Genomic DNA, 57132 nt, shown 5'->3' on the forward strand with positions numbered 1-57132 from the left:
CGGGAAATCGTTCCGGGGTGGTGGTGCCCGGGTTGTGCATGTCGCTCTCCTCCGCCGAGGCCCCGCCGGCGATGGCGTCCAGAGGGGTGGGTGGCGTAGCTCCAGCTCGATTTGAGTGCCGATCCTGACAGAGCAGCGGGACTCCAACAAGTGATTCCGTTGTTGCCTTTTGGTTACGCGACGGAATCTGTCGACCAGGTGTCGAGTCGACGGGAAAAACCGGGGACGGATTGTCAGTGGTGGGTGCGAGACTCCCGTGCATGGAGAAGATCGACTCGCGGGAAGCCCTGGTCAAGGAGGTGCGGACGGGGGTCCGGGTGAAGTATCTGCCCTTCTGGGGACACCGCCCGCGCCCGGACGGACGGATCGGGCCGAGCTGCCTGAGCCAGTGGTGGCCGTCGCCGTTCACCGTGGACGGCGTGGAGTACGCGACGGCCGAGCACTGGATGATGGCCGCGAAGGCACGGCTGTTCGACGACGCGGAGGCGGAGCGGCGGGTGCTGGCCGCGGCGCATCCGGCGGCGGCGAAGAAGGCGGGGCGGCTGGTCCGGGGGTTCGACGAGGGCGTCTGGGAGCGGGAGCGGTTCGGCATCGTGGTCGAGGGCAGCGTCCGGAAGTTCGCCGCGCATGCGGAGCTGCGGGAGTTTCTGCTGGGCACGGGTGAGCGGGTGCTGGTCGAGGCGAGCCCCGTGGACCGGGTGTGGGGCATCGGCCTCGCCGCGGACGACGAGAGGGCGGAGGATCCGGAGCGGTGGCGGGGGCTGAATCTGCTGGGCTTCGCGCTGATGGAGGCGCGCGAACGGCTGCGGCGGGGCGCGGGGGCGTGAGGGGCCCGTGGGGTCGCCCCGCGCGAGTGAGGCCAGGCGTGGGGGAATCGGCGGCCGGGTTCAGGGAACCACAATCACCAGGACGCCCATCGCGATGCCGAGCACGATGCCGGCCGCGCCGCAGATGATGCCCGCCAGGGCCTGACCGCCGTTGGTGGCCTCGCCCCGGTTCGCCTTTGCGCGGCCGAGCGCGCCGAAGACGATGCCGAGGATGCCCAGGATGATGGCGAGCGGCCACAGACAGAAGACGATCGCCGCGAGGATGCCGAGCACCAGTCCGGCCGTTCCCATCCCGTTGCCCGCGGTGGGCGGCACACCGGGCCAGCCGTAGTACCCGGACCCGGCGGGGGCGGGCGGGTAACCGTAACCGCCCGGGTAGCCGTACGGCAGCCGACCGGGGCCGTCCGGCGCGATGGGGGGCGGCGGGACCGGGCCGTCCTGGAGGTGGGGGGCCGGAGGCGCGAAGGGGTTGGGTGCGGCGAAGGGGTTGTGCTCGGCGAAGGGGTTGGCCGGGGCGGAAGGCCCGCCCGCAGCGACCGGCGGGGCGCCGGGGCTCGGCGGAGCGGTCGGAGCGGCCCACTGCGCGGTGGGCACGGAGGTGATCGTCTGCTGGTCGTGGACGGAGGGGGACACGGGGGTGCCGGAGGCGAGGGTGTCTCCAGGGCCGGCGGGCTGCCCTGCCTCTCCCGCCTCCTTCTGCTCCCTCTGCTCCCTCTGCTCCTTCTGCAACGGCACCTTCGCGCCCTGCTCCGGCGGGGCCCAGGGGTCACGCACGGCCTCGGTGCGCGGCGGCGTAGGGCCAGGCGCGGCGGTGTGCTCCGGCGCTGCCGGCGGCTGCGCGTCGTCGGACATGCGCGGGATCCCCTCTGTCGTACGTTCCGTCATGCTACGGCCATGGGGCAACCGCGGTGGGCCCGCCCTCTGGCACGCCGGGGGCCGGTAGCCGCTCAGGGGCGCGGGGAACTGCGCGACCAGCCACTACGAACCGGCACCCGCACACGAACCGCGACACCCCACCTCCTTCTGCGCCTATACCGACCGCACCGCCTCATCACCCTCGACCCACCCGTCCTACGATGACCCGAACACCGATCAGCCGATCACCCGCGCGCCACCCCCGGAGGGAAGCGCGCCACTCCCCGGGGAGGAACCCGTGACCGACCGTCTCACCACACCGGAGCCCGCCGCAGGCGACTTCATCGCCGGACTGCCGAAGGCCGAACTGCACGTCCACCACGTCGGCTCCGCCTCCCCCCGCATCGTCGCCGAACTGGCCGCCCGGCACCCGGACTCGAAGGTTCCGACGGACCCCGAGGCCCTGGTCGACTACTTCACCTTCACGGACTTCGCGCACTTCATCGAGGTGTACCTGTCGGTCGTCGACCTCATCCGCACCCCGGAGGACGTCCGCCTGCTCACCTACGAGGTGGCCCGCGACCTGGCCCGCCAGCAGGTGCGGTACGCCGAGCTGACCATCACCCCGTTCTCCTCCACCCGCCGCGGCATCGACGAGAAGGCGTTCATGGACGCGATCGAGGACGCCCGCAAGGCGGCCGAGGCCGAGTTCGGGACCGTCCTGCGCTGGTGCTTCGACATCCCCGGCGAGGCGGGCCTGGAGGCCGCCGAGGAGACGACCCGGCTCGCCACCGACGACCGCGTCCGCCCGGAGGGACTGGTCTCCTTCGGGCTCGGCGGCCCGGAGATCGGCGTACCGCGCCCGCAGTTCAAGCCGTACTTCGACCGCGCGATCGCCGCCGGCCTGCGTTCCGTGCCGCACGCGGGCGAGACGACGGGCCCGGAGACGGTCTGGGACGCCCTCACCCATCTGCGCGCCGAGCGCATCGGCCACGGCACCAGCTCCGCCCAGGACGAGAAGCTGCTCGCGCATCTCGCCGAGCACCGCATCCCGCTGGAGGTGTGCCCGACCTCGAACATCGCCACGCGCGCGGTCCGCACCCTCGACGAGCACCCCATCAGGGAGTTCGTCCGCGCCGGCGTTCTGGTGACGATCAACTCGGACGACCCGCCGATGTTCGGCACCGACCTGAACACCGAGTACGCGGTCGCCGCCCGTCTCCTCGGCCTGGACGAGCGCGGCCTCGCCGACCTGGCGAAGAACGCCGTGGAGGCGTCCTTCCTGGACCCGGCGGGCAAGGCGCGCCTGGCGGCCGAGATCGACACGTACACCGACACGTACCTCGCGGACCGGCTCGCGCCCTGACCCATCCCCCGTGGCGGCACAGCACAATGGGCGCATGCGCAACGTCACCGCCGTGGCCCACCGCGGCGCCCCCTACCACGCCCGCGAGAACACCCTGCACTCACTGCGTGTCGCGCTCGAACTGGGCGCGGACGCGGTCGAGATCGACGTACGGCTGACCCGGGACGGTGTGCCGGTGCTGCTGCACGACGAGACGCTGAAGCGGCTGTGGGAGCTGGACCGGCCGGTACTGGCGCTGACGGCCGCCGAGTTGAACGAGGCGACGGCGGAACTGGTGCCGACGCTGGCCGCGGCGCTGGCGGCGACCGAGGGGAGCCGGGTGATGCTGGACCTGCCCGGCACCCCGGACGTCCGGGCGGCCCGCCGGGTGGTGGACGTGGTCCGCGCGTGCGGGGCCGAAGACCGGGTGTACTACTGCGCGGGCGCCGCCGCGATGCTCGCGGTGCGCGCCGCCGACCCGGCCGCCGAGATCGCCCTGACCCGGACGACGCTGGCGCCGCCGCGACCGGCCCTGCTGGACGCGGTGCGCCCGCGCTGGCTCAACTACCGCTTCGGACTGGTCGACCGCGACCTCGCCGCCCGCGTCCACCGCGACGGCTACCTCCTCTCGGTCTGGACCCCGGACACCGTCCGCGCCATGCGCCGCCTCCTCGACTTGGGCGTCGACTCCATCACCACCAACCGCATCGACGCCCTGTGCGCCCTGCGCCGCAAGAACGGAAAGCGGCCCTAGCCGCGCGGCCCAGCGTACTGCAGCGGTGGCGCGATGGCCTGGGCGTCCGCCCCCTCCCCCACCCACAGCCCGATCAGCAGCGCCGCCGTCGCCTCCACCAGCCCGGCCCGGTCCAGGCCCCCGGCGTGCAGCGGCGCGCAGCCGAGGTCGCGGACGAGACGGCGTACGACGGACAGGGCCGTCTCGTCGTCGCCGCACAGCGGTACCGCCAGCGGGCGGCCGTCGAAGACGGGCGGGGTCAGCCGCCAGACGTCGACATGGCAGAGGTTGAAGGCCTTGACCACCTGGGCGCCGGGCGCGGCGGCGGCGATCCGTTCGGCCGCCGAGGGGCCGCCCGCCGTGCGCAGCGCGAAGCCGGGGCCGACCGGGTTGGTGCAGTCGATCAGCGTGCGCCCGCGCAGGACGTCCGCCAGCCCGGCGACCACGTCCACGACCGCCTCGTAGGGCAGTGCGAGCAGCACCGCGTCCGTGCCGTGCTCCGCCGCCGCCCGCAGCCCGCCGTCCCGGCGGCCGCCGACGACCACCTCGTGTCCGGCCCGCCGCCACTGCGTGCCCAGCGCGTCCGCCATGTTTCCCGTTCCGAGGATTCCTATCCGCATGGGCAGCACGGTAGGAGGCCGCTCGGGCACCATTCGGTACGTGACCACTGACCAGGGTTTCCTCGCCGACTGCCGCGCCCGGCTCGCCTTCGACCTGCTCGCCAACACCTGGAACGCGGTGGTGCTGTGGGCGCTGCGGGACGGCCCGTGCCGCCCGGGAGAGCTGCGCGAGCGCATCGGCGGGATCAGCCAGAAGGTGCTGACCGAGACGCTGCGCCGCCTGGAGTTCAACGGCCTCGTGACCCGGCGCGCGTACGCCGGTGCGCCGCCGCGCGTCGAGTACGAACTCACCGCGTTGGGACGGACGTTGCTCGCCCCGATCGATGCCTTCGGCGCCTGGGCGTTCGAGCACGGCGACGAGGTGATGGCGGCTCAGGAGCGTCACACCCGGGACCGCTGAGGCACGGTCGCCGGGTCGGCCGGGGTCTCCCGGGTGACGTACTGCGGGACGGGCGTGTCGTCCCTGCCGGTGTCGCGGACCAGGCCGTAGCGGACGACGCCGTCGGGAGGGCCGGAGTTGACGTCCTTGTGGACCGCCTCCCAGCTGGACGGGAAGACGCTGAGGCCGTAGTCGGCGCCGCGCTCGTTGACGGTGAGGGTGACGCTGCCGTCGACGTAGAAGTACTCGTTCTGCCACATCTGCTGGGTGCCGGGCGGCAGCACCGCGTAGCCCGTGGTCGCGCTGCCCATGCCGGTGGCGGAGCGGTCGGTGTCGCTCACCGGGTCGTCCATGCGGCGGCCGCCGCCCGAGGCGACGTGGAAGAGCTTGCCCTCCAGGCCAGTCCAGGTGGGCATGACCAGGCTTCCGGGCCGGTAGTGCGGAGATATCTGCCAGCGGACCAGGACATAGCCCCGGCCGGTGAGTGTGACGCTGTCGCCGCGGTGGTTCATCACGGCGTGCGCGCCGCCGGTGCTGGTGAGGCCCGGCTCGGGTCGGCGCGGCAGGTCCGCGGGCTCGGCGTCCGGATCGGGCGCCCGGTCGGCGGTGTCGACGACGGAGCCGTACAGGCCGGTCGTCCGCGGGGTCACCGACGGGGAGGGGGAGGCGGGGGCGGTGGCCTTCGGTGTCGGTCTCGGCGTCGGCGCCGCGGACGTGGCCGTCGCGGTGGGGGTGACGGCCGCCGCCCGCGGGGGCGGGGCGTCCGGCGGCTGGGTGACGACGTACGCGCCGCCCGCGGCGAGGGTCGCCCCCGCGGTGATGGCGACGGCCGGCTTGGTCAGCGTGGTCAGCAGCTGCGCGGACCAGCCTGCCGAGCCGGCGGCCACCGCCGTCTTGCCGCCGAAGGCCAGGGAGAGGGTGAATCCGGCCGGGAGCGGGACCAGGGCGAGCCCGACGAGCAGGCGCTCCGCCGGTACGACCGTCTCGCCCGGGTCGCCGCAGTAGGCGCAGCCCCGGATGTGCCGGGCGAGCCGCTTGCGCCACACCGAGTCGGGCCGGCCGGTCCAGCGGGCGGTCACCTCCCGCAGCTGCGGGCAGGCCCCGTCGAGGGCGCGCACGATGCCGCGCGCGGTCTCCAGGCGCTGCTTCATCCGCTGGACGCGGACGGCGGCGTGCTGCCGGGTGATGCCGACGGCGGCGGCCAGCTCGCGCCGGGTCAGCTCTCCGGCGACCTCCAGCCACCACAGGGAGAGCAACTGCCGGTCCTCGTCGTCCAGCCAGCGCACGGCCTCGGCGACCTCGCGCCGCTGTCCCTCCAACTGGAGCCGCAGCACGGTGAGTTCGGCGAAGTCGGCGGCGTGGGTCGCGTCCGCGTCCAGCCGGTCGGGGGAGCCGCGCCGCGCCCGGTCCCGGATCTGCCGCATGGCGATGGCCACCAGCCAGGACCGGAAACTGTCCGGGTCGCGCAGGGTGCCGAGGTTGTCGACGGCGCGCAGCATGGTCTCCTGCACGACGTCGTCCACGTCGGCGTGGCCGTTCAGGGCGCGGCCGACGATGTTGTAGACCAGCGGCAGCCAGCCCGCGACCAGCTCGTCCAGCGCCCGCCGGTCGCCGGCCTGCGCGGCGGCGATGGTGGTACGCCAGTGCTGAGTCTCCACGGTGCCCTTCCGGTGGCTTGGGTAACGCACGCACCCTCTCAAGCGGGACGGGGACCTTGGCAAGGTCGGGGATCACACGTGGAGACGCGGGGAAGCGGCCCGGGATAACACTTTTTTTCCTCGCCCGCCTCGGCCCCTAGGGGATCCGCCTGACAACCCCCGTGCCGCACACGGCCGTTGCTCCGGGTCGGGCCAGGGTCCGGCCCCTCCTCACCGACGATCCCGACGACGCCGTACCGCCCGAGGATGATCACCGTCACCCCGTCGACCCGACGAACGGACCCTCCATGCGCCCCAGCCGCCGTACGACCGCCGTCGCCGCCGCCCTCGTGCTCGCCCTCACGGCCGGCGGCCCGCTCGCCGCCGCCCCGGCCTTCGCCTCCCCCACCCCGCCTGCCGTCACCCAGCAGGGGACGGCACCGGACGCCACCGCCCTGAGAGCCGCGCTCGACGGCCTGCCCCACGCCCACGCCACCGCCGCCCTGGTGCGGGTCGGCGGCAGCGACGGCGTCTGGCGGGGCAGTGCGGGCGTACACGATCTGGTCAGCGGGCGCGCGGCGGACCCGGACGCCCGGTTCCGCGCCGGTTCCACCACCAAGGTGGTGACGGCGGCCGTCGTCCTGGACCTGGCGGCGGAAGGCCGGATCGACCTGAACCGGCCGGTGCAGCACTATCTGCCCGGGCTGCTCGGCCCGGAGTTCCGGCCGGTCACCGTGCGGCAGCTGCTGAACCACACCAGCGGCATCCAGCCGGGCGACGGCCTCGGGAACACGGTCGAGGAGGCGTACGAGCACCGCTTCGACACCCTCTCCCCCGCGCAGGTCGTGGCGTCGGCGGTGGCGAAAGGGCCGGAGTTCCGGCCGGGGAGGCGGCAGCACTACCTGAACATCAACTACACGATCCTCGGTCTGCTGATCGAGAAGGTCACCGGTCACTCGTACGCCGCGGAGGCGACCCGGCGCGTGCTGGAGCCCGCCGGGATGCGGGACACGTACTTCCCCGGCACCGACCCGCGGATCCACGGCCCGCACAACCGGGGCTACCAGGCCATGCCGCAGCCCGACGGCACGACCCGGCTGGTCGACGTCACCGAGTGGAACCAGGCGGACCGCTGGGCCGCCGGCGACATGATCTCCACCACCGCCGACCTGGAGCGGCTGATCACCGCGCTGTTCCGGGGCCGGATCGTGCCGGAGCCGCAGCTGCGGGAGATGTTCCGGGTCCCGGCGCACATCAAGGGCGCCACCTACAGCGCGGGGCTCCAGCGCTACGAGTACGAGGGCCGGGTCTACTGGTTCAAGTCCGGCGCGCGGTACGGGTACAGCGCGGCGATCGCCGCGACCCGCGATCTGAGCCGTACGCTCGTCTACTCGGTCAACGACACGAACGCGAAGGACGAGTCGGGCAATCCGGTGGTGGGCCGGATCGTGCAGGCAGCCCTCAAATGAGACCCACGGAAAGGGGCGGCCTCACGGTGAGGCCGCCCCGGCGGTGGCTCAGCTCACGGCCGTGAACCCGCGCAGCCGCAGCGAGTTGCCGACCACGAACACCGACGAGAACGCCATCGCCGCCCCCGCGATCATCGGGTTCAGCAGGCCCGCCGCGGCCAGCGGCAGGGCGGCGACGTTGTAGGCGAAGGCCCAGAACAGGTTGACCTTGATGGTGCCGAGGGTCCGGCGGGAGAGGCGGATCGCGTCGGCGGCGGCGCGCAGGTCGCCGCGGACCAGGGTCAGGTCTCCGGCCTCGATCGCGGCGTCGGTGCCGGTGCCCATGGCGAGACCGAGGTCGGCCTGGGCGAGCGCGGCGGCGTCGTTGACCCCGTCGCCGACCATGGCGACGGTACGGCCCTCGGCCTGGAGCCGCCTGACGACCTCGACCTTGTCCTCGGGCAGCACCTCCGCGATCACCTCGTCGATGCCGACCTCCGCGGCCACCGCTTCGGCGACCGCCTGGTTGTCACCGGTGAGCAGCACCGGCCGCAGTCCGAGCGCCCGCAGCCGGCGGACGGCCTCCGCGCTGGTGTCCTTCACCGCGTCGGCGACCTCCAGGACGGCCCGGGGCTCGCCGTCCCAGGCCACGGCGATGGCGGTACGGCCGGCCGCCTCGGCCTCGGCCTTGGCGCGCTGAAGCTCCACGGGCAGGGAGATCGCCCACTCGGCCAGCAGCTTCTCCCGGCCGACGAGCACGGCGTGTCCGTCGACGATGCCCTGCACGCCCAGCCCCGGGATGTTGGCGAAGTCCTCCGGAGCGAGCAGCTCCCCGACCTTCTCGGTCGCCCCGGCGGCGACCGCCTGGGCGATGGGGTGCTCGGAGGCGTTCTCCAGGGCCCCGGCCAGCCGCAGCACCTCGTGGGTGTCGGTGCCGTCGGCGGTGTGCACCGCGAGGAGGGTCATCCTGCCGGTGGTGACGGTGCCGGTCTTGTCGAGGACGACGGTGTCGACGCGACGGGTGGACTCCAGGACCTCCGGTCCCTTGATGAGGATGCCGAGCTGGGCGCCGCGCCCGGTGCCGACCATCAGCGCGGTGGGTGTGGCCAGCCCGAGGGCGCACGGGCAGGCGATGATCAGGACGGCGACGGCGGCGGTGAACGCGGCGGTCAGCCCGGCGCCGTTGCCGAGCCAGAAGCCGAGGGTGCCGAGCGCGAGCGCGATGACGACCGGTACGAAGACGCCGGAGATCCGGTCGGCGAGCCGCTGGGCGGCGGCCTTGCCGTTCTGCGCGTCCTCGACCAGCTTCGCCATCCGGGCGAGCTGGGTGTCGGCGCCGACCCGGGTGGCCTCGACGACGAGCCGGCCGCCCGCGTTGACCGTGGCGCCGGTGACGGAGTCGCCGACGCCGACCTCGACGGGGACGGACTCGCCGGTGAGCATGGAGGCGTCCACGGCGGAGGTGCCCTCGACGACGATGCCGTCGGTGGCGATCTTCTCGCCGGGCCGGACGAGGAACCGGTCGCCCGCCTTCAACTCCCCGATGGGCACACGGACTTCGCTGCCGCCGCGCAGCACGGTGACGTCCTTGGCGCCGAGTTCCATCAGCGCCCGCAGCGCGGCGCCCGCCTTGCGCTTGGAGCGGGCCTCGAAGTAGCGGCCGGCCAGGATGAACGCGGTGACGCCGGCGGCGGCCTCCAGGTAGATGTTCCCGGCGCCGTCGCTGCGGGCGATGGTCAGCTCGAAGGGGTGGGTCATGCCGGGCGTCCCGGCCGTGCCGAAGAACAGCGCCCACAGCGACCACAGGAACGCCGCCGAGGTGCCGACCGAGATCAGCGTGTCCATGGTGGCGGCGCCGTGCCGGGCGTTGGTCCAGGCGGCGCGGTGGAAGGGCCAGGCGGCATAGGTGACGACGGGGGCGGCGAGGGTCAGGGACAGCCACTGCCAGTACGCGAACTGGAGCGCCGGGATCATGGCCATGGCGATCACCGGGACGGACAGGGCGACGGCGGTGATCAGCCGCTCCCGCAGCGGCTTCAGCTCGTCGGCGGCCTCGGGTGCGGACTCCTGGGGCGCTTCCGGTGGCGCCGGTTCGTGCGCGGTGTATCCGGTGGCCTCGACGGTGGCGATCAGGTCGGGGACGGTCACGTTCCCGGCGTAGCTCACCTTCGCCTTCTCCGTCGCGTAGTTGACGGTGGCGGTGACGCCGTCCATGCGGTTGAGCTTCTTCTCGATGCGCGCCGCGCAGGAGGCGCAGGTCATTCCGCCGATGGCGAGTTCGACCTCGGTGGTGCCGGGGGCCGTGGTGATCATCGCTCCTCCTGAGCTGCCTTCTGGATCGACCTCTTCACTTTATACCCCCAGGGGGTATAAGCTGCTCACATATATACCCCCTCCGGGTACCCAGATCAAGAGCAGTCAGGAGTCAGAGATGCGCCCCCTGTACAAGATCGGTGCCTTCGGCGCCGCGCTGGCCGCGTCCTTCGCCGCCGCGTACGGCATCGGCAACGCCGTCTCCCCGGTCTCCACGGACACCGAGGCCGGCAGCGGGCACGAGTCGGCCGCCCACTCCTCCCCCGCACCCGCGGAGACCTCACCCGGCGGCCTCCAGATCTCCGAGGACGGCTACACCCTGGACCTGGAGACCCCACGCGTACGGGCGGACGAACCGGCCGCCCTGCGCTTCGTCATCCGCGACGCGGAGGGACGGCCGGTGACCGAGTACCGGCGCGAGCACGAGAAGGACCTCCACCTGATCCTCGCCTCACGCGACCTCACCACCTACCGCCACCTGCACCCCACCCGCTCCGCCGACGGCACCTGGACGACCACGGCCACCCTCCCCGACCCCGGCGGCTACCGCGTCCTCGCCGACTTCACCCCCGCCGCCGAGCGCGAGGGCCTCACCCTCGGCGCCGACCTCGCGGTCTCCGGCGCGTACACCCCGGACGCCCTGCCCACCCCCTCCGCCACGGCCACCGTGGACGGCTACACGGTCACCCTCGACGGCACCCTGAAGGCCGGCGGCGAGAGCGACCTCACCTTCACCGTCCGCCGCGACGGCAAGCCGGTCACCGACCTCCAGCCGTACCTCGGCGCCTACGGCCACCTGGTCGCCCTGCGCTCCGGCGACCTCGCCTACCTGCACGTCCACCCGCACGAGGAGGCCCACGGCACCACCGCCTCCGGCCCCGAGGTCGCCTTCTCGGCCACCGCCCCCAGCAAGGGCGCCTACCGCCTCTTCCTCGACTTCAAGACGGACGGCAAGGTCCACACGGCGGCCTTCACGGTCCACGCGGGCGAACAGTCCCCGGCCCCGACCCGGCCGTCCGAATCCCACGACGAGGAGGCGCCGCACGGGCACTGACACTCGCACCGGCTACGACAAGGCCGAAGTCGCCCGGCTCGGGATCAGAGTCCTCCCCGCCCTGCTTCTGTAGCGTGGCGACTTCTTCCCGAGCCGCCATTCCATGACGGTCCGGTCGCCCTTGGCGAGGTTGCAATCGGGGCAGGCCGGGACCAGGTTCCCGATACCGTCGTCTCCGCCTCGGGAAATCGGCACGATGTGCTCTTGATGCAGGGCTGGGGAGCGCTCCCCGCAGTAGGCGCACGCGCCCCGGAACCGTGTCCACAACCGTGCGAGGTCGCGCCCGGTCACTCGGTACTGCTTGGCACCGGCCAGCATCGCCCGGCGTTGATGGTTCCCGCGGCGCTTCGCGGCACGGACCTTGTCCGGGTTCGCCTCGAGGTAGGCCCGCCGGGAGCACTGGCCGGAACAGTAGAGGCGGTTCGCCGTGCTGAGCGGCATTCGCGCTCCGCAGTAGGCGCAGGGGCGGGAACGGAGAGCCGTGCCCACCTTGCGCTTGTACAGGGCTTTCAAGGAACACGGCTGCCCGCAGAACCTGGCGGTGGCCGGACGATGGGACATCGTGTCACCGCACCAGGCACAGGAGTGCGCTTTCGGCCTGGGAATGTAGTTGGCGCGGTACCAGCAGCCCTGACCGCAGTACTTCCGGAGACCGTGTTCCCGCGCCTCGATCTCCACCCCGCAGACCGCACACTGCCGGTCTTCTTTCGCTTCCAGCCGTTGCGCCTTGCGACGCTCCGCCTGCGCGGCGTTGTTCGTGGCGACCTGGCACTCGACCGAACAGTAGAGAGCGAGGGCACCCCTCTCATCCGGGACGGACAGGCCGCATCCCTTGCACGAAAGCGGCTCCGTGCGTGCCCTCGGCTCGCCGAGCCTCCGACATGGTGGACAGCGCTGCGGTTTGCGCCCCGCCTTGCCGCCGGGCCATTCGAAGAGGTCCCCACAGCCCACGCACTGGTGAACCGTCGAGGCCGGCCTGGCAGCGGCTCGCCTCTCGCGCCGTCTGAGCAGCCGTTCCTCAGGGGACATGGCGGGCTGACGCGGCAGATGCCCCTGGGCCTTGTAGGAGCACGACCGGCCGCAGTATCTCGCGAAGGCCTTGAGGTGATTGATGTCGGCACCGCAGACCTCGCACCTTCTGTCGCCCCGAACAAGGCGCAGCTCCTCCATACGGGCCTCGTGATTGCTCCTGGCCTTCCGGGCCGTCGCCGCGGCCCGGTGTTCCTCGGAGCAGTAACGCGGAGGGGCGCCCGGGCGGTTCGGCCGGACGAAGCGGGTACCGCACTCCTCGCAGACGAGCATGGCCGGTCGGCGCGCCTCCCGAGCACACGTATCCGAGCAGTACTTCGCCAGTCCATGCCGGTGGCCGATGTCCACGCCGCATACCGCACATCTCCGCACGGGTTCCTGCCTCGTTCTCTCACCACGCTGGGCGCGACGCGGTTCGTCGCCGAGGGCGCACGGTAGACCACGGCACTGACATCGAGGGCCGGCGCCGCCGGTCCGCAAGGGCCGTCACAACCCGGCGATCCCGTTCCACCGCTTCCCGAACTCCACCCGCTCCTCCGAGGTGATGTCCCGCGCGATCGCCAGCCGTTCGCGCATCGCGGTGTCCGGGAAGATCAGCGGGTCCTCCGCCAGGGCGGCGGTCTCCTCGTCCTGGGCGGAGGCCAGGACGTCCTGCGCGGCGGGGACGGGGCAGACGTAGTTGACCCAGGCGGCGAGGCCGGCGGCGACCTCGGGGTCGTAGTAGTGGTCGATCAGGCGCTCGGCGTTCGCCTTGTGGTCGGCGAGGTTGGGGATCATCAGGGACTCCGACCACAGCTCGGCGCCCTCCTCGGGGACGACGAAGCGGATGTCGGGGTCGTCGGCCTGGAGCTGAATGACGTCGCCGGAGTACGCCTGGCAGGCGAGGACGTCGCCGCTGGAGAGGTCCTTGATGTAGTCGTTACCGGTGAAGCGGCGTATCTGGCCGCGGCGGACCTGGCGTTCCACGCCGTCGCACATGCGGTGGAAGTCGTCGGCGGTCCAGCGGGTGATGTCGACGCCCTCGCCCCGCATCAGCAGCGCGAACGCCTCGTCGAGGCCGGACAGCAGGGTCACCCTGCCCTTGAGGTCGTCCGCCCAGAGGTCGGAGACCTGGCGGATCTCCCGGCCCAGCGCCCGGCGGTTGTAGGCGATGCCGGTGATGCCGGACTGCCAGGGCACGGTGTACGCGCGGCCGGGGTCGAAGGCGGGTGAGCGCAGGAGTGGGTCCAGGTACCGGGTGACGTTGGGCTGCCGGGCGCGGTCCATTTCCTGCACCCAGCCCAGGCGGACGAACCGGGCGCACATCCAGTCGCTGATGACGATCAGGTCGCGGCCGGTCGGCTGGTGGTTCATCAGCGCGGGGCCGATCTTGCCGAAGAACTCGTCGTTGTCGTTGATCTCCTCGACGTAGTCGACGGAGATTCCGGTGCGCCGCTCGAACGCCTCCAGCGTGGGCCGGCGCGTCTCGTCCGCGTCGTCAGTGTCGATGTACAGCGGCCAGTTCGCCCAGGTCAGCCGCTTGTCGGTGGCCGAGCGATCGTCGGCGGCCCGCTCACCGGGCGCCACATACGCGGCCGGTACGCCGCAGCCGGCGAGGCCGGTGAGGGCGGCGCCGCCGAGGGCGCGCAGCAGGGAACGACGGGAGGGACGCGGGTAGGTGATCCTGGGGGGCATCCCGGAAGGATGCCGGGCGCGGCCTCGGGCGGACAATCGACACCGCGCCGAGCACGGCCCGGCACATCCGACAGCCTGTCAAGAAGCGCAGACGGCAGGAAAGTACGTGGCCCCGGACGGTCCGTCCTCCGTCCGGGGCCACGGGCTCACAGGTCCCGCAGGGTCACGCGTCCAGCGACGTCATGACGTGCTTGATGCGGGTGTAGTCCTCGAAGCCGTAGCCCGACAGGTCCTTGCCGTAGCCGGACTTCTTGAAGCCGCCGTGCGGCATCTCGGCGACCAGCGGGATGTGGGTGTTGATCCACACGCAGCCGAAGTCGAGCTTCTTCGACATGCGCATCGCACGGCCGTGGTCCTTGGTCCACACCGAGGAGGCCAGGGCGTACTCGACGCCGTTGGCGTACCGCACCGCCTGGTCCTCGTCGGTGAAGGACTGCACGGTGATGACCGGGCCGAAGACCTCGTTCTGGATGATCTCGTCGTCCTGCTTCAGGCCGGAGACGACGGTGGGGGCGTAGAAGTAGCCCCGCTCGCCGACCTGGTGGCCGCCCGCCTCGACCTTGGCGTGGGCGGGGAGGCGCTCGATGAAGCCGGCGACCTGCTTGAGCTGGTTCGGGTTGTTCAGCGGGCCGAAGAGCACGTCCTCGTCGTCCGGCTGGCCGGTCTTGGTGTCGGCGGCGGCCTTGGCGAGCGCGGCGACGAACTCGTCGTGGATCGACTCCTGGACGAGGACGCGCGTGGCGGCCGTACAGTCCTGGCCGGCGTTGAAGAAGCCCGCGACGGAGATGTCCTCGACGGCCTTGGCGATGTCGGTGTCCTCGAAGACGACGACCGGCGCCTTGCCGCCCAGCTCCAGGTGGACCCGCTTGAGGTCCTTGGAGGCGGACTCGGCGACGGACATGCCGGCGCGCACCGAGCCGGTGATGGAGGCCATCGCCGGGACCGGGTGCTCGACCATCATGCGGCCGGTGTCGCGGTCGCCGCAGATGACGTTGAAGACGCCCTTGGGCAGGATCGAGCCGACGATGTCGGCGATCAGCACGGTGGAGGCCGGGGTGGTGTCCGACGGCTTCAGGACGACGGTGTTGCCCGCGGCGATCGCCGGGGCGAACTTCCACACGGCCATCATCATCGGGTAGTTCCACGGCGCGACCTGCGCGCAGACGCCGACCGGCTCGCGGCGGATGATCGAGGTCATCCCGTCCATGTACTCGCCCGCGGAGCGGCCCTCCAGCATCCGCGCGGCGCCCGCGAAGAAGCGGATCTGGTCGACCATCGGCGGGATCTCCTCGGAGCGGGTCAGCCCGATGGGCTTGCCCGTGTTCTCCACCTCGGCCGCGATGAGTTCCTCGGCGCGCTCCTCGAACGCGTCCGCGATCTTCAGGAGGGCCTTCTGCCGCTCGGCGGGCGTGGTGTCGCGCCAGGCCGGGAACGCGGCCTCGGCGGCCGCCATGGCGGCGTCGACGTCGGCCTGCCCGGACAGCGGTGCGGTGGCGTACGCCTCGCCGGTGGCGGGGTTCACCACGTCGGTGGTCCGTCCGTCGGCGGCGTCCCGGAACTCTCCGTCGATGTAGTTGCGCAGGCGACGCAGTTCGGTGGTCACTGCCGGCCCTCCTGTCGATGTCCATTCCTTGAGATGCCCACCCTAGTCGGTCGCCCCACCGTTTCAACACCCCCCAAGGGGCCGAATCTGCGAAATCCGCAAGCCTCGATCACGTAAACAACGGATTTCATCGATCCGGCCTTGCAAAACTGTCGAGTCCTCGTGCACAGTGAGGTCGTGGCCAGTCGAAGCGCAGACCAGAGGGACTCCCGCGAGTCCAGGAACGGCACCCCCCAGCTGGATGCCGTCTCCCTCGCCATCATCGAGCAGCTGCAGCAGGACGGCCGCCGGCCGTACGCCGCGATCGGCAAGGCCGTGGGCCTGTCCGAGGCGGCCGTGCGCCAGCGCGTCCAGAAGCTGCTCGACCAGGGCGTGATGCAGATCGTCGCCGTCACGGACCCGCTCACCGTGGGCTTCCGCCGGCAGGCGATGGTCGGGATCAACGTCGAGGGCGACGTGGAGTCCGTCGCCGACGCGCTGACCGGCATGTCGGAAGTGGAGTACGTGGTGATGACCGCGGGCTCGTTCGACATCCTCGCGGAGATCGTCTGCGAGGACGACGACCACCTGCTGGACGTCATCAACAAGCGCATCCGGGCCCTGCCCGGCGTGCGCTCCACCGAGAGCTTCGTCTACCTGAAGCTCAAGAAGCAGACCTACATGTGGGGAACCCGATAACCGTGAGGACCCGATAACCGTGAGCACCAAGGACCTCAGCCGAACCGCGTACGACCACCTGTGGATGCACTTCACCCGCATGTCGTCGTACGAGAACTCCCCCGTCCCGACCATCGTCCGCGGTGAGGGCACCTACATCTACGACGACAAGGGCAAGCGCTACCTCGACGGTCTCGCGGGTCTCTTCGTGGTCCAGGCCGGTCACGGCCGTACCGAACTCGCCGAGGTGGCCGCCAAGCAGGCCAGCGAGCTGGCCTTCTTCCCGGTGTGGTCCTACGCCCACCCCAAGGCCGTCGAGCTGGCCGAGCGCCTGGCGAACGAGGCCCCGGGCGACCTCAACAAGGTCTTCTTCACCACCGGCGGCGGCGAGGCGGTCGAGACCGCCTGGAAGCTCGCCAAGCAGTACTTCAAGCTCCAGGGCAAGCCGACCAAGTACAAGGTCATCTCCCGCGCGGTCGCCTACCACGGCACCCCGCAGGGCGCCCTGTCCATCACCGGCCTGCCGGCCCTCAAGGCCCCCTTCGAGCCGCTGGTCCCCGGCGCGCACAAGGTGCCGAACACCAACATCTACCGCGCCCCGATCCACGGCGACGACCCCGAGGCCTTCGGCCGCTGGGCCGCCGACCAGATCGAGCAGCAGATCCTCTTCGAGGGCCCGGACACCGTCGCCGCGGTCTTCCTCGAGCCGGTGCAGAACGCCGGTGGCTGCTTCCCGCCGCCGCCCGGCTACTTCCAGCGCGTGCGCGAGATCTGCGACCAGTACGACGTCCTGCTCGTCTCGGACGAGGTCATCTGCGCCTTCGGCCGCCTCGGCACCACGTTCGCCTGCGACAAGTTCGGCTACGTGCCGGACATGATCACCTGCGCGAAGGGCATGACCTCGGGCTACTCCCCGATCGGCGCCTGCGTCGTCTCCGACCGCATCGCCGAGCCCTTCTACAAGGGCGACAACACCTTCCTGCACGGCTACACCTTCGGCGGCCACCCGGTCTCCGCCGCGGTCGGCCTGGCCAACCTCGACCTGTTCCAGAAGGAAGGCCTGAACCAGCACGTCCTCGACAACGAGGGCGCGTTCCTGAAGACGCTGCAGAAGCTGCACGACCTGCCGATCGTCGGCGACGTCCGCGGCAACGGCTTCTTCTACGGCATCGAGCTGGTCAAGGACAAGAACACCAAGGAGTCCTTCAACGAGGAGGAGACGGAGCGCGTGCTCTATGGCTTCCTCTCCAAGGCGCTCTTCGACAACGGCCTGTACTGCCGTGCCGACGACCGCGGCGACCCGGTCATCCAGCTGGCCCCGCCGCTGATCTCCAACCAGGAGACGTTCGACGAGATCGAGCAGATCCTGCGCGCGACGCTCACGGAGGCGTGGACCAAGCTGTAAACCCTCCGGCGTACAGCGACTCCCGTGGCCCGGGGTGCACCCGAACGAGTGAGAAGGGTGCACCCCGGGCCGCGTGCTGTCCGGCGTCGCGCCCCCGGCTCCTTAGCGTGCCTGGTAACCGATCGGCCCCGCCTTCGTTCCCCCGCACGGGGGAACAGGCACGGGAACTACGGATCTGAACCGAGGTGTACGCCCATGGAGGCCCCGGACAACGACGTGCTCTGGGCACGGTCACTGCACTTCACGCACAAGGACGGCTCCCCCGCGCTGAGCGGCGTCTCGCTCGGCGTCCGGGAGGGCGAGATCCTGGCCGTCACCGGCCCGCGCGGCAGCGGCAAGAGCACCCTGCTCGGTTGTCTGGCCGGGCTGGTGCACGCCCAGCGCGGTGAGGTCTGGTTCAACAGCGTCCCCGTGCACACCATGGGCCCCTTCGCCCGGGAACGGCTGCGGCGCGACCGGTTCGGCTGGATCGACCCCGCCCCCGCGCTCGTACCGGAGCTGAAGGTCTGGGAGAACGCCGCGCTCCCCCTGATGCTGCGCGGCACCACCCGGCGCCGGGCCAAGGTCGCCGCACAGGAGTGGCTGGAACGCCTCGACATCGGCGACACGGCCCGCAAACGGCCCGCCGACCTCGTCCAGTCGGAACGGCAGCGCGTCTGCATCGCCCGCGCGCTCGCCCCCGCCCCCACCGTCCTGTTCGCCGACGAGCCCACCGCTCCCCTGCACCGCGCGGACCGCGGCCACGTCCTGCGGACCCTGACGACGGCGGCCCGCTCGCACGGCATCACGGTGGTGCTGGCCACCGGTGACCCGGACACCGCGGCCCTGGCGGACCGCACGGTCTCCCTCCTGGACGGACGGCGCGTGAAGACCGTCCACTTGCCCCCTGCCCCCGAGTCGGAAGGCCGGGCCGCGTGCTCGCTCTCCGCCTGACCCGCAGCGCCCACCCGGCCGTCCAGCTGCGCCGCCTGCTCGTCGCGGCGGCCTCGGCCGGCACGGGCTTCCTCCTGCTGTCCGCCCTGGGCTACGCGCTCGGCCACCCCGACGACCCGGCCGGGTCCCTCCTCCTGCGCCTGGCCTGGTGCGCTGCGCCGCTGGCCGCGACGGTCCACCTCGCCGTCGCCGTCGCCCGCACCGACCCCGCGACCGCCCCGCGCCCCGGCCTCTCGGCGGTCGGCCTGGGCCCGGCCCGCCTCATGGCCATCTCGGCGATCACCACAGCCCTGGCCACCATCCTGGGCTCCCTCCTGGCCCTCCTCGTCTTCCTCCACCTCCGCGGCGATCTCACCGGCATGCCCTTCGACGGCGCCGCGGCGGACTTCCTCGCCGCGGACCGGCCCCTGCCCCTGCCGGGCGCCCTGACCCTGCTGGCGACAGTCCCGGCCATCGCCTCCCTCTCGGTGGCCCTGGTCCTCCGCCCCCGCGAGCCCCAGCCCGCCCCCCAGGGCCCACGCCGCCGCTTCGGCCGCTTCGGGGCGTACCGGGACGGGGCGAAGGAACGGGAGACATTCGGCGCGTACGGCAGGTTCGGCGCCCGCTTCGCCAAGCCGCGGGCAGCCACGCAGGCTGAGGTAGCACCCGTCCACCTGGCGGGCCGTCATGCCGACGGCATCCCGCAAGCGCCGGGCAGCGCGACCGACCCCGACAGCGAAACGCCGGGTACGCGGCACACACCGGGCACCGAAACCGCACCCGACACCGCCACCCCGAGCACCCTCCCCTGGGGCATCGCCACCCTCACCGCGGGCCTGGCCGTGGAGGCCTACGCGGGCCACACCACCACCCCCACCGACCTCACCATGCCCAGCGGCCTCGCCCTCGGCCCCCTCGGCGTCCTCATCGGCTGGGCCCTGACCGCCGTAGGCCTCGCTCTGGCCGGCCCCGGCCTCACCCACGTCTGCGGCCTCCTCCTGCAGTCCGTGCGCCCCGGCGCCCTCCGCCTCCTCGCGGGGCGTGCCCTGATGGCGGAGGCCGCCCGTATCGGCCGCCCCCTCGGCGTGGTCTGCGCGGTCGCCTCCGCGACGTACGCCCTGGCCACGCTCCAGGGCCCGGCCGCCCTCGGCCCCCTCACCACCCTCGGCACGCTGGTGGTCGCGGGCTGCGCCACGGCCACGCTCGTCACCGCCGCCGTGGAGGCGCGGCAGGCCCGCGCCGACACGACCGCCGCCCTGCTCCGGCTCGGCGCCCCGGCCACGGTGCTGCGCGGTGCCGCCGCCCTGCGCGCGGGCGCGCTGCTGGCGATGTTCGGTCCGCTGACGCTGATCGTCGCCGCGCTGGCGGCCCAGCCGCTGGCCCACTGAGAAACTCGTACGAAAAAAATCTCCGTACGGCGATGAGTTCCCGACGGCACGCCGGTCTGTCCCACCGAGAAACAACGGAACCCGAGACACAACGGAACCCACGGGAGAGACCAGCATGTACCAGCAGATGATCTTCGTGAACCTGGCCGTCGCCGACCTCGACGCCTCCAAGAAGTTCTTCACGGAGCTCGGCTACACGATCAACCCGCAGTTCAGCGACGAGACCGCGGCCAGCGTGGTGATCAGCGACACCATCGTCGCGATGCTGCTCACCAAGGAGAAGTACGCCCAGTTCACCAAGAAGGAGATCGCGGACGCCACCCGCACCAGCGAGGTGCTGATCGCGCTGAGCGCGGAGAGCCGGGAGAAGGTCGACGAGCTGGTGGACAAGGCGATCGCGGCGGGCGGCAAGGCCACCGGCGAGACGCAGGACCTCGGCTTCATGTACGGCCGCGCCTTCGACGACCTCGACGGCCACACCTGGGAGGTCGTCTGGATGGACCCGGCGGCGATCGAGGGCTGACGGTCCGCCACACCGCTCAAACATCCCGGCGGTTAATAAGCGGGCAAAGCCAACTCCCCAGGCGCGCACATGCATTGACACTGCTTACGGAGCGCTTATAAACCTGTGAGCCTCCTGGGGGTGCCGGGGCGCCGGCCGTATGCCGGCGTCACCCCGTCTCCCCCGTCAACCCCCCGCATGTGCGTATCCCGTAAAGGACAAACGTGTCCATAACTCGCCGTAACGTTGCACGTTCCGTGCGCATGATCGGTGTCGCCTCCGCCTCGGCCGCGCTCGCGCTCGGCGTCGCGGGCACCGCCCTCGCCTGCGACATCAGTGAGTTCTCCGCCGCCGCCGAGTGCGACGGCACCAAGGGTGTCATCAGGGTCACCGACAAGGACCCGACGGGCGTCCCGGCGACCGTCTCGGTCTACCTGGAGAACAACGGCGCCGACGAACGCCTGGTCGGCACCCAGGAGGTCAGGGGCTCCCGCGAAGGTGTCACGATCACCTTCGAGGAGAACTGGAAGCCGAACGCCACCTACCGCATCCACGTCAAGGCCGGGAACCAGGTCGACGAGGACATCAAGCCGAACCTGACCACCCCGTCCACCCCCTGCAAGCCGGGGGACACCCCGACTCCGACTCCGACGCCGACCCCGTCCGAGACCCCCTCGGACACCCCGTCGGACACTCCGTCGGCCTCCGAGACCCCCTCGGCCCCGGAGGACTCCGCCGCTCCCACCCCGTCCGCCTCCGAGGGCGGCAGCACCGCGCCCGCGGACACCGCGAGCAACGCGCCGTCCCCCGCGGCTGGGGAGTCCAACCTCGCCGAGACCGGTGCGAGCTCGAACACCGGTCTGATCGCCGGTATCGCGGCCGCCCTGGTCGTCATCGGCGGTGGCGCGGTGTTCTTCGGCCTGCGCCGCCGCGGCGCGAACAGCGACCGCTGATCACCCGCCCTACGATGGCCCGTCCCCGGTACGACCGAGGGGGCGGGCCGTCCGCGCGTCCGGGCCCGGGTCAGCCGAACGTCGCCCGCTCCAGCCAGAACTCCAGCAGCTCCCGCTCCCCCAGCACCTCCAACTCCGGGCTGTCCAGGGGCAGGCGGCGGTAGAAGGCGAGCATCACGGAGGTGAGCGGGCCGCGCAGCGCGACGGTCGCCTTCTCGTGGCCGCGCCGCCAGACCACCCCGTCCTCCGTCAGCTCGATCACCCACTCGGCGTTCAGCTCGGGCGCGGTGTCGGTGGCGTGCAGATGGAGACCGCGGCCCCCGCCGCGCAGCTCGTTGGCCGAGTCGTCCGGCAGGGCCCGCTGCACGAACTGCACGATCTCCAGCCACTCGTCCACGGCGTCGGCCGCCACCTCGGGCGCCACCTCGTAGGGCAGCCCGGCGGCGAGCGCCGCGTCGGCGCGGTGCACGGTGATCTCATGGGTCATACGGCGCGCCCAGAACCCGGCGGTGTTGATCCCGGACCACGCCCACACCGCGGCCTCCGGCCCGGCCTCCCGCAGTGCGGTGACGACCGCCTCGCCGCTCTCCGCCAGCCAGGCGTCCAGCGCGGCCGCGTCCCCCGTGACCTCGGGGCCGGCGGCGCCCGGCACCGCGCCCTCGTCGACGTTCTTCTCGGCCCGGGTGCGCACCAGCAGCTCCACCCAGCGCAGGGCGCCGCCCGTGTGCCGCACCAGCTGCTCCAGGGACCAGTCCGGGCAGGTCGGGACGGTCGCGGAGAGGTCGGCGCCGGAGGTGACGACGGCCCTCAACAGGCTCACCTGGTGGGCTATTTCGTCGCAGTAGCGGTCATGTGCGAGTCGGCTCATGACTCGCACCCTATGATCCACTCGCTCAGTCGAGCACCACGATTTCGGCCACGTCGAACTCCACGCCGACCACGTCCCCGACCTCGGGCGCGGACCTCAGCGCGCACGCGGCCTCCAGGCGCGGGGCGTCCTCCGGCTGGAGGTGCACGGCGACATGGGTGCCCTTGAAGGTGCGGGCGGCGACCGTGCAGCGCAGGCCCGCGTCGGCGGCCACCAGGCGCACTCCGGCGGGCCGGACGAGCAGCGTGCGCGCCCCCTGCGCGGCGCCCTCGGGGACCGGCACCTTGCCCCACGGCGTGGCCGCGGCCTGCCCGGCGACGGTCGCGTCGACCACGTTGTCGAAACCGAGGAAACGGGCCACGAACGCGTCCGCCGGCCGCTGCCACACCTGAAGCGGCGTCCCGGACTGGGCGATCCGCCCGTCCCGCATCACCACGACCCGGTCGGCGAGCGCGAAGGCCTCGCCCTGGTCGTGGGTCACCGCGAGCACGGTGGTGCCCAACCGGCCGAACAGCTCCCGGAGTTCCACCACCAGCCGCTCCCGCAGCGAGCGGTCGAGCTGGCCCAGCGGCTCGTCCAGCATCAGCAGCCGCGGCCGGGGCGCGAGCGCGCGGGCCAGCGCGACCCGCTGCTGCTCGCCGCCGGAGAGCGCGGCCACGGCCCGCCGCCCGGCCCCGGGCAGCCCGACCAGCTCCAGCAACTCCTCGACCCGCCCGTCCCGTTCCGGCCTGGGCAGGCCGTGCATCCGCAGCCCGAACGCCACGTTGCCGGCCACGTCCCGCTGCGGGAACAGCTGATGGTCCTGGAACATCAGCCCGACGCCCCGCCGGTGCGCGGGCACGCCCGCCTGGTCGCGTCCGTCGAGCAGCACCCGCCCCGAGTCCAGCGGCTGGAGCCCGGCCACCGCCCGCAACAGCGTCGACTTGCCGCTGCCGCTGGGCCCGAGCACGCACACCACCTCGTGCTCGGCGACCGCCAGATCGACGTCGTCCAGCACGGCGCGGCCGCCGAACCGCACGGTGGCTCCCTCAAGGCCCAGAAGCATCTAGAACTCCCCCGTCCGGTCGGTCCGCAGCCGCTCCAGCACCAGCAGCGCCACCGCGCACACCACCATCAGAATCGTCGACAGGGCCATCGCCTGCCCGTAATTGAGGTCGCCAGGCCGCCCCAGCAGCCGCGCCACGGCGACCGGCAGGGTGGGGTTGTCGGGCCGCGCGATGAACACGGTCGCCCCGAACTCGCCCAGCGACACGGCGAACGCGAAACCGGCCGCGACCAGCAGCGCCCGCCGCACCATCGGCAGATCGACCTCCCGCCACACCCGCCACGGCGACGCGCCCAGCACCGCCGCGGCCTCCCGCAGCCGTACGTCCACCGCCCGCAGCACGGGCAGCATGGTCCGTACGACGAAGGGGACACCAACCAGCGCCTGCGCGAGCGGCACCAGGATCCAGGAGGCCCGCAGGTCCAGCGGCGGCTCGTCGAGCGCGATCAGGAAGCCGAAGCCGACGGTCACCGCGGAGACGCCCAGCGGCAGCATCAGCAACGCGTCGAACCCGCGGACGAACCGCCCGGCGTCCCGCCGGGTGAGGGCCGCAGCGGCGAGCCCGCCGATCAGGACGGCGATGGCGGTGGCCGCGAGGGCGTACTCCAGCGAGTTGCCGATCGCCTCGATCGGCGGGACGAGGAAGGTGCCGCCGTCAGCACGGGTCAGCGCCTCGTAGTAGGCGAACCCGGGCGCGTCCAGGGAGCGCTCCACCAGCACCGCCAGCGGCAGCACCAGCAGCAGGGCGACGGTGACGAGCACCCCGGCCAGCAGCGCCCACTGCCCGGCGCCGCGCGGCCGGCGCGCGGTCACCGCCGCGTCCACCAGCCGCAGCGCGGTCTCCCGCCGCCGTACCGTCCAGGCGTGCACGGCGAGGATCGCGCCCACCGCCGCGAACTGGATCAGGGTGAGCACCGCGGCCGTGGACAGGTCGAAGATCTCCGACGTCTGCCGGTAGATCTCCACTTCGAGGGTGGAGAACGCGGGCCCGCCCAGGATCTGCACCACGCCGAAGGAGGTGAAGGTGAACAGGAACACCATCAGCGCGGCCGCGGCCACGGCGGGCGCGAGCGCGGGCAGGGTGACCTGCCGCCAGGCCGCCCACCGGGACGCGCCGAGCATCCGCGCGGCCTCCTCCTGCCGGGGGTCGAGCTGCGCCCACAGCCCTCCGACCGTGCGGACCACGACCGCGTAGTTGAAGAAGACATGCGCGAGCAGGATCGCCCACACCGTGGTGTCCAGCCGTACGCCCCACAGCTCGTCGAGCAGCCCGCCGCGCCCGAGCAGCGCCAGGAACGCCGAACCGGCCACGACCGTGGGCAGCACGAACGGGACGGTCACCACCGCGCGCAGCACCTGCTTGCCGGGGAAGGCGAAGCGGGCGAAGACGTACGCGGCGGGCAGCGCGATCAGCAGGGTCAGCGCGGTGGAGGCGAGCGCCTGCCAGGTGGTGAACCACAGGACGTGCCGGATGGCGGGGTCGCCGAGGACGTCCGCGAGCCGCCCGAACTGCCAGGCCCCGTCCACCGTCAGCCCGCGGGCGACGATCGCGGCGACGGGGTAGGCGAAGAAGACGGCGAAGAACGCGACGGGCAGGGCCATGAGCCCGAGCCGCGCCGCCGCGCTCCTCGCGCCGCCCTTGCGCGGGGCTCGCGGGGCTCCCTTGCGGGGGGCTACTTCAGTACGAGCGAGGTCCACGACTTGACCCAGTCGTCACGGTTGTCGGCGATCTTCGCCGGGTCCATGGTCTCGGGGTCCTCGGCCTGCGGGCCGTACTTCACGAACTCCTCGGGCACCTGGGCGCCCTCCCGCACCGGGTAGACGAACATGTTCAGCGGCATGTCGTCCTGGAACTCCTTGGTGAGCAGGAAGTCCAGCAGCGCCTTGCCGCCCTCGGGGTTCTTCGCGTTGCTCAGCAGACCCGCGTACTCGACCTGCCGGAAGCAGGTGCCCATGGCGACACCGGTCGGGGCGGTCTTCGGCTTCGGGTCGGCGTAGATCACCTCGGCCGGCGGGGAGGAGGCGTAGGACACCACCAGCGGCCGGTCGGCGCCCGCCTTCTTTCCGCCGGCGGAACCGGAGAACTCCTCGTTGTAGGCCTGCTCCCAGCCGTCGACCACCTTCACGCCGTTGGCCTTCAGCTTTTTCCAGTAGTCCTGCCATCCGTCGTCGCCGTACTGCGCGGCCGTGCCGAGCAGGAAGCCGAGCCCGGGCGAGGAGGTGGCCGGGTTCTCGGTGACCAGGAGGTTCTTGTACTCCGGCTTGGTCAGGTCGTCGAAGGAGTCCGGCGGGGTCAGCTTGCGCTCGCTGAAGTACGCCTTGTCGTAGTTGACGCAGATGTCACCGGTGTCGACGGGCGTGACCCGGTGCTCCTCCTGGTCGACGCGGTACTCGGGCAGGACCAGATCGGAGCCCTTCGGCTCGTACGACTGGAAGAGACCGTTGTCGAGGGCGCGGGACAGCAGCGTGTTGTCGACACCGAAGAAGACGTCGCCCTGCGGGTTGTCCTTGGTCAGGATCGCCTTGTTGACGGCCTGCCCGGCGTCGCCGTCCTCCAGGACCCTGACCTTGTAGCCGGACTCCTTCTCGAAGGCGGCGAGGACGTCCTTCGAGACGGCCCACGAGTTGTGGCTGACGAGCGTGACGGTCTTGGATCCGGAGCCGCCGGACGACGCGTCCCCGTCCGACGACCCGCACGCGGACAGCGTGACCAGGCCGAGCCCGACGGCCACGAGCGTGGCCTTCTTGGTGATGCTCACTGAATTCCTCCTGGGGGTGACCAGGAAGAGACGCGGCCCTGCCCGGGATCTCTGGGAGTCCCGGGCAGGGCGCAACAGCTCGAGTGATGACCGATCTCCCTACCCAGAATGACCTGGGCCAGGTTCGGAGGGTCTGCGGCCGGTGCCGCACTCTCAGCGCTGTGGCGCTCCCCTGTCGGAATATGTAGATGTACTGACGGCGGTCAGACTACCTCTCGGTGGCCGCGAGCTGACCACACGCCCCGTCGATCTCCTGACCACGGGTGTCCCGGATGGTCACCGGCACACCATGCGCGGCGATGGCCTCGACGAACGCCTTCTCGTCCTCGGGGCGGGAGGCGGTCCACTTCGACCCGGGGGTCGGGTTCAGCGGAATGAGATTGACGTGCACGGGCCGGCCCTTGAGCAGCCGCCCGAGCCGGTCGCCGCGCCAGGCCTGGTCGTTGATGTCCCGGATCAGCGCGTACTCGATCGACAGCCGGCGCCCGGACTTCTCGACGTACTCGAAACCGGCGTCCAGGACCTCGCGCACCTTCCACCGGGTGTTGACCGGGACGAGGGTGTCGCGCAGCTCGTCGTCGGGCGCGTGCAGCGAGATCGCGAGGCGGCACTTGAAGCCCTCGTCGGCGAACCGGTGGATCGCCGGGACCAGCCCGACCGTCGACACGGTGATACCGCGCTGCGACAGGCCCAGCCCGTCGGGGGCGGGGTCGGTCAGGGCGCGGATGGCACCGACCACCCGCTTGTAGTTGGCGAGCGGCTCGCCCATCCCCATGAAGACGATGTTCGACAGCCGCGCGGGTCCGCCGGGCACCTCGCCGTCGCGCAGCGCCCGCATGCCGTCCACGATCTGGTGCACGATCTCGGCGGTGGAGAGGTTGCGGTCGAGCCCCGCCTGCCCGGTGGCGCAGAAGGGACAGTTCATCCCGCACCCGGCCTGCGAGCTGATGCACATGGTCACCCGGTCCGGGTAGCGCATGAGCACCGACTCCACGAGCGTGCCGTCGAACAGCCGCCACAGCGTCTTGCGGGTGGCGCCCTCGTCGGTCGACAGACGCCGGACGACCGTCATCAGCTCCGGGAACAGCGCCTCGCGCAGCTTCTCGCGGGAACCGGCGGGGATGTCGGTCCACTGCTCCGGGTCGTGCGCGTAGCGCGCGAAGTAGTGCTGCGCGAGCTGCTTGGCACGGAACGGCTTCTCACCGATCTCCGCGACGGCGTCCTTCCGCTCCGCGGGCGAGAGATCGGCAAGGTGCCGCGGCGGCTTCTTGGCTCCGCGCGGCGCGACGAAAGTGAGTTCTCCGGGCTTGGGCATGGTGCATCCAGTGTCGCAGATCGACTTGGGTGTCCCGAGCCGCCCGTCTCCGCCGCCCAGCGGGCCTTCGCCGAGACGACGAGACCCCGCCCTCGGCAGGGCGGGGTCTCACCGGCGTCGTATACGACCTGTCAGGCGCTCCCGACGAAGACCACCAGCAGCAGCCACACCACCGGAGCAGTCGGCAGCAGCGAGTCCAGCCGGTCCATGATGCCGCCGTGGCCCGGCAGCAGGGTGCCCATGTCCTTGATGCCCAGGTCCCGCTTGATCATGGACTCGCCGAGGTCGCCCAGCGTGGCGCTGGCCGCGACCGCGAGGCCGAGCAGCAGCCCCTGCCACCAGGAGCCGCCGTCCACCAGGAACTCCATGCACAGCGCGCCCACCGCCATCGCGAACGTCACCGCGCCCAGCAGGCCCTCGCGGGTCTTGCCGGGGCTGATCCGCGGCGCCAGCTTGTGCCTGCCGAACCGCCAGCCGACGGCGTACGCCCCGGTGTCGCTGACCACCGTCAGCAGCAGGAACGTCAGTACCCGCCACGGCCCGTCCTCGGCCGTCAGCATCATCGCGACGAACGTGGCCAGGAACGGCACGTAGAACGCGGCGAAGACACCGGCCGTGACGTCCTTCAGATAACCCTCCGGCGGTTCCGTCATCCGCCAGACCAGCACCGCCAGCGCGGTGAGCGCCATCGCCACCCACGCGCCCTCGGCGCCCCGGACATACCCGGCGACGACCATCGCCGCACCGCCGACCGCGAGCGGCACCAGCGGAGCGCGAATGCCCTTGCGCTCCTCCAGCCGCTTGGTCAGCTCCCACAGCCCGACGACCACGGCGACCGCGATCACGCCCACGAACACGGCCTTGACGACGAACAGCGACGCGACGATCACCGCGCCGAGCGCGACCCCGACCCCTATCGCGGCACCGAGGTCCCGGCCCGCGCTCTTCTTCTGCGGTGCGGGGGCCGGCTGCGGGGCGTCGGGCATGGCATCCGGATTCTGCGGCGCTCCAGGGGAGGGCGCCGACGTGCTCTCGTCTCGGAACAGGGGGCCGCTCAGCCGAGCGGCCCCCCGGTCGTCATCCTGGTTTCCGCCGTGTGCGGATACGTCGGGCACGATGGGCATGGGCCGAGTCTGCTGCGCGTCACGCGCATCGTACGCGGGACCCGCCGGGGCGGACCCCGCGACAGGCCCCTGGTCGGACGGCCCCCAGTACCCGGTCTGCGGCGCCCCCCAGGAAGAGTCGTTCATCAGACCTCGAGCAGTTCGGCTTCCTTGTGCTTCAGGAGCTCGTCCACCTGGGCGACGTACTTCGCGGTGGTGTCGTCGAGCTCCTTCTCCGCACGCCGGCCCTCGTCCTCGCCGATCTCGCCGTCCTTGATCAGCTTGTCGATGGCGTCCTTGGCCTTGCGGCGCACCGAGCGGATCGAGATCTTCGCGTCCTCGCCCTTGCCCTTGGCGACCTTGATGTACTCGCGGCGGCGCTCCTCGGTCAGCTCGGGGAACACCACGCGAATGATGTTGCCGTCGTTGCTCGGGTTGACGCCCAGGTCGGAGTCGCGGATCGCCTGCTCGATGTTGCGCAGCGCGCTCTTGTCGAACGGCGTCACGACGGCCATGCGCGGCTCCGGCACGGAGAACGAGGCCAGCTGGTTGATCGGCGTCGGCGCGCCGTAGTAGTCGGCCACGATCTTGTTGAACATCGCCGGGTGCGCACGGCCGGTGCGGATCGCGGCGAAGTCCTCCTTGGCGACCACGACGGCCTTCTCCATCTTCTCCTCGGCCTCGAGGAGGGTCTCTTCGATCACCACTTGCTCCTGCGTGTCTTGAGTAGGCCCGGCTGCGGTTGACGTGTTGTGGTCGGCGGCCGGCTGCGTCGCGTCTTCTTCCTGCACGGTTCCCGACCGGCAGGACATTGTCCATCCCCCGGCCAGGGTCCGTGGTTCAACCGGTCAGTTCCGGCTGCCCTGGTCACCCACCAGCGTGCCGATCTTCTCACCCTTGACGGCCCGGGCGATATTGCCCTCGGCCAGAAGCTCGAAGACGAGGATCGGCAGCTTGTTGTCGCGGCACAGCGTGATGGCCGTGGCGTCGGCGACCTTCAGGTCGCGCGTGATGACCTCGCCGTAGCCGAGCGCGTCGAACTTCACGGCGTCCGGGTTGGTCTTCGGGTCGGAGTCGTAGACCCCGTCCACTCCGTTCTTGCCCATCAGCAGCGCCTCGGCGTCGATCTCCAGGGCGCGCTGGGCGGCGGTGGTGTCGGTGGAGAAGTACGGCATGCCCATACCGGCGCCGAAGATGACCACGCGGCCCTTCTCCAGGTGGCGCACGGCGCGCAGCGGGATGTACGGCTCGGCGACCTGGCCCATGGTGATGGCGGTCTGGACCCGGCTGTCGATGCCCTCCTTCTCCAGGAAGTCCTGGAGGGCGAGGCAGTTCATCACGGTGCCGAGCATGCCCATGTAGTCCGAGCGGGCGCGGTCCATGCCGCGCTGCTGGAGTTCGGCGCCGCGGAAGAAGTTGCCGCCGCCGATGACGACCGCGATCTGCGCGCCGTCGCGCACGACGGCCGCGATCTCGCGGGCGATCTTGTGCACCACGTCGGGGTCGACGCCCAGGCCCCCGCCACCGGAGAAGGCCTCTCCGGACAGCTTCAGCAGAAACCGGCCGGGCACTTTGCCGTCGTCGCTCTTCTGGGCCTTGGTGGTCATGGGGATCCCGCCTCTTTCACGTGTTGCACATACGAAGAAGGCCACTGCCGGTGGGGTGGTTCGCATCCCATGCGCGGCAATGGCCTCCTCGTCAGATCTGCTGTCGCCCGCCACGCGCGTGTGCGTGGCGGCGTACGCAAACGACCGCACCCGACCCTATCGGGATCGAGTACCCGTCGCGGTACGGACTCAGATGCCGACCTTGATACGCGTGAAGCGCTTCAGGGTGACACCGGCCTCGTCCAGAACCTTCTGGACGGACTTCTTGTTGTCGAGCGCGTACGGCTGGCCGAGCAGCGTCGCGTCCTTGAAGAAGCCGTTCAGACGACCCTCGACGATCTTGGCGATCGCGGCCTCGGGCTTGCCCTCGGCGCGGGTGGTCTCCTCGGCGATACGGCGCTCGGACTCGACGACCTCGGCCGGGATCTCCTCCTTGGAGAGGTACTTCGGCGCGAAGGCGGCGATGTGCTGGGCGACGCCCTTGGCGACCTCGGCGTTCGGCTTGTCGAGCTCGACGAGGACACCGATCTGCGGGGGCAGGTCGGGCATCGTGCGGTGCATGTAGGCGAGCACGAAGCCGTCGGAGTACTGCGCGAAGCGGTCCAGGACGATCTTCTCGCCCAGGTTGGCGTTGGCCTCGTCCACGAACGCCTGGACGGTCTTGCCGGCCTCGATCTCGGAGGCGAGCAGGGCCTCGAGGTCGGCCGGGGAGGTCTTGGCGACGTGCTCGGCGATGGCCTGGGCCACGGCCTGGAACTTCTCGCCCTTGGCGACGAAGTCCGTCTCGCACTTCAGCTCGACGAGGACACCGGAGGAGTTGTCGTCGGCGATGATCGAGACCACGGCGCCGTTCTCGGCGGAGCGGCCCTCGCGCTTGGCGACGCCCTTCTGGCCCTTGATGCGCAGCGCCTCGACGGCCTTCTCGACGTTGCCCTCGGCCTCGTCCAGCGCCTTCTTGCAGTCCATCATGCCGGCGCCGGTCAGCTCACGGAGCTTCTTGACGTCAGCGGCGGTGTAGTTCGCCATGAGTCTGTGAGTCTTTCTCGAAGTCTGGTTTAGATCCGCACGGTCGCGACCCACATGTAGTCGCGGACCGCGTACGTCGTGCTGACCTACGGGTGAACGACGGGGGCAGGCTTTATGTCGCCGCCCCCGTCGTCAGCGCTGACGGTGTCAGGCCTGCTCGCCCTCGGCGGCCGGAGCGGCCTCGGCGGCGGGCGCCTCGGCGGCGGCCGGGGCCTCCTCGGCCTTCTTCTCGCCCTCGAGCAGGTCGCGCTCCCACTCGGCCAGCGGCTCGCCGGCGGCCTTCTCGCCCTTGCCCTCGGCGGCGACGCCGGAACGGGCGATGAGGCCCTCGGCGACCGCGTCGGCGATCACACGGGTGAGCAGGGTGACGGAGCGGATCGCGTCGTCGTTGCCCGGGATCTTGTAGTCGACCTCGTCGGGGTCGCAGTTGGTGTCGAGGATCGCGACGACCGGAATGTTCAGCTTCCGGGCCTCACCAACGGCGATGTGCTCCTTCTTGGTGTCCACGATCCAGACGGCGCTGGGCACCTTCTGCATCTCGCGGATACCACCGAGGGTCTTCTCCAGCTTGGCCTTCTCGCGGGAGAGGACCAGGAGCTCCTTCTTGGTCAGACCGGAGGACGCGACGTCCTCGAAGTCGATCTGCTCAAGCTCCTTCAGGCGCTGCAGACGCTTGTAGACGGTCGAGAAGTTGGTGAGCATGCCGCCCAGCCAGCGCTGGTTGACGTAGGGCATGCCGACGCGGGTGGCCTGCTCGGCGATGGCCTCCTGCGCCTGCTTCTTCGTGCCGACGAACATGACCGTGCCGCCGTGGGCCACGGTCTCCTTGACGAACTCGTAGGCGCGGTCGATGTACGACAGCGACTGGAGCAGGTCGATGATGTAGATGCCGTTGCGCTCGGTGAAGATGAAGCGCTTCATCTTCGGGTTCCAACGACGGGTCTGGTGACCGAAGTGGACGCCGCTCTCCAGCAGCTCCCGCATCGTGACGACGGCCATGGCCGTTCTCCTTGTGTTTCTCGGTTGTGCCGCGGAGGCCGGACGGCTCCCGCGCCTGACGCCCGCAGCGCGCCGTTGCCACGAAGGACCGAGGGGCGCTGACTCCGAGGTTCCGGACGGTGCCGGCACCCGGTGTCGGGGCGTGCGAAGTCGACCCGGTGACCCGGATCGCCATCAGAAGTGTACGGGACGGCCGGAGCGCCGGGTGACGCCGCTGTCCACAACCAGGGAGTAGTCCACAGGGCCGGGCGCTGATCGCCGGGGCTGCGGGACGGTACGGCCATGCGAGCGAAGCGATACGCGCACATGGTGTCGGCGGTGCTGCTGGGGCTGGTGGTGCTGCTGATGCCGGCCTCGGCCGCCCCGGCGGGCGGCGCGCCACCACCCCCGGAACCCTCCGTCCCGACGGTCGGCCGCACCTGGCCCCTCCCCGGCCGCCCGGCGATCCTCCGGGCATGGGATCCCCCTCCGACCCCGTACGCCCGAGGCCACCGGGGCGTCGACCTGGCGGCCCCGCCGAACACTCCCGTGGTGGCCGTGGCGGCCGGCCGGGTGTCCTTCGCGGGCCGCGTGGCGGGCAGAGGCGTGATCTCGGTGGACCAGACGGGCACGGGCGAGCCCCCGCTCCGCACGACCTACGAGCCGGTACGGGCGTCGGTGCGGAAGGGCGACGAGGTGACGGCGGGCGAGGTGATCGGGACGGTGGAGCCGACGGGCTCCCACTGCCCGCAGACGTGCGTCCACTGGGGCTTGCGACGGGGGAAGACCTACCTGGACCCCCTGTCGATCATGCCGCCGTGGCTGCTGAACGGGGGTCCGCCGGTGCTGCTGCCGGTACTGGGAGTCCCGCTGCCGTAGCTGTACCCGCGGGGCATCGCGTCCGCAGCTGTACCGCGGGCATCCCATCCGCCAAAGCCGCGGGCATGCGTGCCGCCTGGGGCGGCACGGGTGGGCGCGGGCGGCACCCCGCTCCGCCGGGCTGCGCAACGCCGAGACGTCAGCCCCGACGCCGGGCAACGGGAAACCCAGCCCCGCCCCGCCCCGCCCCGCCCCGAGCCACCTCAGCCGCCCAGAACCCCCCGCAAAGCCATCCGCACCGCCGCCTCCGCCACAACCCCCGGCTCCTCAACCCCCAGCTCGATCCGCCGCACAGCCGAATCGACAACCCCCTGCAGCATCATCGCCGCCAGCCGGGGCTCCCCGTGCCCCATCTCCCCCAGCACGTCCACGATCATCCCGACCAGCGCCCCATGGGCGGCCCGGATCTTCTCCCGCGCCCCCGCGTCCAGCTCACTCGCCGAGATCGCCACCACGGCCCGATGCCGCCGGTCCCCGACCAGCGTCAGCTGCCGCCGCACATACGCCTCGACCTTGGCCGCAGGCCCCTCCGCCGCGGCCATCGCCGCCTCGACCTCCGCCGCCCACACGGGGAAGTCGACCTCGCACAGCTCCTCGACCACCGCGGCCCGCGACCGGAAGTACTCGTACACGGAGGACCGCGCCAGCCCCGTCCGCTCGGCGAGGGCCGGGAAGGTCAGCGCCTCCGTCCCGCCCTCGGACAACAGAGATCGAGCCGCGTCCAGCAGGGCGGCTCGCTGCATCGACCGGTGCTCGGCCACGGAGGCCGCTCGAATCCTTGGCACGCCCCTCACTTTACGGACCGACCACCCCGGACGGGAGTGACTCGGCGTCACCGCCGCCTCATCGCCCGAAGCCGGCCAGCTTCGCCCGCAGCTGGAGCACGGACTTGGTGTGGATCTGGCTGACCCGGCTCTCGGTCACCCCCAGCACGTTCCCGATCTCCGCCAGCGTCAGGCCCTCGTAGTAGTACAGCGTGACGACGGTCTTCTCCCGCTCCGGCAGCGTGTTGATCGCCCGCGCCAGGAACCGCCGCAGCTCCCGGTCCTCGGCCACCTCCACGGGATTGTCCGCGGCGGTGTCCTCCAGCGTGTCCATGACGCTGAGCCCGTCCCCGCCCTCGCTCCCGACGTGCAGCAGCTCCTCCAGGGCCACCACGTTCGCCAGCGACAACTGACTGAAGACGGCGTGCAGTTCATCGACGGCGATGCCCAGCTCGGCCGCCACCTCCCCTTCGCTCGGCGTCCGCCGCAGCCGCGCCTCCAGGGTCGCGTAGGCCCGCTCCACATTGCGCGCCTTCTGCCGCACCGAGCGCGGGATCCAGTCCAGCGCCCGCAGCTCGTCGATCATCGCCCCGCGGATCCGGGTGATGGCGTACGTCTCGAACTTGATCTCCCGGTCGATGTCGAACTTCTCGATCGCGTCGATGAGCCCGAAGACCCCGGAGGACACGAAGTCGGCCTGCTCCACATTGGGCGGCAGCCCGACGCTGACCCGTCCCGCCACGTACTTGACGAGCGGCGAGTAGTGCAGAATCAGCTGCTCGCGCAGCCGGTCGTCACCCGTCGCCTTGTACGACCGCCAGAGCTCGTCGAGCGTCGAGGGAGCGGGCGGCCGCACGCTGCCACCGTCGCGGGCGGCTGAGGGGATCGCCGCCCGGTCGGACCCGGAGGTGTGCTGGGGCATTCGTCGCCTTGTGCCGTTCTGCCGTGAAGGGTGGTACCTGGGTGAGCTGTCGCTCTGGGGTGGAGTTGCCGGACTGTGTCGGGATCCTCGTGAGCGTAGCGTGACTGACGTGTCGCGGTGCGCGAACGTCGGAGCACACGGGGGGCGCAGATACGTTCCGCTGCGCGCCCTACCGGGTCATGGCGGTCGCTCTGCGTGACCGCCACAATCCGCCAACTCCGTGATTTCCCAAGGCTGTAGGGGTTCCCCCGGACGGCCGAACACGCTGGGTCAACTCGGGCTGGGATCCCGCCGAACGGAGATCATCGCCTGGCGTGTCAACTTCCAGCCGTCGCCGTGTCGTTCGACGTAACCAAGTGCTCGAAGCTCGTACAGTCTCGCGACCGCGTCGTCCTCCGAGGTCTGCGCGCCCCGCGCGATCTCCCCGGGCCCGGCCGTGCCCCGACCGGGCAGCGCGGCCAGCACCCGCCGGGCGCCCGGCGCCAGCAGATCCCTCGGCAGCACCGGCCCGCGCCGGTCCGGGGCCAGCTCACCCATGTCGCCGACCAGCTCCACCACCTCCGCGGCATCGGTGACCAGCACCGCGTCCCCGCGCAGCAGCTCGTGCACCCCCGCCGACAGACCACTGGTCACCGGTCCCGGCACGCCCATGGTGTGCCTGCCCAGCCGCTGGGCGGCCCGCGCGGTGACGAGCGAGCCGCTGCGGTGGGCGGCCTCGACGACCACCGTGCCGCGGGTGAGCGCGGCGATCACCCGGTTGCGGAGCACGAATCTGCTGGGGGTCGGGTGGTCCCCCGGCGGCAGCTCGCCGACCACGAGTCCCTGCTCGGCGATCCTGGTGATCAGTTCCGTGTGTCCGGGCGGATAGGGCCGGTCGACCCCGCAGGCGAGGACGGCGATGGTGGCGCCGCCCACGCCGAGGGCACCCCGGTGGGCGGCGCCGTCCACGCCGTAGGCACCGCCGGAGACCACCACCCAGCCGCGCTCGGCGAGCCCCGCCGCGAGACCGACGGCCATGTGGGCGCCGTACTCGGTGCAGGCCCGCGCGCCCACGACGGCGACGGACCGCAGCGCCCACATGCGCAGGCTGGCCCGTCCGCGCACCCACAGCCCCAGCGGTCGGCCGTCCCCGAGGTCGTCGAGCTGCCGAGGCCACTCCCCGTCGCCGGGGGCGAGAAACCGCACCCCGGCCGCCCGCGCGACCTCCAGATCCCGCTCGGGCTCGGCGCGCCGCGCCCGCGCCCGCAGCCCGTCCCACCGCCGCCCGCTCACTCCCGGCAGCGGTCTGCCCTCGCCCGTCAGCCGCCGTACGACCTCCCCCACCCCGTACTCCCGCACCCACCGCCCGGCGATCTCGTCGCCTGGCTCGATGACGCGGGTGAGGAAGACGCGGGACAGCAGGCCGGGATCGTCGCCGCCGCTCATGTCAGCGCCCCGATGGCCATCGGCACCCCGCGCGGGACGCCGGTGCGCAGCTGGAGGGCGAGGGCGACGTCGGTCGCGTCGGGCCGGTCGTGGCCCACCAGGTCCGCGACGGACCAGGCGACCCGCAGGACCCGGTCGAGGCCGCGTGCCGTCAGCACCCCGCGCTCCAGATTGCGCTCGGCCTCGTCCATCGCGCCGCTCACCGCGTGCCAGCGGCTGCGCAGCTCCCGCCCGGGCACCTCACTGTTCGTCCGCCAGGGGGTGCCCGCCAGGCGGGCCGCCGCCCGTTCGCGGGCCGCACGGACCCGGTCGGCGACCGTCGCGGTGGACTCGCCCCGGGCGGCGAGGCCGGTCAGCTCGGCCCGGGAGACCCGGTCCACCTCCACCCGCAGATCGACCCGGTCGAGCAGGGGCCCGGAGAGCCTGGCCTGGTAGCGGCGGATCGCGGACGGCGGGCACTCGCACAGGTCGCCGGTCGCCGAGAAACGCCCGCACGGGCACGGGTTCGCCGCGAGCACCATGAGGAACTTCGCCGGGAACCGGACCACGCCCGCGCTGCGCGCGATCACGACGTGCCCGGACTCCAGGGGCTGCCGCAGCGCGTCGAGGGCCTGGCCGCTGAACTCCGGCGCCTCGTCGAGGAAGAGCACCCCGCGGTGGGAGAGCGAGACCGCGCCGGGCCGCGCGACGTTGGGGCCGCCGCCGACGAGTGCCTGCATGGTGGCCGAGTGGTGCGGGGCACAGTAGGGCGGGACGTCGACCAGGGGTTTGCCCGGTGGCAGCAGGCCCGCCACCGAGTGCACCGCCGTCACCTCCAGCGACTCCTCGCGGGTGAGCCGCGGCAGGATGCCCGGCAGCCGCTCCGCGAGCATCGTCTTGCCCGCGCCGGGCGGCCCCTCGAGGAACAGATGGTGTCCGCCGGCGGCGGCGACCTCCACCGCCGTACGGGCCGAGATCTGGCCCACGACGTCGGCGAGGTCGTAGCCGTGGTCGTGCTGGGCGGCGCCCGAGCTGTGCATGCCGGTGGCGGCGCCGGTCCCGGGGACGCGCAGTCCGGCGAGCAGCGGGTCCGGGCGGCCCGGCTCGTCCTTCTCCTCGTCCGGCACCGGTTCGTCCGCCAGGACGGCGATCAGCTGGCGCAGACTGCGGACCCCGAGCACCGACACCCCGGGGACCAGGGCGGCCTCGGCCGCGGCGCACTCGGGGACGACCACCTGTTCGTACCCGGCATCGGCCGCGGCCAGGACGGCGGGCAGGATGCCCCGCACCGGCCGCACCCGCCCGTCCAGGCCCAGCTCGCCGATCATCACGATGTCGGCCAGCACGCGCGGGTCGATGCGCTCGCCGGCGCCGAGCACGGCGCAGGCGACGGCCAGGTCGAATCCGCTGCCCGCCTTGGGCACCGAGGCCGGGCTGAGCCCGACCGTGAGCTTCTTCTGCGGCCACTCGGCCCCCGAGTTCACCACCGCCGCCCGGACCCGGTCCCGGCTCTCGGTCAGGCTCTTGTCGGGCAGCCCCACCAGCGTGAACGCGGCGACCCCGGGTTCGAGGTCGGCCTGGACCTCGACGACGACGCCCTCGACTCCCACGAGGGCCACGGAGCAGGTGCGCGCGAAAGCCATCAGGCCACCCCCCGCACGTGCTCCACCACGGGCGCGCCGCGGTCGGGCAGGACGACGCCGACCACGTCGATGCGGACTCCGCCGGGCGGTGCTCCCCCGTGTTCCTGCATCCAGCGTTCCGCGAGCCGTCGCAGCCGGCCCGCCTTGGCCGGCGTGATCGCCGCCATGGGGTGCTGGAACCGTCCCGCCCTGCGGGTCTTGACCTCGCAGACGACGAGGACGTCGCCGTCGCGCGCCACGATGTCGATCTCACCGGTCCGGCCGGCGCGCCAGTTGCGCTCCAGGACCGTCATCCCGGCCTCGGTCAGCCGCCGGGCGGCCAGTTCCTCGCCGTACTTGCCGAGTGCGCTGTGTGCCAGATGCGTGGTCATGTCGGCACCACCTCCGGCACCGACAGTCACGCATCCGCCGCCACAGAGTGGATCTTGGTGGAGAACTCGGCGACTGTGGAAAAAGCCGTCACCCACACAGGTGACGATCAGCCGCCCGGCAGCTCCAGATCGCTCTTGTTCAGCTCCTCGATGTTCACGTCCTTGAACGTCAGGACGCGGACCTGCTTCACGAACCGGGCCGGCCGGTACATGTCCCAGACCCAGGCGTCCGCCATGGACACCTCGAAGAACACCTCCCCCTGGACCGAGTGCACCTGCATCTCGTAGTCGTTGGTGAGGTAGAAGCGCCGCTCGGTCTCGATCACGTACTTGAACAGACCGACGACATCGCGGTACTCCCGATAGAGCTTGAGCTCCATCTCGGTCTCGTACTTCTCGAGGTCCTCGGCGCTCATGGCATGTTCCCCTTCAGCCGTGCGATCCCACCATTGTGCGCCAGTCCCGTGAGCCCCTAGACGATTTCCGTGTCGAGGATCTCCGGACGGGCGGGGGGACCTTCGTCGAGCAGCCTGCGCAGCAGCCCGGCGAGTCTGGTCGGATACACCGTCTCATGTGCCCGGCTCAGTTCCCGACACGTCCACCATCGAGCTCCGACGACACTGCGCCGCTCCAGCTCGGTCAGCCCCAGGGCCTCCGTCGCCGTCTGGGTCGTACGGGCCAGGTAGTACCACTCGTCCTGGTTCCAGCGGCGGCCGGCGAACGGGAAGGAGCACCTCCGCCGCCACAGGACCGGGCCGAGCTCTACGTCCGTGATGCCCGTCTCCTCCGCGAGTTCCCGCAGCGCGGCCTCCTCACGGGTCTCGTCGCCCTCGATACCGCCGCCCGGGGTGAACCACCAGTCGTCCGCAGGATCGTCCGGCTCGTGGCCGTGCAGCAGCAGGATGCGATCCTGCGGGTCCAGCAGCACGACGCGGGCCACCTTGCGCACCTCGCCGTCCAGGCCCTCGTACGCGCCCACAGCCGTACCGTTCGGCGCGCCCGCGTCCCTCGCCTCAGCCGGCACCGGCGGACTCCGTCCGGGCCCGGGCGCGCCCCGCGCGCTGTGCGATCGGCCCGTACGCGGCGCCGCCGAGCACCAGCACCGCGCCGACGACGATCAGCACCACGATCGTCCGCAGCGGTCCCGGCTCGGACAGCGAGTCGCCCAGCGCCTCGAAGCCGGTGGGACGCGGCAGCATGCCGTCCATGGGCCACACGACGGCGTCGACCCGCGCGGAGACCGTCCCGCGCGCCACGGTGCCGCTCGCGGCGTCCGTCAGATGGGCGGTGGAGTCGAGCGAGCCGTGCCGCTCGTCACCGAGCAGGAACAGCCGCCCCTTGGGCACGGTGACCGTCGGGAAGCTCGCCCACGCGGCCTGCCCCTTGGGCAGATACGCTTCGTCGATCTGCTTGCCGTTGACCGTCAGCCGGCCGTCCTGGCAGCAGGCGACGGTGTCCCCGCCGACGGCGACCACGCGCTTGATCATCGGCGCGTTGCCCCAGGTGGCGTCCTTGAACACGACGACGTCGCCGCGACGTACGTCCGCGCCGTCGACCCGCTGGGCGAGCACCCGGTCGCCCGCGCCGATCGTCGGGGCCATCGAGGTGGTCGGCACGGTGTACGGCCGGTAGACCACCGCGCCCCAGCCGAAGGCGGCGAGGAACAGCACAAGGCCCAGCGCGACTGCCAGCCCGGACAGTCGCTGTCCGGTCCGGCCGCCCACCGGGCCGTTGCCTGTGCCCCCGCTGCGCGGGGCCGTACGTGTCGTGCTCTCGCCACCCATGGGTCCGCACCCTACCCGGCGGTACCGGAGCCGGTCAGCCCTTGCGCCGCCGCGGGTGCGGGACGCCTCAGCGGCTGTCGGTGAGGCTGAACTTCTTGCGGCGCCACAGCGCCACCGGCACCACGCCCGCCAGGGCGAGCGCGTGCGGCGCGGCCGGCAGGGCCGCGGCGGCCGACGCCTGGTCGTTCAGACCGGGCTGGTCGAAGGTGTCCGGCACGGGCAGCGTGCCCCAGCGGTTGATCGGCCAGGCCTTCACGATGGCCCGTCCGACGACCTTGTCGACCGGGACCATGCCCCGGTTGTCCCTCGGGTTGTAGCGGGAGTCGCGCGAGTTCTGGCGGTTGTCGCCCATGACCCAGATGTAGCCCTCGGGGACCGTCACCTTGAACTGGCCGCCAGTGTCGTCGACGCTGCACGGCGTGGCGCCGGGGTAGACATACGGCTCGTTCAGCGCCTTGCCGTTGACCTTGACCGGGCCGGTGCCCTTGCACTCGACCGTGTCGCCGCCCACGCCGATGACCCGCTTGATCAGGTCCTTCTCCTCGGCGGACGGCATCAGGCCGATCCAGCTGAGGAAGGTCTGCAGGGCGTTCGGCTCGGGCGGTACCTCGCCGATCAGCCAGTTGCCGGGGTCGTGGAAGACGACCACCTCGCCGCGCTCCGGCTCGGAGCCGAACCACGGGGTGAGCTTGTCGACCAGAACCCGGTCGCCCCGCTGCAGGGTGTCCTGCATGGAGTCGGAGGGGATCGAGAATGCCTGCACCAGGAACGTCTTGATCAGCAGCGCGAGCACCAGGGCGATACCGATCAGGATCGGCAGCTCCTTCCAGAAGGAGCGCTGCTTCTTCGCCGGCTTGGCGGTGGAACCGCCCGAGCCCTGCTCCCCTGCCTGACCCTGCTCGTCGCTCACCCTGCCGTCCTCGGCCGCCGTCGTGTCACTCCCGGAGGTCACAGCGCTGTCCGCGGCCGGGCCGGCCGCTTCCACGGGGTGTCCGCGGTGCTCCTCGCCGTCGTGCCCGGACCGTGCGCCAACCGCCACATCCCCCACGCCAACTCCTTACTCTGTGCCGCTGCCTGCCCCAGCTACGGCGCAGGCCCACCACTCCCATAACGAGCGGGAGTTCCGCAGGGCTCGGGAGCTGGGTCATTGCGTTCGGCTCCGACGCGCCGGGATCCAGAGGCTTCGGAGCAGGCGCGCTCGCAGCATCGGAGGCAACCCTATGCGACACATGGGCGGCTGTGGTCGACCCGGACGCCGGGTCGGACACGGAAGCGAAGGTTTTCGGTTCGTCGAGTGTGGTCCAGTGGTTGAACGGCCAGGCGATGACGATGGCCCGCCCCACCACCTGGTCCTCGGAGACCGTGCCACCGTAACCCCTGTCCTGGTGGACGCGGGAGTCCGCGGAGTCGGCCCGGTGGTCGCCCATCACCCACAGCCGGCCCTCGGGCACGGTGATGTCGAACTCCGTGGTGGAGGGGGCGTTGCCGGGATACAGGTAGTCCCCCTCGTTCAGGGGAACGCCGTTGACGGTGACCCGCCCTTGCGCGTCACAGCACTTGACGCGGTCGCCGCCGACGCCGATGACCCGCTTGATCAGGTCCTTCTCGTTGTCGGACGGCAGCAGACCGATGAAGGTGAGCCCTTCCTTGACCTGCTTCACGACGACCGGGTCGTCCTTCTTCTGGATGGGCTGCTCGTCGTTGAGCCAGCCGCCGGGGTCCTTGAAGACCACGACGTCACCGCGCTCCGGCTTGGTGCCGAACCACGGGGTGAGCTTGTCGACCAGCACCCGGTCGCCGATCTGGATCGTCTGCTCCATGGAGCCCGACGGGATGACGAAGGCCTGCACCAGGAAGGTCTTCAGGACCAGGGCTATGAGGACGGCGACGCCGATGAGGAGCGGTATCTCCTTGATGGCCGACCGGCGTCGGCGCCGCTTCACCTTGCGCTGCAGCTTGCGCCGCTCCGCGCGGGTGCGCCCGCCGGCCGGTGCGGCGGCGCGCCGGGTGCCGGTGGGCAGGAGGTTCTCGGCGGGACTGCTCGGCGTACCGCGCGGTTTGCCGCGATTACCCATGAGCACCGTCCGCGGCGGGCACGCGCGCGTAGGCGTCGGACGGGTGCAGGCGCGTGAGGTGGCCGACGGGCCAGACGATCCAGTCGGCGCGGCCGATCACGTCGTCGACGGGGATCATGCCGCCGCCGGGTGAGCCCAGGTGGTCGCGGGAGTCGCTGGAGGCGCTGCGGTGGTCGCCGAGGACGAACAGCGTGCCGTCGGGCACGACGACGTCGAAGGACACCGTGGACGCCCCGTCGCCCGCGTACAGGAAGGCGGACTCGTCGACCGACCGGCCGTTCACCCGGAGCCTCCCTTCCTTGTCACAGCAGACCACGTGGTCTCCCCCCACGCCCACGACGCGTTTGATGTAGTCGGCGTCCCCGAAGTATCCGGTGCCGTCGAACACGACGACGTCGCCCCGCCGCGGCTCGGCTCCGAAACGGTACGCCAACTTATTTACGAGAACGCGGTCGCCGATCCTCAATCCGGGCTCCATGGATCCGCTGGGGATCTGGAACGGCTGCGCCACCAGGGTGTTGAGCAGCAGCAGGAAGAGCAGGCAGACCAGCGCGGTCAGGGTGATCCGCCCGCCCGGGAGCCAGTCGGCGATCCGCGACACCAACGCGAAACGCGACCGGTCCTCCGGGCCCGGCGGAGCGGGTTCGGAGGAGCGGTCGCGCTCCGTCGGCTGTGCTTCGGTGTCCATCGGGGCCAGATGCTATCCGGCCCCGCTGTGACCCCGGGAAAGCGCTCAGCTCTCGCGCTTCTCCTTGATCTTCGCCGCCTTGCCGCGCAGCTCGCGCAGGTAGTACAGCTTGGCGCGGCGAACGTCACCGCGGGTGACGAGCTCGATCTTCTCCACGATCGGGGTGTGCACCGGGAAGGTGCGCTCGACGCCGACGGAGAAGGAGACCTTGCGGACCGTGAAGGTCTCGCGCACGCCGGAACCCTGGCGGCGGATCACCACGCCCTTGAACTGCTGCACACGGGAGCGGTTGCCCTCGATGACGCGGACGTGGACGTTGACGGTGTCACCCGGGCGGAAGGCCGGGACGTCGCTGCGCAGCGACGCGGCGTCGACGGAGTCGAGCAGGTGAGACATTTCGTCTGCTTTCTTCGCTGATGCCACAGGTCATCAACGGGAACTAGAAGTTCTGGATGAGAGCCGTGCGCGTCGGGGCGGGCGTCGTGTCCCCCTGTGGCAGGGGCGCACACCGGACGGCGCACAACAGCTGTCTATTCTTCCACGCCGTCGGTCCTGCGCCAAAATCGGCCGTACGGCTCGCCCTCCGGGTCGGGCGCCCAGCCCAGGATGGAGAGCATCTCGCGGTCCTTCTTGTCGAAGGCCTTGGGGTCGCAGCGCTCGATGAGGTCGGGCCGGTTGAGGGTCGTGCGCCGCAGCGCCTCGTCGCGGCGCCAGCGGGCGATCTTGCCGTGGTGCCCGCTGAGCAGCACCTCCGGGATCCCGCGGCCGCGCCACTGGGGTGGCTTGGTGTAGACGGGGCCCTCCAGGAGGTTGGCCATGGCGCCGGGCGCGAAGGAGTCGTCGCGGTGCGACTCGGCGTTGCCCAGGACGCCGGGCAGCAGCCGGGCCACGGCCTCCGTGACGACCAGGACGGCCGCCTCGCCGCCGGCCAGGACGTAGTCGCCGATGGACACCTCGTAGACCGGTATCCGGGTCGCGTACTCGTCGATGACCCGCCGGTCGATGCCCTCATAGCGCGCGGGCGTGAAGATCAGCCACGGCCGCTCGGACAGCTCCACGGCCAGCTCCTGGGTGAAGGGCCGGCCGCTGGGGGTGGGGACGATGAGCGCCGGGCCGTGGGAGCCGGTCTCGTAGCCGTCGGCGAGGACGGAGTCGAGGGCGTCGCCCCACGGGTCGGTCTTCATGACCATGCCGGGGCCGCCGCCGTACGGCGTGTCGTCGACGGTGTTGTGCCGGTCGTACGTCCACTCCCGCAGGTCGTGGACGTGCACGTTCAGCTGCCCACGCGCGCGTGCCTTGCCGACGAGCGAGACGTTCAGCGGTTCCAGGTACTCGGGGAAGATCGTGACGACGTCGAGCCGCATCAGTCCTCGTCCTCCGAGGCATCCTCCGCGGCGTCCCGGCTGGAGGCGACCTCCGCGCGGTCGTCGATCAGCCCGGGCGGCGGGGTGATGACGGCCCGCTGCTCCTCCAGGTCGATGTCGGTGACGATCTCCTCGACGAACGGGATCATCACCTCGCTGCCGTCGGGGCGCTCGACGATGAAGAGGTCCTGGGAGGGCAGGTGCGAGATCTCGGTGATCCGGCCGACCTCGACCCCGTCCTCGGTGACCACGTCGAGGTCGATCAGCTGGTGGTCGTAGTACTCGTCCTCGCCCTCCGGCAGCTCGTCCGGGTCGATGTCGGCGATCAGCAGGATGTTGCGCAGCGCCTCTGCGGCGTTGCGATCGGTGACGCCCTCGAAGCGCAGGAGCAGACGGCCGCTGTGGACGCGGCCGGTGGCGATGGTGAGGGGCCCCGCGGAGGCGGGGTCGGTGGCGAGTACGGCGCCTGGGGCGAGCCGCAGTTCCGGCTCGTCGGTGCGGACCTCCACGGTGACCTCGCCCTTGATGCCGTGGGCGCGGCCGATCCGTGCGACTACCAGCTGCACTGTGCTTGCTCTCCTGTCGGAACGACTGCGAGCCGAAGGCGGCTCATACGACTGCGGGCCGGGGACGGCCCAGTGGCCCTCCCCGGCCCGAGCCGGTGCTGCGTTGCGTCAGCGGACGTTGTCCACGTCGACGAGGTCGACCCGGACACCACGGCCGCCGATGGCGCCCACGACGGTCCGCAGGGCGCGCGCGGTGCGGCCGTTGCGGCCGATCACCTTGCCGAGGTCGTCGGGGTGGACCCGGACCTCCAGCACCCGCCCGCGGCGCAGGTTGCGCGAGGCGACCTGCACATCGTCAGGGTTGTCGACGATGCCCTTCACGAGGTGCTCGAGAGCCTCCTCGAGCATGCTCAGGCCTCGGTCGACTCGGAGGACTCGGCCGCGGCCTCGTCCTTCTTCTCAGCCTTCTTCTTCTGGGTGATGGCCTCACCCTTGCCCTCTTCGTCGCCACCCAGGGCCTCGAACGACGGGCGCGCCTTCTTCGGCTCGGCGACGAGCAGCGGAGCCGGGGCGGGCTCGCCCTTGAACTTCTGCCAGTCACCGGTCTTCTTCAGGATGGCGAGCACGGGCTCGGTCGGCTGGGCGCCGACGGAGAGCCAGTACGCCACGCGCTCGGCGTCGACCTCGATGACCGACGGGTTGTACGTCGGGTGGTACTTGCCGATCTCCTCGATCGCACGGCCGTCACGACGGGTGCGGGAGTCGGCGACGACGATGCGGTAGTGAGGCGAACGGATCTTGCCCAGACGCTTCAGCTTGATCTTGACTGCCACGGGAGTGGGTTCTCCTGGATTTGACGTGGTTGGGCACGGCGAGCATGCCGCGTGGGGTTGCGGTACCCGAGTGCCCGATGGACGCGTCAGCCGGAGGAGAGAGGGGTCCTGTGCGGCTGTCGAGTACAGCTAGCCATTCTGCCATACCCCGCGGGGCGCTTCTGAACGAGGGGCCGCGCGGGCATGCCCAGGGCACGCACCCGGCGTAGAGGTGACCGACGTCGGGTGCGCGGTCCGGCGCGACGAGGTGCCGCCGCACAGCGGCACCCCCCGCACGCGGCCGCCCGCTCCGGCACCCACGAGATGCCGAGAGGCCCTCAGCTCGCGGCGCCCGCGCCCACCACCTCGGGGATCCGGAACGGCTTGCCGCAGCCGCCGCAGACGATCGGCGCCTGCGCCAGCACCGACGGGACGACCCGGACGTTGCGGCCGCAGTCGCACACCGCCTTGACCCGGACCCCACCGCCGGAGGAGCCGTGCCGTGCGGCCGGGCCGCGGAAGGTGCGGGCCGTGTCGGCCGAGGTGGCCGCCGTGTGGGCCTTCAGGGCCCGTTGGAGGCGCTCGATCGTCGGGCGGTAGCGCCGCTTCGCCTCGGGGTTGAGCGTGACCAGCGAGAAGCCGCTGCTCGGGTGCGGCTCCTCGGGGTGGTCCAGGCCCAGCTCCTCGGCGATCGCGAGGAATCTGCGGTTGTGGTACCGGCCGGCACGGGAGGTGTCGCGGATTCCGCGCGCGGCGGCGATGCCATGGACTGCCTCATGGAGCAGTCGCTCGAAGGAGAGTTCGTGCCCGCACGCGGACGACGACTCCCCGATCAGGGACTCGGGCGCGGCAAGATCCGGCAGCTCGGGGTGGTACCGCTGAATGTCGGCCCACGCCTGCGCCAGCTCTGCGGCGAGAACAGGTGGTGTCGTGCTCACGTAATGACAACGAGCCTGGGTCCCGCTGTGTTCCTATTCCGGGGCATCCCAAATAATTTGCACGTACCCGTCAGTTGCCGCTGATGCGTCCTGACGAGGGCGGGTGCGCTGTTCTGCGGAGAAGTCGCACAGCTCACCACAAGGTGGTACGTAGCCTGACGTACGCCCCGGCGCGTACGCCCCCGTGCGCGCGCCGGGGTGTGTGTCACCCGCCGGTGCACAAGAGGCGTTTTCGGCCGAGTCCGCCCCACTTGGGTCAGCGCACGCGACGCCCGTGACGTTACCGGGTGCCTCCGCGCCGCCCCGCACCGCCCCGTCCCCCACGAGCGGACGCCGTACGACCCAGGTTGCCGGAATGTGAAATCTCGCCCCCGCGCGTGCGGACGGCCAAGCCGGAGCCCCGTACCACTGGACGCCGTCGCGAGCCGGGAGTTTCCTGGCATACGGGGGGCGAGCGCACGTCACGGGGGCTTCAGGAAACGGGGACAGCGGCAACTCTCGGCGGAATGGGGCGCTTACATATGACACCTACGCTCGTGCGTCAGCACCAGCGCGCGGAGGACACACCCCGCGTGGACCTGAGTGCACGCGCGCGTGACTGGTCCGAGATCCAGGAACGGATGCTCGTACCGCTCTACGAGGCCGTCTACGAACGACTGGATGTGGGCCCCGGCACGCGGCTGCTCGGCCTCGGCTGCGGCAGCGGCCTGGCCCTGCTGATGGCCGCCACCAGAGGCGCCACGGTCACCGGCGTCGAGCCCTCCTCACCCGAACGGCTCACCCTCGCGCGGGAACGGCTCCGCGCGGAATCGGGGGGCACGCGCGCGCGTACCGGCGCACCCGCCGTCGGCGCCTCGCTCGACACGCTCGGCACGCTCGACCGGCGTACGGACCCGGCCGGAGCCTCCGCACCGCCGTACGACCTCGTGACCGCCTTCGAACCCATCGGGTGCCGCGCGGGCGACTCCGACGGACTCGCCGCACTTCTCACCGCGGCCACCCCGCACGCCGTACGCGGGGCGGCGGTGGTGCTGGCCGGCTGGGGGCCGCCCGAGCGGTGCGCCACGACCGCCGTGCTGCGGGTGGCCGACAAGCTCGCGGACCCGTCGCGCGGAGCGGGCCGCTGGCGCCCGGCCCTGCGCGACGACCTGGAAGAGGTCGCCGAACGCGCCGGCCTGCGCCCCGACGGCTCCGGACGGGTCGCCTGCCCCTTCGGATACGCCGACCCGGACAGCGCCGTGCGCGGACTGCTCTCCACCGGACTGTTCGACGCGGCGATCACCGCGACCGACCAGGCACAGGTCGACAAGGAACTGCGGGAGGCCCTGCACCCGTACCGCCGCCCGGACCGCACGGTGTGGATGCCGAACGTCTTCCGCTATCTGATCGCCCGGGTCCCCTAGGGCCCGTCGTCTCAGGACCGTCGTCTGAGGCCCGTCGTCTAGGCCCCGTCGTCCTTGGCCAGCCGGGTGATCCCCGCGATCCGGTAGGCGTCGGCCTCCTCCAGCGTCTCCCGCTCCAGCAGGGCCGCCGCCAGCGCGTCCAGCTGCCCGCGGTGGTCGCGCAGCTTGCGGCAGGCCTCCTCGTAGCAGTCGTCCACGATGCGGCGCATCTCGCCGTCGATCACGTCCAGCGTCTGGGGCGCGGCGGCGAGGCCGTACGCCTGCTGGGCCTCGTCGGGCAGCGCGGAGAGCCGGCCGACCCGCTCGCTCATGCCCCAGCGGGCCACCATGCCGCGCGCGATCCTGGTGACCTGCTCGAGGTCGTTCTCCGCACCGGTGGTGATCACCCCGAAGACCACGTGCTCCGCGGCCATCCCGCCCAGCGCCCCGATGATCCGGCCCCGCAGATACTCCTCGGTGTACGCGTACTTGTCCGCGTCCGGCGTCGACAGCGTCACACCGAGCGCCCGCCCGCGCGGCACGATGGTGACCTTGCGGACCGGGTCGGCGCCCGGCTGGAGCATGCCCAGCAGCGCGTGCCCGCTCTCGTGGTACGCGGTCCGCCGGCGCTCCTCCAGCGGCATCACCAGCGCCCGCTCGGCCCCCAGCTGGACCTTCTCCAGCGCCTCCGAGAGGTCCGACTGCGTCACCCGCTCCTGCTGCCGCTTCACCGCGAGCAGCGCCGCCTCGTTGGCGAGGTTGGCCAGCTCCGCGCCGGTCATGCCGGGGGTCGTCCGGGCCACGTGCGCCAGGTCCACGTCGTCGGCCAGCGGGATCTCCCGCGTGTGGATCCGCAGGATCGCCTCGCGACCGCCCCGGTCCGGCGGCGAGACGTTGACGATCCGGTCGAAGCGGCCGGGCCGGGTCAGCGCCGGGTCGAGAATGTCCGCGCGGTTGGTCGCCGCGATCACGATCACGCCCTCCGCACCCGAGAAGCCGTCCATCTCGGTGAGGATCTGGTTGAGCGTCTGCTCGCGCTCGTCGTGGCCGCCCATCCCCGCACCGCCGCCCCGTGCGCGGCCGATGGTGTCGATCTCGTCGATGAAGATGATCGACGGCGCCACCTTGCGCGCCTCGGCGAACAGCTCCCGCACACGCGAGGCGCCCACCCCGACGATCATCTCGATGAACTCGGAGGCCGACGCCGAGAAGAACGGCACCCCCGCCTCGCCGGCCACGGCCCGCGCCAGCAGCGTCTTGCCGGTGCCCGGCGGACCGGCGAGCAGCACACCGCGCGGCATCTTGGCCCCCATCCGCCGATAGGCGTCCGGGTTCTTCAGGAAGTCCACGACGTCGTTCAGCTCGCCCTCGACCTCGTCGATCCCCGCGACGTCCGCGAACGTCGTCCGCTTCTCCCCCGGCTCCAGCTCCACCGGCTTGGGCGGTTCCTTGCGCCCGAACATGGCGCCGGCGCCGCCCATGCCCGCCCGCATCCGCCGCGCGATGACGATCCACAGCACGACCAGCAGCAGCATCGGCGCGAGCGAGATCAGCAGGTTGGCCAGAAGGCTGCGCTGCTGGACCACCGGTTCCGCGGTGACGGTGACGTTGTTCCGGGTCAGGTCCTCCCAGATCTGATCGTCCGCGAAGGCCGGCCGCTGGGTCTTGAACTTGGTGTAGGTCCCGTCGCCGTCCGGCCTGTCCTGGCCCTTCTTCAGCTGGCCCTGGATGGCGTCGCCCTTGGAGTAGATCTTGCTGACGTTGCCGTCGTCGACCTGCCTGCTGAACTCGGTGTACGAGATCGTCGGCTCGTCGCCGTCCCCGAAGAACGACAGCACCAGATTGGCGACCAGGAACACGATCAGCGCGGTGATGGCCAGAGTCCACCAGCCGCCGCGCATCCTCCGCCCACCGGACGGCGGCTTCGCCGGCTCCTCGGGAGTGCCCTCGGTACGCCAGGGCTGGTCGGGAGACTTGCGCGGCGGCGCAGGGTTGGTCATATCGGGACGTTACGCCAGAAAGACCGTACAAGCATGCGCAGGCCGTACAAGCATGCGCATGTACGACGCTGGGGGCGCCCCTCCGACGAGGGGCGCCCCCAGGGGACGTACGGCAGACGTCGCTCAGCCCATGAACTTCTTGAACTCGTCCGGCAGCTCGAAGTCCTGCCCGGCCTGCTGGCCGGGGAGCCCGAAGGCACCGCCGTTCTGCGCGGCGGCGGCGCGGCGGGCGGCCTCCTCCTGCTCCTGCTGCTTGCGCTTCATCGGGTTGCCGGAGCGCTGCTTGCCCTTGGCCTTCTTCGGCTGCTTCTTGGCCCGGCCGGGGCCGCCGCCCATGCCCGGCATCCCCGGCATGCCCGGCATACCGCCGCCCTGGGCCATCCGGGACATCATCTTGCGGGCCTCGAAGAACCGCTCGACCAGGTTCTTCACCGCGCTGACCTCGACACCGGAACCCTTGGCGATACGGGCGCGGCGCGAGCCGTTGATGATCGTCGGGTCCTGGCGCTCGGCCGGGGTCATCGACTTGATGATCGCGGCGGTGCGGTCGACGTCACGCTCGTCGAGGTTGTTGATCTGGTCCTTGATCTGCCCCATGCCGGGCAGCATGCCGAGCAGCTTGGAGATGGAGCCCATCTTGCGGACCTGCTCCATCTGGGACAGGAAGTCGTCGAGCGTGAACTCCTGGCCCTTCTTGGACGCCAGCTTGGAGGCCATCTTGGCGGCCTCTTCCTGGCTGAAGGTCTTCTCCGCCTGCTCGATCAGGGTGAGCAGGTCACCCATGTCGAGGATGCGGGAGGCCATCCGGTCCGGGTGGAAGGCGTCGAAGTCGTCGAGCTTCTCGCCGTTCGACGCGAACATGATCGGCTTGCCGGTGATCTGCCGGATCGACAGCGCGGCACCACCGCGGGCGTCACCGTCGAGCTTGGAGAGCACCACGCCGTCGAAACCGACGCCGTCGCGGAAGGCCTCGGCGGTGTTGACGGCGTCCTGACCGATCATCGCGTCGACGACGAACAGGATCTCGTCGGGCGAGACGGCGTCCCGGATGTCGGCCGCCTGCTGCATCATCTCCTGGTCGATACCGAGGCGACCGGCGGTGTCGACGATGACGATGTCGTGGACCTTGGACTTCGCGAAGTCGATGGAGTCCTTGGCGACCTTGACCGGGTCGCCGACGCCGTTGCCCGGCTCCGGGGCGTAGACCGCGACACCGGCGCGCTCGGCGACGACGCTCAGCTGGTTGACGGCGTTGGGGCGCTGGAGGTCGGCGGCGACGAGCAGCGGGGAGTGACCCTGCTCCTTGAGCCAGCGGCCGAGCTTGCCCGCGAGGGTGGTCTTACCGGCACCCTGGAGACCGGCCAGCATGATCACGGTCGGCGGCTGCTTGGCGAAGCGGAGACGGCGGGTCTCACCACCGAGGATGGTGACCAGCTCGTCGTTGACGATCTTCAGGACCTGCTGGGCCGGGTTCAGCGCCCGCGAGACCTCGGCCCCGAGCGCCCGCTCCTTGACGTTCTTGATGAACGTCCGGACGACCGGCAGCGCCACGTCCGCTTCGAGGAGCGCGATGCGGATCTCGCGCGCGGTGGCGTCGATGTCCGCCTCGGAGAGCCGTCCCTTGCCGCGCAGGTTCTTGAAAGTCGCTGAGAGGCGATCGGAGAGAGTATCGAACACGGCGCTCGCGGTCCTCAGGGTCGGTGGCTGCTGGCAATCGCCCTCCAGGGTATCCCGGCCGCGCAGGTGGCCGGGATCCCCGGTTCAGCCGCGCAGCGTCTCTTCCAGCTTCCGCGCCACGGAGGCCGCCTCCTCGCTGGGCAGCGGAGCGCCCTCGTGGCCGGTGACGTAGAAGGCGTCCACCGCGTTGGCGCCCAGGGTGCTGACATGCGCGCTGCGCACCCGCACCCCCGCGTCCTCCAGTGCCCGGCCGATCCGGAACAGCAGTCCCGGCGCGTCCTGTGCGCGTACCTCGATCACCGTGGCCAGCCGGGACGCGGCCGGGTGGACCGAGACCCTCGGCGGTGGCGCCACCAGACCCCGGCGGCGCGGATACGCGGCGTCGCGTTCGGCGAGGCGGCCCGCGATGTCCAGGGAGCCGTCCAGGGCCCGTACCAGGTCGGCCCGCAGGCGGGCGGCCTGCGGCAGGGAGCCGTACTCGGCGGCGACCCGCCAGTTCAGCAGCAGGACGGAGCCGTCGACGCCATCCGGCAGGTCCAGCGCGCGCAGTTCCGCGGTGCGGACGGTCAGGCGGTGCATCGCCAGAACGCCGGCCACCGCGGGCAGCACACCCGGCTGGTCCGGTACGGCGATGAGGAGCTCCACGCCGAGCGGCTCGGGGTCTCCCGAGGGTTTCTCCTCGGTCGGCGGCTCGGTCTGGGCCCGCAGCGCCAGCACGGGGCTGCCCGTGGCGATCGCCTCGATGGCGAGCCGTTCCTGCTCGGCGGTGGGCGCGGCGGCCTCCGGCTCCTCCGGGTCGTCTCCGGCGAGCACGGCCGCGACCCGTTTCACCAGGTCGGCGACCAGGGATCCCCGCCAGGACGACCAGGCGGCCGGGCCGGTGGCCAGGGCGTCCGCCTCGGTCAGGGCGTGCAGCAGCTCCAACGTGCCCGGTGAGCCGACCGCCTCGGCGACCGACCGCACGGTGGCCGGGTCGTCGAGGTCGCGGCGGGTGGCGGTCTCCACCAGCAGAAGGTGGTGGCGTACGAGTGTGGCGAGGACCGCCACGTCCTCGCGGTCGAAGCCGATCCGGGCGGCCACGTCGCGCGCGATGATCTCGCCGGCGACCGAGTGGTCGCCGGGCCAGCCCTTGCCGATGTCGTGCAGCAGCGCGCCGACCAGGAGGAGGTCGGGGCGGCTGACGCGGCGGGTGAACTCGGAGGCCCGGACGGCGGTCTCGATGAGGTGCCGGTCGACGGTCCAGATGTGCACGGCGTTGCGCTGCGGCCGGCAGCGCACCCGCTCCCAGTCGGGCAGCAGCCGGGTGATGAGCCCCTCGGCCTCCAGGGCCTCCCAGACCTCCACGGTCGGGCGGCCGGACCCGAGCAGGGTCACCAGCTGTTCGCGTGCCTCGGCGGGCCAGGGGGTGGGCAGGGGGCGCACGGTGGCGGCCAGGCGCCGTACGGCGTGCAGGGAGAGCGGAAGTCCGGCCTGCGCGGCGGCGGCCGCGGCGCGCAGGGGGAGCACGGGGTCGCGTTCGGGGCGCGCGGCGCGGGCGAGCACCACCTCACCGTCCTGCTCCACCACGCCTTCGGCCAGCGGCGAGCGCTCGGCCGTCGGCTTGCCGCCGCCCAGCATGGCGCGCAGCCGTGGCCGCACGGCGCGCGAACGCAGCACGCGCCCCACTTCGCGCCAGGTGACGTCACTGGCGTACGAGATGACGCGCGCCGCCTCGTAGACCTGCCGCAGGAGGGTGTCGGCGTCGAGGAGTCCCAGCTCGGCCGCGACCTGGTCCTGTTCCTGGAGGGAGAGGCGGTCGGTGGCGCGGCCGGTGGTCAGGTGCAGGGCGTCGCGGACGTCGAGGAGCCGGCGGCGGGCGTCGTCGAGGCCTTCGCGCGGGGCGTCGGCCAGCCAGGAGGCGGCGACGGCACGCAGTGCGGTGGCGTCCCGGAGGCCGCCGCGGGCCTCCTTGAGGTCGGGCTCCAGCAGGTACTGGAGTTCGCCCTGGCGCTCGGCGCGTTCGGCGCACAGCTCCTGGAGTTCGGGCAGGCGTTTGGGGGCCTGGTTGCGCCAGTCGGCGAGGACGGCGGTGCGCAGTCCGGCGGTGAGGCCGAGGTCGCCGGCGAGGTGGCGGGCGTCGAGGAGGCCGAGCTGGACCTTCAGATCCTCCGCGGCGGTCTTGCGGGCCTCGGCCGGGGTGCGCACGGAGTGGTCGAGGGCGAGGCCGAGGTCCCAGACGGGGTACCAGAGGCGGTCGGCGAGGGCGGCGATCGCGTCGGCGTCGCCGCCGTCGTGCAGGAGCAGCAGGTCCAGGTCGCTGCGCGGCGACAGCTCCCCACGGCCGTAGCCGCCGACAGCGATCAGCGAGACGCCCTTGAGCCCGCCGGCACCGGCGTCGAACAGGCCCGCCAGCCACTCGTCGGTCAGCTCGGCCAGCGCGGCACGGCGCGGCGGCCCGGACCGCGCCCCCTCCTGGAGGAGGCGCAGCCGGGCCGCCGCGTAGCCGCTGGGTCCCGAGTCCTCTGCTTCCGTACGTACGTCCGTACTCGTCACCCAGCGACTCCTGTTCTCTTCGTCAGAGCGCGTCAGATCGCGTTCTTTCAGAGCGCGTCCGGACCGCGCTCGCCGGTGCGGACCCGGACGGCGGTCTCGACCGGGAGGGACCAGACCTTGCCGTCACCGATCTTGCCGGTGCGGGCCGCCTTGACGATGACATCGATCAGCTGTTCGGCGTCGTCGTCCTCGGCGAGCACCTCGATGCGGATCTTGGGGACCAGGTCGACGGTGTACTCGGCACCGCGGTAGACCTCGGTGTGGCCCCGCTGACGACCGTAGCCGCTCGCCTCGGTGACCGTCAGGCCGTGGACTCCGAAGGCCTGGAGGGCTTCCTTGATCTCGTCGAGCCGGTGGGGCTTCACGACGGCGGTGATGAGCTTCATGCGTCCACCTTCTTGGACTCGGCCTGGACGACGGGGGCGGGCACGGGAGTGGAGCGGGAGGTGCCGCCACCGGCGCCGCTGAAGTCGTATGCGGTCTCGGCGTGCTCGGCCTGGTCGATGCCGGCCACCTCGTCGTCCTCGGGGACCCGCATGCCGATGGTCTTGTCGAGGACGAAGGCGAGGATCGCGGAGACGATCAGGGAGTAGGCGAGGACCGCGAAGACACCCGCGGCCTGCTTGCCGAGCTGGGCGGCGTCACCGCCGTAGAAGAGGCCCTTGACGTCGGACTGGCCCTCGCCGGAGGCGAAGAAGCCGATCAGCAGGGAGCCGACGATGCCGCCGACGAGGTGGACGCCGACCACGTCGAGGGAGTCGTCGTAGCCGAACTTGTACTTCAGGCCGACGGCCATGGCGCACAGCAGACCGGCGATGGCGCCGACCGCGATCGCGCCGAGCGGGTCGACCGCGCCACCGGCCGGGGTGATGGCGACCAGGCCGGCGACGGCACCGGAGGCGGCGCCCAGCGTGGTGAAGGCGCCGTGGCGCAGCTTCTCGTAGATCAGCCAGGCGAGCATGGCGGCGGCGGTGGCGACCTGGGTGTTGACGAACATCAGGGAGCCGACGCCGTCGTCGTTGCCGAGCCAGGAGCCCGCGTTGAAGCCGAACCAGCCGAACCACAGCAGACCGGCACCCAGCATGACCAGCGGCAGGCTGTGCGGGCGCATCGGGTCCTTCTTGAAGCCGACGCGCTTGCCGATGACCAGGATGACGCCGAGCGCGGCGGCACCGGCGTTGATGTGGACCGCCGTACCACCGGCGAAGTCGATCACGCCCAGTTCGAAGGCCCAGCCGCCGGTGCCCCAGACCCAGTGGGCGACGGGGAAGTAGACGACGGTGGCCCACAGGGCGATGAACAGCGCCCAGGCGGTGAACTTCACCCGGTCGGCGAGGGCACCGCTGATCAGGGCGGGGGTGATGATCGCGAACATCAGCTGGAAGACGGCGAAGACGAGGACCGGGATGGTGTAGCCGTCCCAGACGGCGTCCTTGTCGATGCCGGTGAAGCCGACGTAGTCCGAGTTCCAGGCGAAGATGCCGCCGGAGTCGTTGCCGAAGGCCATGGAGAAGCCGTACAGCACCCACAGGATGGTGACGATCCCCAGGCTGATGAAGCTCATCATCAGCATGTTCAGGGTGCTCTTGACGCGGACCATGCCCCCGTAGAAGAAGGCCAGGGCCGGCGTCATCAGCATCACCAGGGCGGAACAGATGAGCATGAAGCCTGTGTTGGCGGCAGAGATCTCCGTCTCTGCGGCAAGCGTGATGGCTGCTGGTGCCATCGGCGTCTCCTCGTCGTTGGATACGGCCCCGTGCGGGCGAAGCCTGGAGCGGATTGAGGGGTGGGCCGGTTATGCGCCACGAGATTGGCGCAGCGCGGTTTCGGTGGAAGCCCCTCGTTGTTTCGCCGCCGTGACGAAGGCGCCGTGCGTGTTACGCATCGATGAATTGCCGGATCGCGGGCCGCGCGATCGTTATCGTGGCGCAACCTTCGGAGGAAGACCTTCGGAGATCTTCGAAGGAGGCCCTCGGAGGAGTTCCTCGGAGGAGATCATTCGAAGGCGATCTCCGGAGGCGCACAGAAGCCGGCCGCGGGCGGCCTTCCGATGACCTGGCATGGGGGAGCCGAGTCGGGCAGTTCGGGAGGGCCGGCCGCGGCCGGGGCTTGGGTTGTGGGGGTCAGACCGCCTCGGCGGTCTCGGGCAGCTCCGCCGCGAGCTTGTCGGTGAGGTCGACGACCTCGGCGAGATCACCGAAGTCGCGGGCGGCGGTGTCGACGGTCTTTCGGATACGGGTGTTCACCCGCTCGGAACGGACCTTCTTGGCGACCTGCATGGCCCGCTCGGCGAAGACGGCGCTCTGCTCGGGCTCGCGCTGGAGCAGATGGACCGAGGCCATGCCGATCAGGTTGAGTGCGTACGACCGCTGGTGCTCGGTGTCCTGGGCGAACAGCTCGACGGCCCGCTGCATCAGCGGCTCGGCCAGGGAGGCGTAGGTGGGGCTGCGGCCGGCGACATAGGCCAGGTCGCGGTAGGAGTGGCTGTTCTCGCCGTGCAGCTCGGCCTCGGAGAAGAAGCGGATCCAGTCGGGGTCCGGCTCGTCCCAGTCCTCGGCCTCGGCGAAGACGTCCTCGGCCATCCGCACGGCCCGCTTGGTCTTGCCGGGCTGGCCCATGTTGGCGTACGCGCGGGCCTCCATCGCATACAGCATCGACTGGGTCCGCGGGCTCGCGCAGTCCCGGCTGCCGTACTGCGCGAGGTGGATGAGTTCCAGCGCGTCGTCGGGCCGGCCGAGGTGGATCATCTGGCGGCTCATGCTGGACAGGATGTACGAGCCGAGCGGGCGGTCGCCGGCCTCCTTGGCGGCGTGCAGGGCGAGGACGAAGTACTTCTGCGCGGTGGGCTGGAGTCCGACGTCGTAGCTCATCCAGCCGGCCAGTTCGGCCAGCTCGGCGGCGACCTTGAAGAGCTTGCGGGTGGTGGCCTCCGGCTGGGGCTCCTGGAGCAGGTCGGTGACCTCGTGCAGCTGGCCGACGACGGCCTTGCGGCGCAGCCCGCCGCCGCACTGGGCGTCCCACTGCCGGAACATCACGGTGGTGGACTCCAGCAGGTCCAGCTCGGGCCGGGAGAGCCGCCCGCGCGCGCGGCTGGTCGGCACGGCCCGGGCTTCCTGCGGCGGGGCGGGCGGGGCCGGCACGAGCCAGCGCTGCATGGGCTCGATGAGGGCCGGGCCCGCGGACAGGGCCAGCGAGGTCCCGAGGAAGCCGCGCCGCGCCAGCATCAGGTCGCTGCGCGAGAACTCGCTGAGCAGTGCCACCGCCTGCGGGCCCGTCCAGGGCATGTCGACTCCGGACGCGGAGGGTGACTGGCGGGCGGTACGCAGCCCCAGGTCCTCGACGGAGACGACACAGCC

Annotated in this window: 55 protein-coding genes and 1 riboswitch (2 of these 56 running past the window's edge); of the genes, 14 read left to right on the top strand and 41 right to left on the bottom strand. The window is 71.6% G+C overall.

Annotation, left to right across the window (positions count from 1 at the left end):
- Positions 1-40: the beginning of a gamma-aminobutyraldehyde dehydrogenase gene (locus ACZ42A_RS21560; RefSeq protein WP_468528863.1), read on the bottom strand. The gene continues 1496 nt to the left of window position 1, outside the view; 40 of the gene's 1536 nt are visible here — the first part of the coding sequence; it begins with the start codon at positions 38-40; its stop codon lies off the left edge, out of view.
- Between the two features lie 220 nt (positions 41-260).
- On the opposite strand from ACZ42A_RS21560, the gene ACZ42A_RS21565 reads away from it, so the two are divergent.
- Positions 261-827, top strand: a complete 567-nt coding sequence (locus ACZ42A_RS21565; RefSeq protein ID WP_468528864.1) for an NADAR family protein — start codon at positions 261-263, stop codon at positions 825-827.
- Between the two features lie 60 nt (positions 828-887).
- Here ACZ42A_RS21565 and ACZ42A_RS21570 read toward each other — a convergent pair whose 3' ends face one another.
- Positions 888-1679 carry a DUF4190 domain-containing protein gene (locus tag ACZ42A_RS21570; RefSeq protein ID WP_468528865.1) on the bottom strand — a complete coding sequence of 264 codons (792 nt, stop codon included), beginning with the start codon at positions 1677-1679 and terminating at the stop codon, positions 888-890.
- A gap of 247 nt (positions 1680-1926) precedes the next feature.
- On the opposite strand from ACZ42A_RS21570, the gene ACZ42A_RS21575 reads away from it, so the two are divergent.
- Both ACZ42A_RS21575 and ACZ42A_RS21580 read left to right on the top strand, forming a co-directional pair.
- Positions 1927-3048: an adenosine deaminase gene (locus ACZ42A_RS21575; RefSeq protein ID WP_468529063.1), complete on the top strand. Its 1122-nt coding sequence runs from the start codon at positions 1927-1929 to the stop codon at positions 3046-3048.
- 34 nt (positions 3049-3082) lie between these two features.
- The gene (locus ACZ42A_RS21580; RefSeq protein WP_468528866.1) at positions 3083-3781 is read left to right on the top strand and encodes a glycerophosphodiester phosphodiesterase; all 699 of its coding nucleotides are present in this window, start codon (positions 3083-3085) and stop codon (positions 3779-3781) included.
- Here the strand turns inward: ACZ42A_RS21580 and ACZ42A_RS21585 are convergent.
- Positions 3778-4380, bottom strand: coding sequence for an NADPH-dependent F420 reductase (locus tag ACZ42A_RS21585; RefSeq protein ID WP_468528867.1), 603 nt, complete (start codon positions 4378-4380; stop codon positions 3778-3780). The genes ACZ42A_RS21580 and ACZ42A_RS21585 overlap by 4 nt on opposite strands.
- A 40-nt stretch (positions 4381-4420) precedes the next feature.
- Between ACZ42A_RS21585 and ACZ42A_RS21590 the strand changes: the two genes are divergently transcribed.
- Positions 4421-4780, top strand: coding sequence for a winged helix-turn-helix transcriptional regulator (locus ACZ42A_RS21590; RefSeq protein WP_468528868.1), 360 nt, complete (start codon positions 4421-4423; stop codon positions 4778-4780).
- On the opposite strand, the gene ACZ42A_RS21595 is transcribed toward ACZ42A_RS21590, so the two are convergent.
- Complete coding sequence (locus ACZ42A_RS21595; protein WP_468528869.1) at positions 4762-6417, bottom strand: RNA polymerase sigma factor; 1656 nt, start codon at positions 6415-6417, stop codon at positions 4762-4764. The two genes, ACZ42A_RS21590 and ACZ42A_RS21595, sit on opposite strands and share 19 nt — an antisense overlap.
- 287 nt (positions 6418-6704) lie before the next feature.
- On the opposite strand from ACZ42A_RS21595, the gene ACZ42A_RS21600 reads away from it, so the two are divergent.
- The gene (locus ACZ42A_RS21600) at positions 6705-7865 is read left to right on the top strand and encodes a serine hydrolase domain-containing protein (RefSeq protein ID WP_468528870.1); all 1161 of its coding nucleotides are present in this window, start codon (positions 6705-6707) and stop codon (positions 7863-7865) included.
- Positions 7866-7913: 48 nt separating this feature from the next.
- On the opposite strand, the gene ACZ42A_RS21605 is transcribed toward ACZ42A_RS21600, so the two are convergent.
- A complete protein-coding gene (locus ACZ42A_RS21605; protein WP_468528871.1) occupies positions 7914-10157 on the bottom strand; it encodes a heavy metal translocating P-type ATPase in 2244 nt (747 codons plus the stop codon).
- Positions 10158-10275: 118 nt separating this feature from the next.
- On the opposite strand from ACZ42A_RS21605, the gene ACZ42A_RS21610 reads away from it, so the two are divergent.
- Positions 10276-11211: a hypothetical protein gene (locus ACZ42A_RS21610; protein ID WP_468528872.1), complete on the top strand. Its 936-nt coding sequence runs from the start codon at positions 10276-10278 to the stop codon at positions 11209-11211.
- Positions 11212-11223: 12 nt separating this feature from the next.
- Here the strand turns inward: ACZ42A_RS21610 and ACZ42A_RS21615 are convergent, their stop codons facing one another.
- The 3 genes from ACZ42A_RS21615 to ACZ42A_RS21625 all read right to left on the bottom strand — a co-directional run bounded on the left by ACZ42A_RS21615 (position 11224) and on the right by ACZ42A_RS21625 (position 15517).
- Positions 11224-12513 (bottom strand): HNH endonuclease, encoded by a 1290-nt coding sequence (locus ACZ42A_RS21615; RefSeq protein ID WP_468529064.1) that lies wholly within the window; start codon positions 12511-12513, stop codon positions 11224-11226.
- 213 nt (positions 12514-12726) lie between these two features.
- Positions 12727-13914: an ABC transporter substrate-binding protein gene (locus ACZ42A_RS21620; RefSeq protein ID WP_468528873.1), complete on the bottom strand. Its 1188-nt coding sequence runs from the start codon at positions 13912-13914 to the stop codon at positions 12727-12729.
- A gap of 163 nt (positions 13915-14077) precedes the next feature.
- Positions 14078-15517, bottom strand: a complete 1440-nt coding sequence (locus tag ACZ42A_RS21625) for a gamma-aminobutyraldehyde dehydrogenase (protein ID WP_468528874.1) — start codon at positions 15515-15517, stop codon at positions 14078-14080.
- 162 nt (positions 15518-15679) lie between these two features.
- On the opposite strand from ACZ42A_RS21625, the gene ACZ42A_RS21630 reads away from it, so the two are divergent.
- The 6 genes from ACZ42A_RS21630 (at position 15680) to ACZ42A_RS21655 (ending at position 21334) form a co-directional block, all read left to right on the top strand.
- Complete coding sequence (locus tag ACZ42A_RS21630; protein ID WP_468528875.1) at positions 15680-16195, top strand: Lrp/AsnC family transcriptional regulator; 516 nt, start codon at positions 15680-15682, stop codon at positions 16193-16195.
- A 19-nt stretch (positions 16196-16214) separates the two neighbouring features.
- On the top strand, positions 16215-17579 hold the full coding sequence (locus ACZ42A_RS21635) for an aspartate aminotransferase family protein (protein ID WP_468528876.1): 1365 nt from the start codon (positions 16215-16217) through the stop codon (positions 17577-17579).
- Positions 17580-17774: 195 nt separating this feature from the next.
- A complete protein-coding gene (locus ACZ42A_RS21640) occupies positions 17775-18512 on the top strand; it encodes an ABC transporter ATP-binding protein (protein ID WP_468528877.1) in 738 nt (245 codons plus the stop codon).
- Positions 18494-19879, top strand: a complete 1386-nt coding sequence (locus ACZ42A_RS21645) for a hypothetical protein (RefSeq protein ID WP_468528878.1) — start codon at positions 18494-18496, stop codon at positions 19877-19879. Before ACZ42A_RS21640 ends, ACZ42A_RS21645 begins: the two co-directional genes overlap by 19 nt.
- A 115-nt stretch (positions 19880-19994) precedes the next feature.
- Positions 19995-20402, top strand: a complete 408-nt coding sequence (locus ACZ42A_RS21650; RefSeq protein ID WP_468528879.1) for a VOC family protein — start codon at positions 19995-19997, stop codon at positions 20400-20402.
- Between the two features lie 242 nt (positions 20403-20644).
- Entirely contained in the window at positions 20645-21334 is a 690-nt protein-coding gene (locus ACZ42A_RS21655; RefSeq protein ID WP_468529065.1) for an LAETG motif-containing sortase-dependent surface protein, read from the top strand.
- Positions 21335-21404: 70 nt separating this feature from the next.
- Here the strand turns inward: ACZ42A_RS21655 and ACZ42A_RS21660 are convergent, their stop codons facing one another.
- The 10 genes from ACZ42A_RS21660 to rpsB form a co-directional block, all read right to left on the bottom strand.
- On the bottom strand, positions 21405-22202 hold the full coding sequence (locus ACZ42A_RS21660) for a maleylpyruvate isomerase family mycothiol-dependent enzyme (protein ID WP_468528880.1): 798 nt from the start codon (positions 22200-22202) through the stop codon (positions 21405-21407).
- A 25-nt stretch (positions 22203-22227) separates the two neighbouring features.
- Positions 22228-23247 (bottom strand): ABC transporter ATP-binding protein, encoded by a 1020-nt coding sequence (locus ACZ42A_RS21665; RefSeq protein ID WP_468528881.1) that lies wholly within the window; start codon positions 23245-23247, stop codon positions 22228-22230.
- Positions 23248-24945, bottom strand: a complete 1698-nt coding sequence (locus tag ACZ42A_RS21670; protein WP_468528882.1) for an ABC transporter permease — start codon at positions 24943-24945, stop codon at positions 23248-23250. It lies immediately after the preceding gene.
- On the bottom strand, positions 24921-26006 hold the full coding sequence (locus tag ACZ42A_RS21675) for a thiamine ABC transporter substrate-binding protein (RefSeq protein ID WP_468528883.1): 1086 nt from the start codon (positions 26004-26006) through the stop codon (positions 24921-24923). The genes ACZ42A_RS21670 and ACZ42A_RS21675 overlap by 25 nt, the downstream gene beginning before the upstream one ends.
- A gap of 78 nt (positions 26007-26084) precedes the next feature.
- Positions 26085-26190, bottom strand: a riboswitch (TPP riboswitch).
- Positions 26191-26214: 24 nt separating this feature from the next.
- Complete coding sequence (rlmN, locus tag ACZ42A_RS21680) at positions 26215-27321, bottom strand: dual-specificity RNA methyltransferase RlmN (RefSeq protein WP_468528884.1); 1107 nt, start codon at positions 27319-27321, stop codon at positions 26215-26217.
- 131 nt (positions 27322-27452) lie between these two features.
- Positions 27453-28571, bottom strand: a complete 1119-nt coding sequence (locus tag ACZ42A_RS21685; protein WP_468528885.1) for a phosphatidate cytidylyltransferase — start codon at positions 28569-28571, stop codon at positions 27453-27455.
- Complete coding sequence (frr, locus tag ACZ42A_RS21690; RefSeq protein ID WP_043506945.1) at positions 28571-29128, bottom strand: ribosome recycling factor; 558 nt, start codon at positions 29126-29128, stop codon at positions 28571-28573. Before frr ends, ACZ42A_RS21685 begins: the two co-directional genes overlap by 1 nt.
- Positions 29129-29272: 144 nt before the next feature.
- On the bottom strand, positions 29273-30031 hold the full coding sequence (gene pyrH / locus ACZ42A_RS21695) for a UMP kinase (RefSeq protein ID WP_468528886.1): 759 nt from the start codon (positions 30029-30031) through the stop codon (positions 29273-29275).
- 189 nt (positions 30032-30220) lie between these two features.
- The gene (gene tsf, locus ACZ42A_RS21700; RefSeq protein ID WP_468528887.1) at positions 30221-31057 is read right to left on the bottom strand and encodes a translation elongation factor Ts; all 837 of its coding nucleotides are present in this window, start codon (positions 31055-31057) and stop codon (positions 30221-30223) included.
- 147 nt (positions 31058-31204) lie between these two features.
- Positions 31205-32056, bottom strand: coding sequence for a 30S ribosomal protein S2 (rpsB, locus tag ACZ42A_RS21705; RefSeq protein ID WP_468528888.1), 852 nt, complete (start codon positions 32054-32056; stop codon positions 31205-31207).
- A gap of 282 nt (positions 32057-32338) precedes the next feature.
- Between rpsB and ACZ42A_RS21710 the strand changes: the two genes are divergently transcribed.
- Positions 32339-32914 (top strand): M23 family metallopeptidase, encoded by a 576-nt coding sequence (locus ACZ42A_RS21710; RefSeq protein ID WP_468528889.1) that lies wholly within the window; start codon positions 32339-32341, stop codon positions 32912-32914.
- Positions 32915-33117: 203 nt separating this feature from the next.
- On the opposite strand, the gene ACZ42A_RS21715 is transcribed toward ACZ42A_RS21710, so the two are convergent.
- The 17 genes from ACZ42A_RS21715 to ACZ42A_RS21795 all read right to left on the bottom strand — a co-directional run bounded on the left by ACZ42A_RS21715 (position 33118) and on the right by ACZ42A_RS21795 (position 46185).
- Entirely contained in the window at positions 33118-33675 is a 558-nt protein-coding gene (locus tag ACZ42A_RS21715; RefSeq protein ID WP_468529066.1) for a TetR/AcrR family transcriptional regulator, read from the bottom strand.
- An 82-nt stretch (positions 33676-33757) separates the two neighbouring features.
- Entirely contained in the window at positions 33758-34600 is an 843-nt protein-coding gene (whiG, locus tag ACZ42A_RS21720) for an RNA polymerase sigma factor WhiG (protein WP_468528890.1), read from the bottom strand.
- 270 nt (positions 34601-34870) lie between these two features.
- Entirely contained in the window at positions 34871-36025 is a 1155-nt protein-coding gene (gene dprA, locus ACZ42A_RS21725) for a DNA-processing protein DprA (RefSeq protein WP_468528891.1), read from the bottom strand.
- Positions 36022-37647, bottom strand: a complete 1626-nt coding sequence (locus ACZ42A_RS21730; protein WP_468528892.1) for a YifB family Mg chelatase-like AAA ATPase — start codon at positions 37645-37647, stop codon at positions 36022-36024. Before ACZ42A_RS21730 ends, dprA begins: the two co-directional genes overlap by 4 nt.
- Positions 37647-38048, bottom strand: a complete 402-nt coding sequence (locus tag ACZ42A_RS21735) for a YraN family protein (RefSeq protein ID WP_468528893.1) — start codon at positions 38046-38048, stop codon at positions 37647-37649. Before ACZ42A_RS21735 ends, ACZ42A_RS21730 begins: the two co-directional genes overlap by 1 nt.
- Before the next feature lie 77 nt (positions 38049-38125).
- Positions 38126-38434, bottom strand: coding sequence for a DUF2469 domain-containing protein (locus tag ACZ42A_RS21740; RefSeq protein WP_003965949.1), 309 nt, complete (start codon positions 38432-38434; stop codon positions 38126-38128).
- A gap of 56 nt (positions 38435-38490) precedes the next feature.
- Positions 38491-39042, bottom strand: a complete 552-nt coding sequence (locus ACZ42A_RS21745) for an NUDIX hydrolase (protein ID WP_468528894.1) — start codon at positions 39040-39042, stop codon at positions 38491-38493.
- Complete coding sequence (gene lepB / locus ACZ42A_RS21750; protein WP_468528895.1) at positions 39032-39802, bottom strand: signal peptidase I; 771 nt, start codon at positions 39800-39802, stop codon at positions 39032-39034. Before lepB (ACZ42A_RS21750) ends, ACZ42A_RS21745 begins: the two co-directional genes overlap by 11 nt.
- A gap of 67 nt (positions 39803-39869) precedes the next feature.
- The gene (lepB, locus tag ACZ42A_RS21755) at positions 39870-40850 is read right to left on the bottom strand and encodes a signal peptidase I (RefSeq protein ID WP_468528896.1); all 981 of its coding nucleotides are present in this window, start codon (positions 40848-40850) and stop codon (positions 39870-39872) included.
- Positions 40738-41877 carry a signal peptidase I gene (gene lepB, locus ACZ42A_RS21760; RefSeq protein ID WP_468528897.1) on the bottom strand — a complete coding sequence of 380 codons (1140 nt, stop codon included), beginning with the start codon at positions 41875-41877 and terminating at the stop codon, positions 40738-40740. The genes lepB (ACZ42A_RS21755) and lepB (ACZ42A_RS21760) overlap by 113 nt, the downstream gene beginning before the upstream one ends.
- Positions 41870-42565, bottom strand: coding sequence for a signal peptidase I (gene lepB, locus ACZ42A_RS21765; RefSeq protein WP_468528898.1), 696 nt, complete (start codon positions 42563-42565; stop codon positions 41870-41872). The genes lepB (ACZ42A_RS21760) and lepB (ACZ42A_RS21765) overlap by 8 nt, the downstream gene beginning before the upstream one ends.
- A 45-nt stretch (positions 42566-42610) precedes the next feature.
- On the bottom strand, positions 42611-42961 hold the full coding sequence (gene rplS / locus ACZ42A_RS21770; RefSeq protein ID WP_030168262.1) for a 50S ribosomal protein L19: 351 nt from the start codon (positions 42959-42961) through the stop codon (positions 42611-42613).
- 134 nt (positions 42962-43095) lie between these two features.
- Positions 43096-43929: a tRNA (guanosine(37)-N1)-methyltransferase TrmD gene (gene trmD, locus ACZ42A_RS21775; protein WP_468528899.1), complete on the bottom strand. Its 834-nt coding sequence runs from the start codon at positions 43927-43929 to the stop codon at positions 43096-43098.
- Positions 43929-44495 (bottom strand): ribosome maturation factor RimM, encoded by a 567-nt coding sequence (rimM, locus tag ACZ42A_RS21780; protein WP_468528900.1) that lies wholly within the window; start codon positions 44493-44495, stop codon positions 43929-43931. Before rimM ends, trmD begins: the two co-directional genes overlap by 1 nt.
- A gap of 108 nt (positions 44496-44603) precedes the next feature.
- A complete protein-coding gene (locus tag ACZ42A_RS21785) occupies positions 44604-44843 on the bottom strand; it encodes an RNA-binding protein (protein ID WP_029385578.1) in 240 nt (79 codons plus the stop codon).
- A gap of 2 nt (positions 44844-44845) precedes the next feature.
- The gene (gene rpsP / locus ACZ42A_RS21790; protein WP_468528901.1) at positions 44846-45268 is read right to left on the bottom strand and encodes a 30S ribosomal protein S16; all 423 of its coding nucleotides are present in this window, start codon (positions 45266-45268) and stop codon (positions 44846-44848) included.
- Between the two features lie 317 nt (positions 45269-45585).
- Positions 45586-46185, bottom strand: coding sequence for a hypothetical protein (locus ACZ42A_RS21795; protein ID WP_468528902.1), 600 nt, complete (start codon positions 46183-46185; stop codon positions 45586-45588).
- Positions 46186-46706: 521 nt separating this feature from the next.
- Between ACZ42A_RS21795 and ACZ42A_RS21800 the strand changes: the two genes are divergently transcribed.
- The gene (locus tag ACZ42A_RS21800) at positions 46707-47588 is read left to right on the top strand and encodes an SAM-dependent methyltransferase (RefSeq protein ID WP_468528903.1); all 882 of its coding nucleotides are present in this window, start codon (positions 46707-46709) and stop codon (positions 47586-47588) included.
- 38 nt (positions 47589-47626) lie between these two features.
- Here the strand turns inward: ACZ42A_RS21800 and ftsH are convergent, their stop codons facing one another.
- The 6 genes from ftsH to nsdA form a co-directional block, all read right to left on the bottom strand.
- Positions 47627-49567: an ATP-dependent zinc metalloprotease FtsH gene (gene ftsH / locus ACZ42A_RS21805; RefSeq protein WP_468528904.1), complete on the bottom strand. Its 1941-nt coding sequence runs from the start codon at positions 49565-49567 to the stop codon at positions 47627-47629.
- Positions 49568-49690: 123 nt separating this feature from the next.
- Positions 49691-51244, bottom strand: a complete 1554-nt coding sequence (gene ffh / locus ACZ42A_RS21810; RefSeq protein ID WP_468528905.1) for a signal recognition particle protein — start codon at positions 51242-51244, stop codon at positions 49691-49693.
- Between the two features lie 84 nt (positions 51245-51328).
- Complete coding sequence (locus ACZ42A_RS21815) at positions 51329-53776, bottom strand: [protein-PII] uridylyltransferase (RefSeq protein WP_468528906.1); 2448 nt, start codon at positions 53774-53776, stop codon at positions 51329-51331.
- Between the two features lie 47 nt (positions 53777-53823).
- Positions 53824-54162: a P-II family nitrogen regulator gene (locus ACZ42A_RS21820; protein WP_003997576.1), complete on the bottom strand. Its 339-nt coding sequence runs from the start codon at positions 54160-54162 to the stop codon at positions 53824-53826.
- Positions 54159-55502, bottom strand: a complete 1344-nt coding sequence (locus ACZ42A_RS21825) for an ammonium transporter (RefSeq protein WP_468528907.1) — start codon at positions 55500-55502, stop codon at positions 54159-54161. The genes ACZ42A_RS21820 and ACZ42A_RS21825 overlap by 4 nt, the downstream gene beginning before the upstream one ends.
- Before the next feature lie 397 nt (positions 55503-55899).
- Positions 55900-57132, bottom strand: partial view of a transcriptional repressor NsdA gene (gene nsdA / locus ACZ42A_RS21830; RefSeq protein WP_468528908.1) — the 3' portion only. It continues 243 nt past the right edge of the window; the window shows 1233 of its 1476 coding nt (coding positions 244-1476); the start codon falls outside the window, past its right edge — the gene reads right to left on this strand; the stop codon is at positions 55900-55902.

The organism is Streptomyces sp. NPDC030838 (assembly GCF_055572035.1).

Coding starts and splice junctions, on each gene's coding strand:
- ACZ42A_RS21650 (WP_468528879.1), top strand. CDS start 19,995: ATGTACCAGCAGATGATCTTCGTGAACCTGGCCGTCGCCGACCTCGAC.
- ACZ42A_RS21740 (WP_003965949.1), bottom strand. CDS start 38,434: ATGAGCGCCGAGGACCTCGAGAAGTACGAGACCGAGATGGAGCTCAAG.
- ACZ42A_RS21655 (WP_468529065.1), top strand. CDS start 20,645: ATGATCGGTGTCGCCTCCGCCTCGGCCGCGCTCGCGCTCGGCGTCGCG.
- ACZ42A_RS21640 (WP_468528877.1), top strand. CDS start 17,775: ATGGAGGCCCCGGACAACGACGTGCTCTGGGCACGGTCACTGCACTTC.
- lepB (WP_468528897.1), bottom strand. CDS start 41,877: ATGGGTAATCGCGGCAAACCGCGCGGTACGCCGAGCAGTCCCGCCGAG.
- ACZ42A_RS21660 (WP_468528880.1), bottom strand. CDS start 22,202: ATGAGCCGACTCGCACATGACCGCTACTGCGACGAAATAGCCCACCAG.
- tsf (WP_468528887.1), bottom strand. CDS start 31,057: ATGGCGAACTACACCGCCGCTGACGTCAAGAAGCTCCGTGAGCTGACC.
- ACZ42A_RS21825 (WP_468528907.1), bottom strand. CDS start 55,502: ATGGCACCAGCAGCCATCACGCTTGCCGCAGAGACGGAGATCTCTGCC.
- ACZ42A_RS21820 (WP_003997576.1), bottom strand. CDS start 54,162: ATGAAGCTCATCACCGCCGTCGTGAAGCCCCACCGGCTCGACGAGATC.
- ACZ42A_RS21685 (WP_468528885.1), bottom strand. CDS start 28,571: ATGAACGACTCTTCCTGGGGGGCGCCGCAGACCGGGTACTGGGGGCCG.
- ACZ42A_RS21565 (WP_468528864.1), top strand. CDS start 261: ATGGAGAAGATCGACTCGCGGGAAGCCCTGGTCAAGGAGGTGCGGACG.
- ACZ42A_RS21785 (WP_029385578.1), bottom strand. CDS start 44,843: ATGCTCGAGGAGGCTCTCGAGCACCTCGTGAAGGGCATCGTCGACAAC.
- ACZ42A_RS21600 (WP_468528870.1), top strand. CDS start 6,705: ATGCGCCCCAGCCGCCGTACGACCGCCGTCGCCGCCGCCCTCGTGCTC.
- ACZ42A_RS21570 (WP_468528865.1), bottom strand. CDS start 1,679: ATGTCCGACGACGCGCAGCCGCCGGCAGCGCCGGAGCACACCGCCGCG.
- ACZ42A_RS21615 (WP_468529064.1), bottom strand. CDS start 12,513: ATGCTCGTCTGCGAGGAGTGCGGTACCCGCTTCGTCCGGCCGAACCGC.
- pyrH (WP_468528886.1), bottom strand. CDS start 30,031: ATGACCACCAAGGCCCAGAAGAGCGACGACGGCAAAGTGCCCGGCCGG.
- trmD (WP_468528899.1), bottom strand. CDS start 43,929: ATGCGGCTCGACGTCGTCACGATCTTCCCCGAGTACCTGGAACCGCTG.
- ACZ42A_RS21710 (WP_468528889.1), top strand. CDS start 32,339: ATGCGAGCGAAGCGATACGCGCACATGGTGTCGGCGGTGCTGCTGGGG.
- ACZ42A_RS21800 (WP_468528903.1), top strand. CDS start 46,707: ATGACACCTACGCTCGTGCGTCAGCACCAGCGCGCGGAGGACACACCC.
- dprA (WP_468528891.1), bottom strand. CDS start 36,025: ATGAGCGGCGGCGACGATCCCGGCCTGCTGTCCCGCGTCTTCCTCACC.
- ACZ42A_RS21580 (WP_468528866.1), top strand. CDS start 3,083: ATGCGCAACGTCACCGCCGTGGCCCACCGCGGCGCCCCCTACCACGCC.
- lepB (WP_468528898.1), bottom strand. CDS start 42,565: ATGGACACCGAAGCACAGCCGACGGAGCGCGACCGCTCCTCCGAACCC.
- ACZ42A_RS21610 (WP_468528872.1), top strand. CDS start 10,276: ATGCGCCCCCTGTACAAGATCGGTGCCTTCGGCGCCGCGCTGGCCGCG.
- ACZ42A_RS21665 (WP_468528881.1), bottom strand. CDS start 23,247: ATGCTTCTGGGCCTTGAGGGAGCCACCGTGCGGTTCGGCGGCCGCGCC.
- ftsH (WP_468528904.1), bottom strand. CDS start 49,567: ATGACCAACCCTGCGCCGCCGCGCAAGTCTCCCGACCAGCCCTGGCGT.
- ACZ42A_RS21585 (WP_468528867.1), bottom strand. CDS start 4,380: ATGCGGATAGGAATCCTCGGAACGGGAAACATGGCGGACGCGCTGGGC.
- whiG (WP_468528890.1), bottom strand. CDS start 34,600: ATGCCCCAGCACACCTCCGGGTCCGACCGGGCGGCGATCCCCTCAGCC.
- lepB (WP_468528895.1), bottom strand. CDS start 39,802: ATGGGTGGCGAGAGCACGACACGTACGGCCCCGCGCAGCGGGGGCACA.
- rlmN (WP_468528884.1), bottom strand. CDS start 27,321: ATGCCCAAGCCCGGAGAACTCACTTTCGTCGCGCCGCGCGGAGCCAAG.
- ACZ42A_RS21620 (WP_468528873.1), bottom strand. CDS start 13,914: ATGCCCCCCAGGATCACCTACCCGCGTCCCTCCCGTCGTTCCCTGCTG.
- ACZ42A_RS21605 (WP_468528871.1), bottom strand. CDS start 10,157: ATGATCACCACGGCCCCCGGCACCACCGAGGTCGAACTCGCCATCGGC.
- ACZ42A_RS21730 (WP_468528892.1), bottom strand. CDS start 37,647: ATGGCTTTCGCGCGCACCTGCTCCGTGGCCCTCGTGGGAGTCGAGGGC.
- rplS (WP_030168262.1), bottom strand. CDS start 42,961: ATGTCTCACCTGCTCGACTCCGTCGACGCCGCGTCGCTGCGCAGCGAC.
- rpsB (WP_468528888.1), bottom strand. CDS start 32,056: ATGGCCGTCGTCACGATGCGGGAGCTGCTGGAGAGCGGCGTCCACTTC.